Annotated in this window: 52 protein-coding genes, 1 tRNA gene and 2 pseudogenes (2 of these 55 running past the window's edge); 34 read left to right on the top strand and 21 right to left on the bottom strand. The window is 70.1% G+C overall.

From position 1 onward, the window contains the following. From kdpA to C3492_RS26420, 5 genes are all read left to right on the top strand, one after another. Window positions 1-1,181 carry the 3' portion of a potassium-transporting ATPase subunit KdpA gene (kdpA, locus tag C3492_RS26440; RefSeq protein WP_103814697.1) on the top strand. Its footprint begins 481 nt before the window's first position, so the window shows 1,181 of its 1,662 coding nt (coding positions 482-1,662); the start codon falls outside the window, past its left edge; it ends in the stop codon at window positions 1,179-1,181. A gap of 32 nt (window positions 1,182-1,213) precedes the next feature. Next, window positions 1,214-3,316: a potassium-transporting ATPase subunit KdpB gene (kdpB, locus tag C3492_RS26435; protein ID WP_103814827.1), complete on the top strand. Its 2,103-nt coding sequence runs from the start codon at window positions 1,214-1,216 to the stop codon at window positions 3,314-3,316. 5 nt (window positions 3,317-3,321) lie between these two features. Beyond that, window positions 3,322-3,954: a potassium-transporting ATPase subunit C gene (locus tag C3492_RS26430; protein ID WP_103814825.1), complete on the top strand. Its 633-nt coding sequence runs from the start codon at window positions 3,322-3,324 to the stop codon at window positions 3,952-3,954. A gap of 241 nt (window positions 3,955-4,195) precedes the next feature. Beyond that, window positions 4,196-5,170, top strand: a complete 975-nt coding sequence (locus C3492_RS26425) for an ATP-binding cassette domain-containing protein (RefSeq protein ID WP_103814695.1) — start codon at window positions 4,196-4,198, stop codon at window positions 5,168-5,170. Then, window positions 5,167-5,961: an ABC transporter permease gene (locus C3492_RS26420; protein ID WP_103814694.1), complete on the top strand. Its 795-nt coding sequence runs from the start codon at window positions 5,167-5,169 to the stop codon at window positions 5,959-5,961. Before C3492_RS26425 ends, C3492_RS26420 begins: the two co-directional genes overlap by 4 nt. Before the next feature lie 37 nt (window positions 5,962-5,998). On the opposite strand, the gene C3492_RS26415 is transcribed toward C3492_RS26420, so the two are convergent. Beyond that, entirely contained in the window at window positions 5,999-9,235 is a 3,237-nt protein-coding gene (locus C3492_RS26415; RefSeq protein WP_103814692.1) for a BTAD domain-containing putative transcriptional regulator, read from the bottom strand. A 221-nt stretch (window positions 9,236-9,456) separates the two neighbouring features. Here C3492_RS26415 and C3492_RS26410 point away from each other — a divergent pair, with 221 nt between their 5' ends. Beyond that, window positions 9,457-10,200: a DUF6531 domain-containing protein gene (locus C3492_RS26410; protein WP_258055895.1), complete on the top strand. Its 744-nt coding sequence runs from the start codon at window positions 9,457-9,459 to the stop codon at window positions 10,198-10,200. Between the two features lie 63 nt (window positions 10,201-10,263). On the opposite strand, the gene C3492_RS26405 is transcribed toward C3492_RS26410, so the two are convergent. Further along, the gene (locus C3492_RS26405; protein WP_103814690.1) at window positions 10,264-10,734 is read right to left on the bottom strand and encodes an ArsI/CadI family heavy metal resistance metalloenzyme; all 471 of its coding nucleotides are present in this window, start codon (window positions 10,732-10,734) and stop codon (window positions 10,264-10,266) included. Window positions 10,735-10,814: 80 nt separating this feature from the next. Between C3492_RS26405 and C3492_RS26400 the strand changes: the two genes are divergently transcribed. The 6 genes from C3492_RS26400 (at window position 10,815) to C3492_RS44240 (ending at window position 14,559) form a co-directional block, all read left to right on the top strand. Continuing rightward, the gene (locus tag C3492_RS26400; protein WP_103814688.1) at window positions 10,815-11,195 is read left to right on the top strand and encodes a helix-turn-helix transcriptional regulator; all 381 of its coding nucleotides are present in this window, start codon (window positions 10,815-10,817) and stop codon (window positions 11,193-11,195) included. Window positions 11,196-11,230: 35 nt separating this feature from the next. Then, window positions 11,231-11,938, top strand: a complete 708-nt coding sequence (locus C3492_RS26395) for an aquaporin (RefSeq protein ID WP_374938376.1) — start codon at window positions 11,231-11,233, stop codon at window positions 11,936-11,938. A gap of 25 nt (window positions 11,939-11,963) precedes the next feature. Further along, entirely contained in the window at window positions 11,964-12,380 is a 417-nt protein-coding gene (locus C3492_RS26390) for an arsenate reductase ArsC (protein ID WP_103814684.1), read from the top strand. Window positions 12,381-12,382: 2 nt separating this feature from the next. Then, window positions 12,383-12,889: a GNAT family N-acetyltransferase gene (locus tag C3492_RS26385; protein WP_103814683.1), complete on the top strand. Its 507-nt coding sequence runs from the start codon at window positions 12,383-12,385 to the stop codon at window positions 12,887-12,889. 232 nt (window positions 12,890-13,121) lie between these two features. Beyond that, a complete protein-coding gene (locus tag C3492_RS26380; RefSeq protein ID WP_103814681.1) occupies window positions 13,122-13,322 on the top strand; it encodes a hypothetical protein in 201 nt (66 codons plus the stop codon). Window positions 13,323-13,980: 658 nt separating this feature from the next. Continuing rightward, complete coding sequence (locus C3492_RS44240; protein ID WP_146075716.1) at window positions 13,981-14,559, top strand: hypothetical protein; 579 nt, start codon at window positions 13,981-13,983, stop codon at window positions 14,557-14,559. 211 nt (window positions 14,560-14,770) lie between these two features. Here C3492_RS44240 and C3492_RS26370 read toward each other — a convergent pair whose 3' ends face one another. The 3 genes from C3492_RS26370 to C3492_RS44015 form a co-directional block, all read right to left on the bottom strand. Further along, complete coding sequence (locus C3492_RS26370; protein WP_103814678.1) at window positions 14,771-15,091, bottom strand: RNA-binding protein; 321 nt, start codon at window positions 15,089-15,091, stop codon at window positions 14,771-14,773. Window positions 15,092-15,133: 42 nt separating this feature from the next. Next, a protein-coding gene (locus tag C3492_RS26365) for an IS5 family transposase (RefSeq protein WP_181140564.1) occupies window positions 15,134-15,933 on the bottom strand; the annotation gives its coding sequence in 2 pieces (ribosomal slippage) (window positions 15,134-15,588 and window positions 15,588-15,933; 801 coding nt in all). Window positions 15,934-16,391: 458 nt separating this feature from the next. Then, window positions 16,392-17,576, bottom strand: a complete 1,185-nt coding sequence (locus C3492_RS44015; RefSeq protein ID WP_107500677.1) for an XRE family transcriptional regulator — start codon at window positions 17,574-17,576, stop codon at window positions 16,392-16,394. Window positions 17,577-18,598: 1,022 nt separating this feature from the next. Here C3492_RS44015 and C3492_RS46035 point away from each other — a divergent pair. The 4 genes and pseudogenes from C3492_RS46035 to C3492_RS26340 form a co-directional block, all read left to right on the top strand. After that, entirely contained in the window at window positions 18,599-18,961 is a 363-nt protein-coding gene (locus C3492_RS46035; protein WP_258055893.1) for a hypothetical protein, read from the top strand. Window positions 18,962-19,051: 90 nt separating this feature from the next. Then, window positions 19,052-20,455 carry a VanZ family protein gene (locus tag C3492_RS26350; RefSeq protein ID WP_103814675.1) on the top strand — a complete coding sequence of 468 codons (1,404 nt, stop codon included), beginning with the start codon at window positions 19,052-19,054 and terminating at the stop codon, window positions 20,453-20,455. A 274-nt stretch (window positions 20,456-20,729) separates the two neighbouring features. After that, window positions 20,730-21,197: pseudogene (locus tag C3492_RS26345) on the top strand (Scr1 family TA system antitoxin-like transcriptional regulator); the annotation flags it as partial. Continuing rightward, a pseudogene (locus tag C3492_RS26340) lies at window positions 21,190-21,564 on the top strand (tyrosine-type recombinase/integrase); the annotation flags it as partial. The pseudogenes C3492_RS26345 and C3492_RS26340, both read left to right, overlap by 8 nt. Before the next feature lie 95 nt (window positions 21,565-21,659). Here C3492_RS26340 and C3492_RS26335 read toward each other — a convergent pair. From C3492_RS26335 to C3492_RS26325, 3 genes are all read right to left on the bottom strand, one after another. After that, window positions 21,660-21,733, bottom strand: a tRNA-Pro gene (locus tag C3492_RS26335). A 67-nt stretch (window positions 21,734-21,800) separates the two neighbouring features. Further along, window positions 21,801-22,559 (bottom strand): Pr6Pr family membrane protein, encoded by a 759-nt coding sequence (locus C3492_RS26330; RefSeq protein ID WP_103814672.1) that lies wholly within the window; start codon window positions 22,557-22,559, stop codon window positions 21,801-21,803. 147 nt (window positions 22,560-22,706) lie between these two features. After that, complete coding sequence (locus C3492_RS26325; protein ID WP_103814670.1) at window positions 22,707-23,633, bottom strand: metallophosphoesterase; 927 nt, start codon at window positions 23,631-23,633, stop codon at window positions 22,707-22,709. Between the two features lie 93 nt (window positions 23,634-23,726). Between C3492_RS26325 and C3492_RS26320 the strand changes: the two genes are divergently transcribed. Then, window positions 23,727-24,194: a GatB/YqeY domain-containing protein gene (locus C3492_RS26320; RefSeq protein WP_103814669.1), complete on the top strand. Its 468-nt coding sequence runs from the start codon at window positions 23,727-23,729 to the stop codon at window positions 24,192-24,194. 132 nt (window positions 24,195-24,326) lie between these two features. On the opposite strand, the gene C3492_RS26315 is transcribed toward C3492_RS26320, so the two are convergent. Continuing rightward, a complete protein-coding gene (locus C3492_RS26315) occupies window positions 24,327-26,666 on the bottom strand; it encodes a transglycosylase domain-containing protein (protein WP_181140560.1) in 2,340 nt (779 codons plus the stop codon). A gap of 490 nt (window positions 26,667-27,156) precedes the next feature. On the opposite strand from C3492_RS26315, the gene wblA reads away from it, so the two are divergent. Continuing rightward, window positions 27,157-27,495 carry a transcriptional regulator WblA gene (gene wblA / locus C3492_RS26305; RefSeq protein ID WP_018547931.1) on the top strand — a complete coding sequence of 113 codons (339 nt, stop codon included), beginning with the start codon at window positions 27,157-27,159 and terminating at the stop codon, window positions 27,493-27,495. 334 nt (window positions 27,496-27,829) lie between these two features. Here wblA and C3492_RS26300 read toward each other — a convergent pair whose 3' ends face one another. Next, entirely contained in the window at window positions 27,830-29,275 is a 1,446-nt protein-coding gene (locus tag C3492_RS26300) for an ArsA family ATPase (RefSeq protein ID WP_103814666.1), read from the bottom strand. Next, window positions 29,272-30,249 carry an ArsA-related P-loop ATPase gene (locus tag C3492_RS26295; protein WP_103814664.1) on the bottom strand — a complete coding sequence of 326 codons (978 nt, stop codon included), beginning with the start codon at window positions 30,247-30,249 and terminating at the stop codon, window positions 29,272-29,274. Before C3492_RS26295 ends, C3492_RS26300 begins: the two co-directional genes overlap by 4 nt. A gap of 107 nt (window positions 30,250-30,356) precedes the next feature. Here C3492_RS26295 and C3492_RS44760 point away from each other — a divergent pair, with 107 nt between their 5' ends. From C3492_RS44760 to C3492_RS26280, 4 genes are all read left to right on the top strand, one after another. Continuing rightward, window positions 30,357-30,527 (top strand): hypothetical protein, encoded by a 171-nt coding sequence (locus C3492_RS44760; protein ID WP_165951826.1) that lies wholly within the window; start codon window positions 30,357-30,359, stop codon window positions 30,525-30,527. Continuing rightward, window positions 30,524-30,988: a RidA family protein gene (locus C3492_RS26290; RefSeq protein ID WP_103814662.1), complete on the top strand. Its 465-nt coding sequence runs from the start codon at window positions 30,524-30,526 to the stop codon at window positions 30,986-30,988. Before C3492_RS44760 ends, C3492_RS26290 begins: the two co-directional genes overlap by 4 nt. 70 nt (window positions 30,989-31,058) lie before the next feature. Then, window positions 31,059-31,967, top strand: coding sequence for an NUDIX domain-containing protein (locus C3492_RS26285; RefSeq protein WP_103814660.1), 909 nt, complete (start codon window positions 31,059-31,061; stop codon window positions 31,965-31,967). Beyond that, window positions 31,964-32,794 carry an MBL fold metallo-hydrolase gene (locus tag C3492_RS26280; protein ID WP_103814658.1) on the top strand — a complete coding sequence of 277 codons (831 nt, stop codon included), beginning with the start codon at window positions 31,964-31,966 and terminating at the stop codon, window positions 32,792-32,794. Before C3492_RS26285 ends, C3492_RS26280 begins: the two co-directional genes overlap by 4 nt. On the opposite strand, the gene C3492_RS26275 is transcribed toward C3492_RS26280, so the two are convergent. Next, complete coding sequence (locus C3492_RS26275; RefSeq protein ID WP_103814656.1) at window positions 32,772-33,644, bottom strand: nucleotidyltransferase domain-containing protein; 873 nt, start codon at window positions 33,642-33,644, stop codon at window positions 32,772-32,774. The genes C3492_RS26280 and C3492_RS26275 overlap by 23 nt on opposite strands. Before the next feature lie 63 nt (window positions 33,645-33,707). After that, window positions 33,708-34,382, bottom strand: coding sequence for a Crp/Fnr family transcriptional regulator (locus C3492_RS26270; protein WP_014674022.1), 675 nt, complete (start codon window positions 34,380-34,382; stop codon window positions 33,708-33,710). 342 nt (window positions 34,383-34,724) lie between these two features. On the opposite strand from C3492_RS26270, the gene nth reads away from it, so the two are divergent. The 3 genes from nth to C3492_RS26255 are packed head-to-tail and all read left to right on the top strand — an operon-like array spanning window position 34,725 to window position 37,702. Further along, on the top strand, window positions 34,725-35,738 hold the full coding sequence (nth, locus tag C3492_RS26265) for an endonuclease III (RefSeq protein ID WP_103814654.1): 1,014 nt from the start codon (window positions 34,725-34,727) through the stop codon (window positions 35,736-35,738). Window positions 35,739-35,793: 55 nt separating this feature from the next. Beyond that, complete coding sequence (locus tag C3492_RS26260) at window positions 35,794-36,489, top strand: CoA pyrophosphatase (protein ID WP_103814819.1); 696 nt, start codon at window positions 35,794-35,796, stop codon at window positions 36,487-36,489. 13 nt (window positions 36,490-36,502) lie between these two features. Beyond that, on the top strand, window positions 36,503-37,702 hold the full coding sequence (locus tag C3492_RS26255) for a MarP family serine protease (protein ID WP_103814817.1): 1,200 nt from the start codon (window positions 36,503-36,505) through the stop codon (window positions 37,700-37,702). Between the two features lie 15 nt (window positions 37,703-37,717). Here C3492_RS26255 and C3492_RS46030 read toward each other — a convergent pair whose 3' ends face one another. From C3492_RS46030 to C3492_RS26225, 6 genes are all read right to left on the bottom strand, one after another. After that, window positions 37,718-37,897 (bottom strand): hypothetical protein, encoded by a 180-nt coding sequence (locus C3492_RS46030; RefSeq protein WP_103814652.1) that lies wholly within the window; start codon window positions 37,895-37,897, stop codon window positions 37,718-37,720. Window positions 37,898-38,059: 162 nt separating this feature from the next. Further along, window positions 38,060-38,983 (bottom strand): alpha/beta fold hydrolase, encoded by a 924-nt coding sequence (locus C3492_RS26245; protein WP_103814650.1) that lies wholly within the window; start codon window positions 38,981-38,983, stop codon window positions 38,060-38,062. After that, complete coding sequence (locus tag C3492_RS26240; protein WP_103814648.1) at window positions 38,980-39,468, bottom strand: phage holin family protein; 489 nt, start codon at window positions 39,466-39,468, stop codon at window positions 38,980-38,982. Before C3492_RS26240 ends, C3492_RS26245 begins: the two co-directional genes overlap by 4 nt. Window positions 39,469-39,581: 113 nt before the next feature. Then, a complete protein-coding gene (gene nhaA / locus C3492_RS26235; RefSeq protein ID WP_103814647.1) occupies window positions 39,582-41,012 on the bottom strand; it encodes a Na+/H+ antiporter NhaA in 1,431 nt (476 codons plus the stop codon). Window positions 41,013-41,215: 203 nt separating this feature from the next. Beyond that, complete coding sequence (gene acs / locus C3492_RS26230; RefSeq protein WP_103814645.1) at window positions 41,216-43,171, bottom strand: acetate--CoA ligase; 1,956 nt, start codon at window positions 43,169-43,171, stop codon at window positions 41,216-41,218. 98 nt (window positions 43,172-43,269) lie between these two features. Then, window positions 43,270-45,609, bottom strand: a complete 2,340-nt coding sequence (locus C3492_RS26225; protein ID WP_103814644.1) for a SulP family inorganic anion transporter — start codon at window positions 45,607-45,609, stop codon at window positions 43,270-43,272. Window positions 45,610-45,947: 338 nt separating this feature from the next. Here C3492_RS26225 and C3492_RS26220 point away from each other — a divergent pair, with 338 nt between their 5' ends. Next, on the top strand, window positions 45,948-47,213 hold the full coding sequence (locus C3492_RS26220) for a hypothetical protein (RefSeq protein WP_103814642.1): 1,266 nt from the start codon (window positions 45,948-45,950) through the stop codon (window positions 47,211-47,213). Window positions 47,214-47,216: 3 nt separating this feature from the next. Here the strand turns inward: C3492_RS26220 and C3492_RS26215 are convergent, their stop codons facing one another. Next, window positions 47,217-48,197 carry an ATP-binding protein gene (locus C3492_RS26215; protein ID WP_181140559.1) on the bottom strand — a complete coding sequence of 327 codons (981 nt, stop codon included), beginning with the start codon at window positions 48,195-48,197 and terminating at the stop codon, window positions 47,217-47,219. A 101-nt stretch (window positions 48,198-48,298) separates the two neighbouring features. Between C3492_RS26215 and C3492_RS26210 the strand changes: the two genes are divergently transcribed. Continuing rightward, on the top strand, window positions 48,299-49,123 hold the full coding sequence (locus tag C3492_RS26210; RefSeq protein ID WP_103814640.1) for a Fic family protein: 825 nt from the start codon (window positions 48,299-48,301) through the stop codon (window positions 49,121-49,123). Between the two features lie 413 nt (window positions 49,124-49,536). On the opposite strand, the gene C3492_RS26205 is transcribed toward C3492_RS26210, so the two are convergent. Further along, window positions 49,537-50,367: an HAD family phosphatase gene (locus C3492_RS26205; protein WP_103814639.1), complete on the bottom strand. Its 831-nt coding sequence runs from the start codon at window positions 50,365-50,367 to the stop codon at window positions 49,537-49,539. Window positions 50,368-50,949: 582 nt separating this feature from the next. Here C3492_RS26205 and ssd point away from each other — a divergent pair. From ssd to C3492_RS46965, 7 genes are all read left to right on the top strand, one after another. Beyond that, a complete protein-coding gene (gene ssd / locus C3492_RS26200) occupies window positions 50,950-52,056 on the top strand; it encodes a septum site-determining protein Ssd (protein ID WP_103814637.1) in 1,107 nt (368 codons plus the stop codon). Further along, on the top strand, window positions 52,053-53,243 hold the full coding sequence (locus C3492_RS26195; RefSeq protein WP_103814635.1) for a TadA family conjugal transfer-associated ATPase: 1,191 nt from the start codon (window positions 52,053-52,055) through the stop codon (window positions 53,241-53,243). The genes ssd and C3492_RS26195 overlap by 4 nt, the downstream gene beginning before the upstream one ends. A gap of 293 nt (window positions 53,244-53,536) precedes the next feature. After that, complete coding sequence (locus tag C3492_RS26190; RefSeq protein ID WP_181140558.1) at window positions 53,537-54,418, top strand: type II secretion system F family protein; 882 nt, start codon at window positions 53,537-53,539, stop codon at window positions 54,416-54,418. 136 nt (window positions 54,419-54,554) lie between these two features. Beyond that, window positions 54,555-55,337, top strand: a complete 783-nt coding sequence (locus C3492_RS26185) for a type II secretion system F family protein (protein ID WP_181140557.1) — start codon at window positions 54,555-54,557, stop codon at window positions 55,335-55,337. Window positions 55,338-55,488: 151 nt separating this feature from the next. Beyond that, window positions 55,489-55,689, top strand: a complete 201-nt coding sequence (locus tag C3492_RS26180; protein ID WP_103814631.1) for a DUF4244 domain-containing protein — start codon at window positions 55,489-55,491, stop codon at window positions 55,687-55,689. 22 nt (window positions 55,690-55,711) lie between these two features. After that, a complete protein-coding gene (locus C3492_RS26175; protein WP_103814629.1) occupies window positions 55,712-56,050 on the top strand; it encodes a TadE family type IV pilus minor pilin in 339 nt (112 codons plus the stop codon). Continuing rightward, on the top strand, window positions 56,047-56,517 hold the 5' portion of the coding sequence (locus C3492_RS46965; RefSeq protein WP_374938375.1) for an Rv3654c family TadE-like protein. 165 nt of this gene lie beyond the right edge of the window; the window shows 471 of its 636 coding nt (coding positions 1-471); its start codon is at window positions 56,047-56,049; the stop codon falls past the right edge of the window. The genes C3492_RS26175 and C3492_RS46965 overlap by 4 nt, the downstream gene beginning before the upstream one ends.

The raw sequence follows: 56,517 nt of genomic DNA, 5'->3' as shown, positions 1-56,517 counted from the left end.
AACTCGGCAACTTCTGGTCCGACCTGGTGCGCGGCACACTGCGGATCCTGGTGCCGGTCGCCGCCGTCGCCGCGGTGGTCCTGGTCGCCTGCGGCGCGATCCAGAACTTCTCCGGCATCCACGAGGTCGGCCAGTTCATGGGCGGCTCCCAGCAGTGGAACGGCGGCGCGGTCGCCTCGCAGGAGGCCATCAAGGAGCTGGGCACCAACGGCGGCGGCTACTTCAACGCCAACAGCGCCCACCCCTTCGAGAACCCCACCCCGTTCACCAACCTCTTCGAGATCTTCCTCATCCTCGTCATCCCGTTCTCACTGACCCGCACCTTCGGCGTGCTGGTCGGCTCGGTGCGGCAGGGGTACGCGATCCTCGGCACGATGGCCGCCATCTGGCTCGGCTTCACCGCCCTGATGATGGGGACCGAGTTCGCCCACCACGGCCCGGCGCTCCAGGCCGCGGGCGGGGCGATGGAGGGCAAGGAGGTCCGCTTCGGGGTCGGCGGCTCCTCGATCTTCGCGGTGGCCACGACGCTCACCTCGACCGGTGCGGTGGACTCCTTCCACTCCTCCTTCACCGGCCTCGGCGGCGGCGTCACGATGCTGAGCATGATGCTGGGCGAGATCGCGCCCGGCGGCACCGGCTCCGGCCTCTACGGCATCCTGATCATGGCGGTCATCGCGGTGTTCCTCGCCGGCCTGATGGTGGGCCGTACGCCCGAGTACCTGGGCAAGAAGATCGGCGCCCGGGAGATGAAGCTCGCCGCCTGCTACCTCCTCGTCACCCCGGCACTGGTGCTCGTCTTCACGGCGGCCTCCATGGCGCTGCCGACCCCGCCGCACTCGATCCTCAACCCGGGCGCGCACGGCTTCTCCGAGGTGCTGTACGCCTTCACCTCCGCCGCCAACAACAACGGCTCGGCCTTCGCCGGGCTGAACGCGAACACCGACTGGTTCAACACCATGACCGGGCTCGCCATGCTGTTCGGCCGCTTCCTGCCCATGGTCTTCGTCCTGGCGCTGGCCGGCTCGCTCGCCGGTCAGCGGCCGGTGCCGGTCACCGCGGGCACCCTGCGCACCGAGAAACCGCTGTTCACCGGCCTGCTGGTGGGCGCGATCCTGATCATCACCGGTCTCACGTACTTCCCGGCCCTGGCGCTGGGACCGCTCGCGGAAGGGCTCGCGTGATGACCACCCGCACAGAGAAGCCAGAGGACTCCATGTCCACAGTCACACCCACCCGGGCGCCGCACAGCGACGTGCCGAGCGCGCACGGGCCCACGGAGGGCCGTGTCGGAGCGGGTCTGTTCGACCCCGAGCAGCTGGTCAGGTCCCTGCCGGAGGCGTTCCGCAAGCTGGACCCGCGGGTGATGGTCAAGTCGCCCGTGATGTTCGTGGTGTGGATCGGCTCGGTGCTGACCACCGCCTTCTCCTTCCAGGACCCGGGCGACTGGTTCGGCTGGACCATCAGCGCCTGGCTGTGGCTGACCGTGCTCTTCGCCAACCTGGCGGAGGCGGTCGCCGAGGGCCGCGGCAAGGCGCAGGCCGACACCCTGCGCAAGGCCAAGACGGACACGGTCGCGCGGCGCCTGCTCAAGGACGGATCGGAAGAGCGGGTGCCGGGCACCGACCTCAGGATCGGTGACCTGGTGGTCTGCGAGGCCGGTGACGTGATCCCCGGCGACGGCGATGTCGTCGAGGGCGTGGCGTCGGTGGACGAGTCGGCGATCACCGGCGAGTCCGCGCCCGTCATCCGCGAGTCCGGCGGCGACCGCAGCGCCGTCACGGGCGGTACGAAGGTGCTGTCCGACCGGATCGTCATCAGGATCACGACGAAGCCGGGCGAGACCTTCATCGACCGGATGATCGGCTTGGTGGAGGGCGCGGCCCGGCAGAAGACACCGAACGAGATCGCGCTGAACATCCTGCTGGCGTCGCTGACCATCGTCTTCCTGCTGGCCTGCGCCACGCTGCCGCCGTTCGCCACGTACGCGGGCACGCACCTGACCATGGTCGTGCTGGTCGCCCTGCTCGTCTGCCTGATCCCGACCACCATCGGCGCCCTGCTCTCCGCGATCGGCATCGCGGGCATGGACCGGCTGGTGCAGCGCAACGTGCTGGCAATGTCGGGCCGTGCGGTCGAGGCCGCCGGTGACGTCTCCACCCTGCTGCTGGACAAGACCGGCACGATCACCCTCGGCAACCGCCAGGCCGCCGCGTTCCTGCCGGTGCGCGGGACGACGGAGGCGGAGGTCGCCGACGCGGCCCAGCTGTCGTCGCTGGCCGACGAGACGCCCGAGGGCCGCTCGGTCGTCGTCCTGGCGAAGGAGAGGTACGGGCTGCGCGAGCGGCACCAGGGCGAGCTGGCCGGCGCGCAGTGGGTCGAGTTCACCGCCCAGACCCGCATGTCGGGTGTGGACGTCGACGGCCGGAAGGTCCGCAAGGGTGCCACGGCCTCGGTCATCGCCTGGGTCGAGGAGCAGGGCGGCACGGTCGCCGAGGACGCCGGGGCGACGGCCGAGCGGATCTCCGCGGCGGGCGGGACCCCGCTGCTGGTCGCCGTGCAGGACGACAACGGCGCCCGTGTGCTCGGCGTCATCCACCTCAAGGACGTCGTCAAGCACGGCATGCGGGAACGGTTCGCGGAACTGCGCCGCATGGGCATCAAGACCGTCATGATCACGGGCGACAACCCGCTGACCGCCAAGGCCATCGCGGCGGAGGCGGGCGTGGACGACTTCCTCGCCGAGGCCACCCCCGAGGACAAGATGGCCCTCATCAAGCGGGAGCAGGCCGGCGGCAAGCTGGTCGCGATGACCGGCGACGGCACGAACGACGCGCCGGCCCTCGCCCAGGCCGACGTCGGCGTGGCGATGAACACCGGTACGTCGGCCGCGAAGGAGGCCGGCAACATGGTCGACCTCGACTCCGACCCGACCAAACTCATCGAGATCGTCGAGATCGGCAAGCAGCTCCTCATCACCCGGGGCGCGCTGACCACGTTCTCCATCGCCAACGACGTGGCGAAGTACTTCGCGATCATCCCGGCGCTCTTCGCGGCGGTCTACCCGGGCCTGGACAAGCTCAACATCATGCGGCTGTCCTCGCCCGACTCCGCGATCCTGTCGGCCGTCGTCTTCAACGCGCTGATCATCATCGCGCTGGTCCCGCTGTCGCTGAGGGGCGTGCGGTACCGGCCGATGAGCGCGGACCGGATGCTCCGGCGCAACCTCGCCGTCTACGGCGTCGGCGGACTGATCGCACCCTTCGCCGGCATCAAGCTCATCGACCTGATCGTCTCCCTGATCCCCGGAATCCGGTGAAGGACATGAACCACCCCTTCGCGCACACCGCGCGGCTGCTCGGCGCGGGGCTGCGGGCCCTGCTGGTGCTGACCGTGCTCACGGGCGTCCTGTATCCGCTGGCGGTCACCGGTGTCGCCCAGGCGCTGTTCACGCACCAGGCGAACGGCTCCGAGACCAGGGCGGACGGCAAGGTCGTCGGCTCGTCCCTGATCGGCCAGCAGGGCTACAGCCTCAGGTACTTCCAGCCCCGCCCCGCCGATGGTCTCGGACAGAACTCGATCAACACGCGGTACAAGCTGATCCTCTCCGGCGCGACCAACCTCGCCGCGGACAGCAAGGTGCTCCTCAAGCAGGTCGAGGACGCCAAGGCCGCCGTGGTGCGGAACAACTCGGTCCCCGGCCATCCGGTCAAGCCCTCCCAGGTGCCCGCCGACGCAGTCACCTCCTCCGGCTCCGGCCTGGACCCGGACATCTCCCCGGCCTACGCCGAACTCCAGGTCCGCCGGGTCGCCGCCCGCAACCACCTGCCCGTGCCCCAGGTCCAGCAACTGGTCAAGGCCCACACGACCGGCCGTACCCTCGGCTTCATCGGGGAACCCCGGGTGAACGTCCTGGAACTGAACATCGCGCTGAAGCAGCTGATGGCGAAGAGCTGACGGGGGCGGCGATTCCGGGCAGCGTCGGAGCGGTGGCCTTGGAGCGGTGGCCTTGGGGGCGGTGGCTTTGGAGTGGTGGCTCTGGAAGCGGTGGCTCCGGAAGCGATGGCTCCGGAACGACGGTCCCGACCGATCGCCCGACCGCCGAACGACCCGCGGTTTCACCGCCCCGGCCCCGTCCCCGGGCCGCTGAAACCGCGTTGAAACCACGCTGAACCGCCCGGGCCGCACGCTCTGCGGCATGACGACAACGGACGCAGACGAACTCGCGATCGCGGCCACCGGGCTGCGCAAGTCCTACGGGGACAAGACAGTCCTCGACGGCATCGACATCCACGTGCCCGCCGGCACCGTCTTCTCCCTCCTCGGGCCCAACGGTGCCGGCAAGACCACGGCGGTCAGCATCCTGTCCACGCTGATCTCCGCCGACGACGGGCAGGCGCGGATCGCCGGGCACGATCTCGTGGCCGAGGCGCAGGCGGTGCGGGCCGCCATCGGTGTCACCGGTCAGTTCTCCGCCGTGGACGGGCTGATCACCGGTGAGGAGAACATGCTCCTGATGGCGGACCTGCACCACCTCTCCCGGAGCGAGGGACGGCGCGTCACCGCCGAGCTGCTGGAACGGTTCGACCTCACCGAGGCCGCGAAGAAGCCCGCCTCCACCTACTCCGGCGGCATGAAGCGCCGTCTCGACATCGCCATGACCCTGGTCGGCCGCCCGCGGATCATCTTCCTGGACGAGCCGACCACCGGCCTCGACCCGCGCTCCCGCCACACCATGTGGCAGATCATCCGCGAGCTGGTCTCCGGCGGCACGACCGTCTTCCTCACCACCCAGTACCTGGAGGAGGCCGACCAGCTGGCCGACCGCATCGCGGTGCTCAACGGGGGGAAGATCGTCGCCGACGGCAGCGCCGAGCAGCTCAAGCGGCTCGTCCCCGGCGGGCACGTGCGGCTGCGCTTCTCCGACCCGGTGGCGTACGAGCGGGCGGCCACCGCGCTGCGCGAGGCCACCCGCGACGACGAGGCGCTCACCCTGCAGATCCCCAGCGACGGAAGCCAGCGCGAGCTGCGCGCCATCCTCGACTGGCTCGACGCCGCCGGCATCGAGGCCGACGAGCTGTCCGTCCACACCCCGGACCTGGACGACGTGTTCTTCGCCCTCACCGCGAGCCCCGTACCTTCCCAGTCCACCGACAAGGAGACCGCCCGATGAGCGCCGCCGGCCACGCCCTCCGCGACAACCTCACCATGCTGCGGCGCAACCTGCTGCACGCCCGCCGCTACCCCTCCCTCACCCTGAACCTCCTGCTCACCCCGGTCATCCTGCTGCTGCTCTTCGTCTACGTCTTCGGTGACGTGATGAGCGCCGGCATCAACGGCGGACACGCGGACCGCGCCGACTACGTCGCCTATCTGGTCCCCGGCATCCTGCTGCTGACCGTGAGCATGACCTCGCTCGGTACCGCCGTGTCGGTGGCCACCGACATGACCGAGGGCATCATGGCCCGGTTCCGGACCATGGCCATCTCCCGCGCCTCCGTACTGATCGGCCACGTGCTCGGCAGCGTGATCCAGACGCTGATGGCCCTGGTGCTGCTGCTGGGCATCGGCCTGGCCATCGGCTTCCGGCCCGACGCGACACCGCTGGAGTGGATCGCGGCGGCCGGGCTGATGGCGCTGGTCAGCCTGGCGCTGACCTGGCTCGCGGTCGGCATCGGCCTGGTCAGCCCCAACGCGGAGGGGGCCAGCAACACCGGGACGCCTCTGGTGATGCTGCCGTTCCTTTCCAGCGCGTTCGTGCCGGTGGACGCCATGCCGGGCTGGTTCCGCTGGTTCGCCGAGTACCAGCCGTTCTCGCCGGCCATCGAGACCCTGCGCGGGCTGCTGCTCGGCAGCGGGATCGGCACGAAGAACGCGGTGCTCGCCGTCGCCTGGTGCTTGGGGCTGACCGTGCTGGGTCACCTGTGGTCCAAGGCGCAGTTCAACCGGGAGCCGCGGCGTTGACCCCGGCGGGGCTCAGCCGGCGTTCAGCCTCTCGGGATCACCCGGCGCTCAGCTCCCGCAGCGCCGCCGCCCGCAGCTCCTCCCGCCCCAGGGCGGCGTACCTCGACCTCGCGTCGGCGTACGCCGCCCTGTCGGCGTTCTCGGCGGCCTGCCGGGACCGGGCCGAGGACAGGGTCGGGAAGTCCCGCACCACCGGCATCCGCTCCGCCAGCGCCACCAGCCGTACGGCCGCCGTATCGCCCACGGCCAGCCCGGCGAGGCCGAGCGCCAGCAACACCGTGCCGTAGACCGGCAGTTCCACGGGGGAACCGGCGCCGGTCGCGGCGCCGGGGGAGTTGGAGGAGTCGGGGGAGCCGGAGGAGTCGATGCCGGACGAGCCCGCGATGCCGGCCGGGCCCTCGGTGCCGGACGAACTCCCGGTGCCCGACGCCCCGGACAGCATCCCGAGAAGCCGCTCCCTCAGCTGCCCGGCCAGCCCGGCCACCGGCTCCAGCCGGCCGTGCTGCGCGTGCGCCGCCAGCGCGGCCGACTGCACCTGGAGCGACCACGGATGCACGAACGGATCCCCCGCATGCAGCAGGCTGTCCTCCCGCACCCGCTCCACCGCCCGGCGCCACAGACCGAGCCCGACCTCCGTCAGCCCCCGGGCCAGCGCGATCTCCGCCCGGGCCAGGAGATCGGGCGTGTAGGTCTGCGGCGACTCCGGTGGCTGTTCCAGGGCCGCGAGCCCCAGCCAGTACTCCGCCTCGTCGACCTCCCCGCGCTGCAGACAGGCCAGCACCAGCCCCCAGCGCACGCCGACCGAGTCCGACCAGTCGCCGAACCGGTCGAGGGCGGCGAGCGCGGCGCGCAGATGGTCGTACGCCTCCGCGCCCCGCTCGGACTGCAGACACAGCTCGCTGATCCGGCCGTGACAGAGCAGCTGCATGGTGGGGTTGGCGAGCGGCTCCAGCGCGTCGAGCATCCGGCGGGCGTACCGCAGCGCGCGCTCCGTGTCGTGCGCCGCGTCCCACACGTAACTGGCGAAGCACGCCGCCACACCCGCCAGCAGGGGTTCCTCCGCGTCGCACAGATGCTCCAGCAACGCGTACTCCGGCGGGTGGATGTCCGGGACGGCGCACAGCACGACGGCCAGCGCCCGCAGCAGCGTGTCCGGCGGAGCGGGCGGCAGCCGGCGCAGCGTCACCAACGGCCGTACGGCGCGCGGGCCGTGGGCCATGAAGAGGCTGGCGGTGCACACGGCCGCCGCGGTGCGGGCCGGCTCGACGTCCTCGGGGCCGGGACGGAAGCGGGACAGCGGCCCGCTGGTGTCGGCGATGAGGGCGGTGAGCCGGGTGAAGTGGGAGTCGGTGGCCCACAGGGAGGCCAGTACGGCGGTGAGCGCGGCGGTGGTGGGCCCGTCGGACCGGGCCAGCGCGTGCCGCAGCGCGAGGACGAGGTTGTCCTGTTCGGCGCGGATGCGGTTCCAGGAGTGCGCCGGGTCGCTGCCGAACAGCACACCGTGGTGCTCGCGGCCGAAGTGCCGGGCCCAGTCCAGGAACCGGTCGGTCACCACCTCCTCCTCGCCCGCCTCCAGCCGCCGGGCGGCGCCGAACTCCCGCAGCGTCTCCAGCATGTGGAAACGCACCCCCGAAGGGCTGTCGTCCACCTTGATCAGGGACTGACCGGCAAACTGCTCCAGCAGGAACAGCGCGTCCCCCGTCCCACCGAGCAGGTACTCCGCCGCGTCCTCCGCGAAGCCGCCCGGGAACACCGACAGCGCGCGCAGCGCCGCCCGGCCGTCGGGCTCCAGCAGGTTCCAGCTCCACTCGACCACGGCGTGCAGCGTGCGGTGCCGCTCGGGCGTGTCACGGGCGCCGCCCCGCAGCAGCGCGAAACGGTCCCGGAGGCGGCGCGCGATGTCGGCGACGGAGAGCACCCGTACCCGGGCCGCGGCCAGTTCCACGGCGAGCGGCAGCCCGTCCAGGTGGCGGCAGATCTCGGCGACCCGGTCGGCGGGCAGGTCCACGCCGGGCCGGGCCGCCCGCGCCCGCTGCTCGAAGAGCTCGACCGCGGTGGCGAGGGACAGCTCCGGCAGGGCGTACACGGACTCCGAGGTCAGCCCCAGCGGGGCCCGGCTGGTCGCCAGGACCCGCAGCTCCTTGGACCGCGACACCAGTGCCCGCACGAGGTCGGCCACGCCGGCGATCACCTGCTCGCAGTTGTCCAGCACCAGCAGCGTGGGCCCCGTACCCAGCGCGCCGACGATGCCGCTCACCGCGTCGCCGCCCCCGGCGAACTGCCGGCCCTCGCCCGCGCCGACCGCCGAGGCCACCTCGGCGGCCACGTCGTCGTCGGCGGTGACACCGGCCAGGGGGACGAAGTGCACCACGGGCTGCTCGGCAGCCCGGCTCACCGCGTGGGACAGCCGGGTCTTACCCAGCCCGCCGGGGCCCACGACGGTGACCACCCGGGCCGCGCGCAGCAGCCCCGCCACGGCGGACATGTCGGCGTCCCGCCCCAGCAGCGGATTCGGTTCGTGCGGCACTCCCTGCCGGACCCGGGGCGCGTCCGTGCTGAGCAACTCCTGGTAGAGGGACCTGAGCCCGGGACCCGGATCGGCCCCCAACTCCTCGCGCAACGCCCGCCGATAAGCGTCGTACCGGGTCAGCGCGGCGGCCCGGCCCACGGTGTGCGCCTCGCACCGCAGCAGCTCCGCCAGCACCTCCTCGTCCCGCGGCAGCTCCCGGGCCAGCTCGGCCAGCGGCTCCGCGGCCTCCTCCCGCCGCCCCAGCCGGGCGAGCGCGAGCGCACGGGAGCGCACGAGCGAGCGGTGTGCCCGCAGCCGGTCGGTACGGAGCGCCACCACCGGATCGTGCAGGTCCTCGCCCGCCCCGGCCCCCACGCGCCCGTCCCACAGGGCCAAGCCCGCCTCGGCCTGCGCCAGGGCACCCGCGTGATCCCCCGCCCGCGCCCGCTCGGCGCTCGCCGCCTCGTGCAACAGCAGCGCGGAGCTGTCGACCTGCGCCTCGTCCAGCGCCAGCCGGTACCCCGTCGGTGTACTGACGACCAGCTCACCACCCACCTGCGCCCTGAGCCGCGACACCAGCACCTGCACCGCCTTGCCGGGCCGCTCCGGCAGCCCGTCCGGCCACAGCCCCTCCACCAGCCGCCCCGTGCTGCACCCGGCCCGCAGGTCCCCGGCGAGCAACGCCACCAGCCCACGCAGCCGGGGAGCGGTGATCTCCCGCCCACGACAGGCGACTTCGGACAGCAGAGCCAACTCGGTGGTCACGCCTGAAGACTAGCCATCCACCGCGGCGCCGGCGGAGCCGAAGGGGGCGACCCCTGCGGACGGCCGGGTGACGACCCGGGACGACGCGCCGGCCGGCCCTCGCCCGGTCGCCCAGACGCGGGCCTCACCGGCAAGCCGGACGCCGACCCGCCGCAGTTCCCGCACATCGCGCTGGGGCCCTCGGTCGGCGAGGCGGGTCCGCCGTCACCGAGGAGGACGGCATGATCTTCGGTGGCGCGCTGGGAGCGGGCGGCGGCCTGCTGAAGGCGAGCATGGAAGGCGGCCTCGCCGACACCACCCCGCTGCTGCTACGCCCGCCGTCGCTCCGGCCCGACCTGGTCGAGCTGGGCCCGGCCGCCCGCAACGCCGAGCGCACCCCGTGCGTGGGCGAGCCGATCGACGTGGCGACCGGCGCCATGCTGATGACCCAGACGGACCTGGCCCTGCCGGGCAGCCTGCCCTTTGAGTTCACCCGCACCCACCTGTCCTCCTACCGGGGCGGTGTCTGCTTCGGCCCGACGTGGATCTCCACCCTGGACGAGTGCCTCCAGATCGACGGTGAGGGCGTCGTCTTCGCCGCGGCTGACGGCATGCGCCTGGTGTATCCGGTGCCGCAGCCCGGCGTCCCGACGATGCCGGCCAAGGGCCCGCGCCGGCCCTTGGAGTGGGACGGCAAACCGGACGGCGCGATGACGGTCACCGACCCCTCGACCGGCGTGACCCGCACCTTCGCCGCCCCGGTCCCCTCCCCGTCCTTCGGTGTCTTCCACCTGGCCCTGGACTCCTGGAGCGACCGCAACGGCAACCGCATCGACGTCGAACGCGACGACGACGGCATCCCGTTCGGCATCCGCCACTCCGGCGGCTACTACGTCGCCGTCGACACCCAGCGCCCACGCATCACCGCCCTGCGCCTCCTGGACGAACCGCCCTCCCGCTGCCGCCCCTCGCCTGAACGGTGGTGACCGTCGCTGAATGAGACGGAAACTGAGACGGACGGGCGCGGGCTGACCAGGCCGTTCGGATCACTAGCCGCAGGCGCATCCGGCCGCTGCCGGGGTCTCCTCGGTGGCCTGGCTGGAGCAGCAGCCGTCACCGGTGCCGTCGGGGTCGGCGCTCTTGCCCAGGTTGTCGGCGTCGGCCTTCACGACGTAGACCTCCCAGGGCTCCTTGCCGGGGCCGTGGACCCACACCTTGTCCTGGAGGGCGTAGCAGCAGGAGGTGTCGTTCTCCTCGAAGGTAGCCAGGCCGGCGTCCTTGAGCCGGGTGGTGGCGGCGGTGACCTGGTCGGTGGACTCGACCTCGACGCCGAGGTGGTCCAGGCGGGTCTCCTCGCCGGACTCGCCCTCGATGAGTACGAGCTTGAGCGGGGGCTCGGTGATGGCGAAGTTGGCGTAGCCCTCGCGCCGCTTGGCCGGTTCGGTGCCGAACAGCTTCGAGTAGAAGGCGATCGACGCTTCCAGGTCACTGACGCGCAGGGCGAGCTGGGCACGGGACATGGCGTGACTCCCATCTGCTTGCATTGATGTCTGTCGATACAGAGCTTGCGGCTTGGATCGAGAATCGTCAACATAGAGGAATGTCGAAGCAAGAATGGGTGGTGCTCGGTCAGGACGATCAGTCCGCTGCCTGCTGCCCGGGGCTGGTGAGCGCCCCCTTGGGTGAGGACCAGGCGACCGAGCTGGCGAAGATCTTCAAGGCACTGGGCGACCCGGTGCGCCTGCGCCTGCTGTCACTGATCGCGTCGCGAGCTGGTGGCGAAGTGTGCGTGTGTGACCTGACCCCCGCGTTCGAGCTGTCCCAGCCGACGATCTCGCATCACCTCAAGCTGCTCCGACAGGCGGGCCTGATCGACTGCGAGCGTCGAGGTACCTGGGTCCACTACTGGGTGCTGCCTGGCACCCTGGACCGGCTCGCCGCGTTCCTCACTACGGCGCAGAAGGCCGAGGCGACCGCGTGAGCGGATCATTGGGGCGCCGTGCCCTCGCTGAAGCCGTGGGGTCGGCTGCCCTCGTCGCCGTGGTGGTCGGCTCCGGTATCCAGGCCACGGAGCTGACCCATGACGTCGGCGTGCAGCTCCTCGCCAACTCGCTGGCAACCGTGTTCGGGCTGGGTGTGCTCATCGCGCTGTTCGGGCCGGTCTCCGGCGCGCACTTCAACCCGGTCGTCACGCTCGCGGCCTGGTTCACCGGCCGGCGCGCCCCTGACGGCCTGACCCTCCGGGACGCGGCCGCCTACATCTCCGCCCAGACGGCCGGGGCGATCGGCGGGACCGTCCTGGCTGATGCCATGTTCGCCAAGCCCTTGGTGCAGTGGTCCAGCCATGACCGCTCCGCCGGTCACCTGTGGCTCGGCGAGCTGGTCGCCACCGCCGGTCTCGTCCTGCTGATCTTCGGCCTCGGGCGTACCGGTCGCGCCCACCTTGCTCCGGTGGCTGTGGCGTCCTACATCGGCGCGGCGTACTGGTTCACGTCGTCCACGTCGTTCGCCAACCCCGCAGTCACCGTCGGCCGCGCCTTCACCGACACCTTCGCCGGTATCGCGCCCGCCTCGGTCGGTCCGTTCATCGCGGCCCAAGTCGCCGGGGCCGTGGTCGGCCTTCGCCTGGTGGCCGTGATGTTCGCGCAGCCCGTACCGACGCCGATCGCATCCGTCCCCGCACAGGCCGAACCCGAACTCGCCGCTCGCTCCTCCAGCCTCTGACCCGCCGCCCGGAAAGACACCCACTATGCCCTCTCCCTCTGAGCGACCGTCTGTCTTGTTCGTCTGCGTCCACAACGCCGGGCGCTCGCAGATGGCGGCCGCCTTGCTCACCCACCTGGCAGGGGACCGCGTCGAGGTGCGTTCCGCAGGCTCCGCCCCTGCCGACACCGTGAACCCGGCCGTCGTCGAAGCCATGGCAGAGCTGGACATCGACATCTCGGCCGAGGTGCCCAAGGTGCTCACAGCGGAGGCGGTCAAGGCGTCCGACGTCGTGATCACAATGGGCTGCGGTGACACCTGCCCCGTCTTCCCCGGCAAGCGCTACCTCGACTGGGAACTCCCCGACCCGGCCGGCCAGGGAGTCGAAGCGGTTCGCCCGATCCGCGACCAGATCGAGAAGCGCATCCGCGGCCTGGTCGACGAGATCACTTCGGCGAGCTGATCATGGATACGACCGCCGAGTACCGCATTACTGCGATGGACGCGGAGCATGCCCGCCAGGTCCTGACGATCTACCAACTCGGCATCGACGAAGGCAACGCCACCTTCGAGACCACCGCCCCGACATGGGAAGAGTTCGACGCCGCGAAGCTCCCGGAACACCGATACGTCGCCCTCGACGACTCGGGCAGGGTTTGGGGCTGGGTCGCCGCAGTGCCAGTCTCGGACCGATGCGCGTACGCCGGCGTCGTCGAACACTCGGTGTATGTCCACCCCGAAGCCCGCGGCCGAAGGGTGGGCTCAACCCTCCTACGGGCCCTGATCGGATCGACCGAGGCAGCGGGCATCTGGACGATCCAATCCGGCATCTTCCCCGAGAACACCGGCAGTCTCGCTCTGCATCAGCGGGCCGGGTTCCGCGTCATCGGCACTCGCGAACGCATCGGCCGGCACCACGGCGTATGGCGCGACGTCGTCTTGGTCGAACGCCGCAGTCCTCTCGTTGCGTAGGGCGAACGCATATTGACAAGTCAGGCCCCGGAGCACTCTGGGGCCTGACTTGTTCGATCGAACCACCTGCGTCGGCCATGCTTCGTGTTCTGGCTCGCTGACGACGGCTGCGGCTCGTCTTGTCACTGTCGGTCAGCCTTGCTGGGCCTCGGACGGCCCAGCCATCGTCAAGCAGTGTGTTCCCACGGAGGCGGGGAAGGAGGCAGAGCGGGAGGGAGGACAGGAGAGAACCGTGACCGTCCTCGCGATCTTTCTCCTCATTATCGGAACACTCCTGGTCCTGATTGGGGCTCTTCTGATCCTTATCGGGACGCTTCTGATCGCTGTCGGGGTGGCCTTGATCCTTGCGGGGGCGGCCCTGATCGCCGTGGGCACTTTCTTGCTGATCCGTAGGCTTCTCGGCCGTGATCGAGGACGAGCTCACTCCTGGTGAACCCGAGGACAACCCCTCAGCACAACCATCTCAGAGTCGGACGGTGGATCATGGCTGAGTGAAGGCAGCGGGGACCGGCCAGTAGCTGTTTGTGTCGGCGACTGGTGTCAGGCCCACCGACGAGCTTGACGCTTGGCTGCGCAAGGCTCGGTCCTCTGTGGTGCTTCGTTGCTTAGGTCCGAACACGTCGGCGTTCGGTTTTCGGGCCGGAGCCGAAGGCCGTATTGGCCCGGTGCGGTCGGCGATGGGTGGCTGCTGCGGGCAGGCGGGTTCTTGAGCTGACTGGCGTGGACCAGGTCCTAGCCATCCACGGGACCGTTGCGGAGGCCGTGGCGGCGGTCGAGGGCGAGCGGTTGCTGTACTCCGCTGCTGTACATACGTCAGAGGCCCATTCACGATCACGTGGATGGGCCTCTCACCAGCGTCGGGGTGGCGGGATTTGAACCCACGACCTCTTCGTCCCGAAGCAACTCGCCGCAGCGCTCCATCTTGGGGTGGGGTACCTGTCACCAGCAGCGATAGTCCGCAGGCGTCCGCGCTCGTCCGCCGCTGTCCGTCGACGTTGTCACGCAGTTAGACACTCACCTGAGGCTGGCGGATCTCCCTCTCCTACCCTGACGGCGTGACTTGATCTGCTACTCGACATCATGATGATCCGGTGTCTGCTGAAACGACGTTCAACTTGATCAGCGTTGGGCTTTCGGCTCTAGGGCTGATCAATGCTGCCGACGGCTTTCGCCGAACGTTCAAGCATGTCGCTGCGCCTGGCGATCCGTTCTTCAGGCGTGTGCTCGCGACTGAGGTTGCGATGGTTGCTCGTTGGCGTTCTGGCCTTACCCGTGCCGTTCGCCGCGCATTTCGACGGCCCGCTCCGACCATCACGGCCACCCTCGGTACAGCGCTGTCCGTGGAGGCCGCGATGAGTGCCCGTGGTCTCGTTCAGTTCGGGCCCTTACCAGACGTAACGCAGGAGCCGGCAGCCTTCACGGCGGAGGTTGAGCGTCGGTTGAACCGCGTCTACCGGTTGGCTCAGGACGTGCAACATGACCTCAGGCAGGAGGAGCAGATCCGAGATATGGGAGATCAACGAGTTGCTACGGACCTAGGAGCGCAGATCTCAGCACTCGATGAAGAGGCGAAGCGCGATGCCCTCGAAGGCCTACGCGAACAGGTGCTCGGTTGGTTCCTGGTTGCTGTCGGGCTCATAGCTCAGGTTGCGGCCCTCCTCGCCTCGTGAACCCGGATCTTGACATCGCGGTCGGCGGAGTCTCAATGTGCGAGCCAAGCGCTGCCAAGGGCGATCAGTAGCCGGTCTACTGATCACCGCTCTCGCTGACCAGCGGCACTGACAAAGCCCACGGCTCTCACCAGCTCAGGTGCCGTGGGCTTCTGTCGTTGTCGGTCGACGTCGGGCGGCCTTGGACGGCCCAGAGACGGCCCCGCGAAGATCACTCGTCGGCTGTCCGCCACTCATCGAGCCGGACCTTGACCTGGTGGTTGTGGGCGGCGTGCCAGAGGACCTCCCCACTGACGGAGACCCCGAGGGCGGCCGGGAGGTCCATCCCGTGCGGCATGGCCGTGATCTCCGCCAGCGCTATGGCGTTCGGCATCCCGTCTATACGTATGAAGACCCCGAAGCGCTGACGACCGATGACCTCGCCGGTGATCCCGGTTCCTACAGGCAGGGCCGCGACGGTTGCCGCCCAGTTCGACCGGACCGCGTCAGCGGCCGGCACTTCAGGGCCCGTGGGCAAGGCGTACTCATCCATCGGTAGATCATGACGCCCTGGGACCGGTGCTTAGACGTCATCTCATTTGGTGAGTCTGCGGTAGCAGATGAGGGTGCAGGCGATGGCGGTGAAGGCCAGGAAGTGCTCGGCCTTGCGTTCGTAGCGGCGGTGCAGACGACGGCAGCCGGCGAGCCAGGACATGGTGCGTTCGATGGTCCACCGGTGGCGGCCCAGCCGCTGCGAGGACTCGATTCCCTTGCGGGCGATGCGGTGGGTGATCCGGCGCTGCCGTAACCATCGCCGCAGGTGGTCGTAGTCGTATCCCTTGTCGGCGTGGAGCTTGCCCGGCTTGCGCCGTCGTCGGCCGCGGCGAGAGCGGATCGGCGGTATGCCTTTCACCAGCGGGATCAGGGCCTGGCTGTCGTGCAGGTTCGCCCCCGAGATCCCGACGGACAAGGGCAGACCGGTCCGCTCGGTGATCAAGTGGATCTTCGACCCGTACTTGCCCCGGTCGACAGGATTCGGGCCCGTCAGGCCCCCCTTTTCAGGGCCCGCATGTTCACCGAGTCGATCGCACAGCGGGACCAGTCGAGCTCGCCGCGGGAGCCGAGTTCGTCCAGGATCAGGCGATGAAGCTTGGCCCACACCCTGGCCTTCGTCCACTCTGCGAAGCGTCGATGGGCCGTGGCACCCGATGGCCCGAACGACACCGACGGCAACTGCTGCCACGTGCAGCCAGACGTGGCCACGAACACGATCGCGGCCAGCACCTCCCGGTCACCGTGCCGACGACGGCCACCACCTTGAGGCCGCACCGGCGCCTCCGGCACCACTCGCTGGAACAACTCCCACAACTCGTCCAGCACCAGCCGCTCAACGATCCCCACCACGGCCGACAGCCTACCCGGGGCTGCCAAATGAGATGACGTCTTAGAAGATGCGGGCACGCCCCTTGTGGGCTGGGTCGATGGCGCCCTGCCGACACCGTGCCCGGCTGTCGAACGCCGCTGCCGTCCGCTGTCGTTGCCGTCAGCGCTGCCGTCACTGCCGTCGGCCGCAGAGTCAGGAGTTCGATCTCCCCTCGGCCTGATCGGGGCTCGCCCAGCGACCCGGTGCCATATGTGGCTGCTGGGTGCCGCCACCGTCCGGGGCTGTTGATGTCAGCGGAACAGCTCCGGGACCAGGTATGCCCCAGCAACTCTACGGGCCGGCCTGCCCGAGGCCACCAGACATGCAAGGTGGCACGTCGTCAAAGCGTCCAGCGGGTTCGCGGGCCGCCAACCATAAGCCATCGGGCTCACCATGGATGACTACACTTGGCGACAGGCCGGGCGTCGATTTACCACTGATCCCACGCATCGGGATCAACCAGGGCCTGCCGCAATTCCTTAATTACCTTATCCGCGTCGACATGCCTGTTTTGAGCCTTCAGGATTCGCAGTTTCTCCAAATTGGCCGCATGTGACGCATTTTTGGTGCGCAATTCGACGCTCAACTGCTCAAGAGCTGCAGCTGGATTGCCTGAGTGGTGCAGCACTCTCGCTCTTTCGATTACGGCGAAAATGTTGCCTTCATTTGCTTCGCTTTCGAGTGCTTCCGCAGCCTCTTCGAGCTTTCCTTGGAGGGCCAAACTGATTCCAAGGTAGTATGGAACCTCCCAGTAGTATGCCCTCGTCACGTTTGGGTAAGGCTGAAAGGATCGGCCAATCAATTCGGCTTCGGAATACAAGCCTTCGTTGATCAAGGCTTCCATCAAGGAGGCTGCGTAGGTGTTGTCGTTAGGCGCCGCCTTGTGTGCCCGACGAAAATGGCGGAGAACCTCACTCTCATCGGCGCCTAGGTCAGAAATATAAAGCGCTAGTCTCCAGTGATAAAGGCCATTCTCTGGATCGAGTCGGACGGCTTCTCTTCCGAAGCGCACGGCCGCACTAAAATCCTCCGAGTCTGCGTAAAGGTCGGCAAAGAAGGCGGCAACATGAGGGTCCCTAACCTCACGCCCCATGCGCGCTTCGACGAAATCATCCAAACCGCTGTCTGGATCGGGCAAGGAGAGTTGGATCTGAACATAGAGCATGTCGAGCGGACTGCAATATCGACCGGATTCTTTCTCCATTTCGGATCGAAGGAACGACAGGGCCTCATCTTTTTGGCCCTTCTGGAAGAGGGCCTCAGCGACTTCGTAGGCTGCGTATGAGCGCACCCATACATGTGAACGGTCGCCAGCGGGGCTGTAGTGGCTGCGAGGCGCTTCGTTTCTGTTGTCTACGCTGTGTTTGGACGCATTCTCGAATTGCCGAGCTTTCTTCCAAAGGCGGTTCACTTCGGCGAGGTCGCCACCTAGCGCTTCCGCTATTACCTCTACCGGCCCCCATCGTCCTGCCTTGCGTCCAGTCAGCAGTTGGTGCACGGCCGTGTGGCTGACAGCAAAGCCGGTCATCTTTGCGATCTCTCGAGTGCTCGGTTCGCCAGCTTCCAAGCGCAGCTGCCTCAAATGGGCAGCCATGAGGGAGATCGGATTGTCCATCGATGCACCTTTTGTTTGGATTTTTGCGTAACCGTTTGTAAGAGTTTACATGCGCCTGTAAACCTTGGCGGCAACTTTTGTCAGTCCTTGGAAGGTCTTGTTGCGGTGCTGTCAGGGGTGCCATTTACACGGTGACGCTTTATTTATGAGTGAGCGAGATTGTTGTGAGCACTGCGTGTCCGTTCGGGAGGAAAAGGGGGTGAAGTGGAAAGCAATTTGTTCTGCGCTCGCGGACGTGGCAACCATGGCGAACGCGATCGGAGCGCTGGCTGAACGGATCCATTCGTTGGTTTCGTGGCTACACTGATCCGCTGCACAATAAGGTCGGCGTAGCGGCTTTGGGCTGGAGCTGCTTTGGCGCGAGTGATCATGGCCCCGTAAGCTTTCGGCGCGTCGGGCAGTCTGTGGACCTGCCCGGTAAAGCACGACGTTGGGGCCATGATCTTCGAGGCTCGCGCCAAAGTGGCTGCCTAAAGCCGTGGAGCCGACCGGCCTCAGCCACCGAGGGTTTTCCTACCTCCGCCCGCGCCCGCGCCGTGCGCGGGCCTTGAACCAGTAGAGAAAGTTTGAATCATGCTCGGGCTGCTGATGGTCAGGGCTTGATCAAGTTCCGCAGGGTTCCGGGTTGTCGGTGATGCCCAGGAACGGGCCACCTCGTGATCATTGGGATTCTGACATCACGATGATCACGGAGCCCCTGTCTGCCCTTCTCTGCACCCCAGCCGGTCACTACCCAACCAGCCGCACAACCCTGGAACTTGCAACCGCCCTGTCGGCCGCCTCCTGGTCGTTACCGAGATCGGTGCTGATCCAGTCAACTGTGGCGCGGTAGCGGCACCGTGTGTCTTAAAAAGATCTTCAAAGGTATGTGCGTTCCGTGATCAAGTACTCACAACATCAACCACCTGCGCCAGCCTCTTAGCACAAACAGGAGGGTGGCATGGGCACTACACCTAGGAGATCGAATGCGCGGCAAAGCCAATTCCACTCTCATCGCCCTTGCCATCGCAGCAGGATCTGTCATGTTCAGCACGCCGGCCGCGTCGGCCGCGGCGGCCTCCTTCTACTGCGACAGCTCTGGCTACACCGCCCTCAATGTGCCCATGCAGCGGTGCACCTCGCTGTCCAACGGCGTTCTGTACGTTCTCCAGGCTTCCAACGGCAACGTCACCACCGGGTACGACAAGACGGGCGGATCTGCTATATCCGCCCAGCTCGGTTACTCGCGCGGGGGGACCAGCCACTACGCCGGTGCCATCTCCATCAGTTCGGGCCAGAACAAGAGCCACACGTGGTCGCTGTCGGAGAGCTCCTACTGCACGAGCACCATCGGCCTGCTTACCTACTCCGGCGGCACGTACCAGACGCCTTCCTCGCACTGCTGAACCACAGCCCCAAAGGCCCCGTCTACCAAGGCGGGGCCTTCCCTCTCTCGGCCCTGCTCTCCTCGACATGACCACGCAAGGAACCGCGCCGTGTTTTCCGCCATCTTTCAACACCATGTCGGCTATCTGGCCATCTGCACATTGATCGGCCTCATCCTCGGCGGCGCATCATGGACGCTCGTCCGCAAGCGGGGAAACCCTCACGGGGCGTGGTGGTCCGGGCTCGCCTTCACTCTCACCGGCGTGCTCGGCGTCACTTTCATGGGCGGTGGCTCGGCCAGCGGCGTGTGCGTCCTCAACCATCAACTCGCCGAGCCCTTCCACACCACTCAAGGGTTGTGGAATCTCGCCATGATGGTGCCCGTTGGCGCCTTCGCACTACTGGCCATCCGCCGCCCGCTGCCTGTCCTCGTCGGCGTCATCGCGCTGCCCCTGACCATCGAGTTTACTCAGGCCACCGTCAACGGCCTTGGGCGCGTGTGTGACAGCTCGGACGCCCAGATGAACATCATCGGCGGGTTGATCGGGCTCACCGTTGTCGCGGTTGTGCTCGCAATCCGCCACTCGCTCGCCTGGCAGGCGGGCATCAAGGGCGCCCTAATCACTTTCGCGGCGCTGCTCCTCCTGAGCTTGGGGGTGGCGCGTCCAATACTCGACTTCACGAACGTGGATGGCAGCAGCCTCGCGGGCGCAAGTGCCGACCAGAGGCGGGCGGTTGAGGCTGCTGTCAAGGAGGCGTTCGGTGACCGCTACAAGATAGGCCAGCAGTACGAGCAGCCGTGCGTGGGCGCCTCTTGCACCAACATCATCTTCAACCTGCACAGCCGCGAAGAGGGGCACTCCAAAGACTTCGGTACCGGCAGCCTTTCCTGGCCGGACAAAAAGCACCTGAACGTACTGCTGGAGAACAGCGACCGCCCCACCATCATGGGATACTCAGTGGGGGGCGCGAAATCACCCTCTACCGGTACAGCAGCCTCTCGAATTGCGAAGTCGTACGCCCAGCGAAAGTATCCGTGGGCGCTGGGTGCGACCATGAGCGAAACGTCCGCTGTGGGCGCAAAGGCCGAACTTGGCTGGATCACGAGCTGGAGATGGACACACAATGACGTTCTGATGCCCAGGATGCTGGACGTCCAGGTAGACAGGGCCGGGCATGTATCTCAGATTGACGTCACCCTTGGTCCGACGCGTGTAAAACTTCCCGAAGCCAAGCTTGACGCCGTGCAGGCCGAGAAGGAAGTGGACAAGGCGGTAGCGGTACAACTGCAGGCCAATGGAAACACTGGCGCAGAATTCCACACCAAAGCATTCACCGTAAAGGCGGTCGAGCGAGACGGTAATTGGCGACCGAATTGGCTTGTGAACGTGACATGGCCCAGTGACGGACAAAGCGATGATCCGCAGGAGCAGGCACCGGTTGATACGTACCGCGTGGACGCCCTGACTGGGCAGGTGTACGACGCAGCTGGGCAGACCCTCAGAACCAACTGACACCCATCGCCGGCGTGGTTCGATTCCCTGGGCCACAGCTCCACAGGGCGGTTCAAGTTCCAGTGTTGTGGGGCTGGTTGGGGAGTGACCGGTTGGTTGGCAGAGAAGGGCAGGTAGGGGCTTCGTGATCATTGTGGTTTCTGGAGCCCGGTGATCACGTGGTAGCCCGTGCCTGTCACAACAACCTGGAAACCCACGAGACTTGATCAAGCCCTGGTTGTCAGTGCGGCTGGCAGTGCCAGCGCTTGCTGTCTCGTGGTGTAGAACCCTGGACATGGGGAGTGAGCGGCGCGAGCTGATGAAGGCGCTGGGAGCGCGTCTTCGTGTGCTTCGTACGGAGGCAGGTGTGACCGGTGCTGTGCTGGCGCAGCGTGCTGGTGTGGGGCAACCAACCGTGTCCAAGGTGGAGACCGGTCGTATGGTTCCCAGCCCCGATGTACTCGTCAGGCTGTCCCGGGCCCTCGGCTTGAACGAGTCGACCAGTCGCGAGCTACGCGACCTCCTGGCCGCCGTGATGGCAGCAGCCGACTCCGGTTCCACCGCGGACGACTCCACGGGGGCCGGTGCGACGGTTGATGAAGCGGTCCGGTCCGCGCGGCTGGTGCGCTCCTTCCAGTGTGTGGTTCTGCCGGCCATGTTGCAGAGCGCGGAGTACGCCCGGCACGTCTTCGAGAGTGCACTCCGGTCGACGCCCGAGGCTGTCGGTCGGGCTGTCGCCGCCCGCGTGGACCGGCAGACTCTGGCAGCAGTTCGAGGATCAGGGGTGGGATCGGCTCGCCGCTGACGACGCGTGGGAGGAACACGGCCTCGTCTTCTCCTCGGCCGTGGGCAAGCCTCTCGATGCCGCCAACGTCCGCCGTGCCTTCCGCCAAGCGCTCAAGGGCATCGACGGGATCAACCCGGACGAGTGGACGCCGCGGGAGCTGCGGCACAGCTTCGTGTCCCTGCTGTCCGACCGGGGTGTTCCGCTGGAGGAGATCTCGCGGCTCGTCGGCCACTCCGGGACCGCCGTGACCGAGGAGGTGTATCGGAAGCAGATCCGGCCCGTTATCCAGACCGGTGCCGTGGTCATGGACGGCATCTTCGGCGTCCAGAGGCGGCGGTCGTAGGCACGCGGAAAGTGTCAGTCACGCAGATAGACACGCAAAACAAATCAGGCTCACATAGGAACGTTCCTATGTGAGCCTGACCTGGTACTACGGCGTCGGGGTGGCGGGATTTGAACCCACGACCTCTTCGTCCCGAACGAAGCGCGCTGCCAAGCTGCGCTACACCCCGGTGTCACTGCTTCTCGCGGCGACGACGTTTACTTTAGCCCACCGGTGGCTGTAGACGAAATCCGGTTTCAGGCGGGGTGGCGGACGGGGGTCGGGCGGGTGTGGTCGAGGGCTACCAGGAGGACGGCCAAGGCGTAGATCGCGAGGCCGATGAGGAGGGCGTTGGCCAGGGTGCTGCGGTAGCCGTGGGTCGCCACGTCCAGGAAGGGATAGAGGTACCGGGACGGGCTGGTCGGCGGCAGGAACGCGGGCCTCGTGAGGGAGAAGACCAGGTAGGCCAGGGGGTAGAGGAGCCAGGCCGCGGTCTGGCGGAGGTGCAGGCGGGCCGCGGGGGTCAGGAGGAGCCAGTCCAGCAGGGCCGCCACCGGGGTCAGGAGGTGGAGGACCTGGAGAGCTGCCCACTGGGCGTGCCAGCGCTCCGGGGGTGCCGTCGCTCCGGTCATGGAGAACGGGGGCGTCGTGTGGGCCAGGAGCAGGTGGTAGACCAGGGCCGAGGTCAGGACGTAGAGGAGTGTGGCGCCTGTCACGGCCGACGGGAGCGGGCGGCGGGCCCTCCAGGCCCTCGACGCGGACAGGAGCATCACCAAGGTCAGCAGGATGCCGGCCTGGACGCTGAAGTAGCTCAGCATGTCGGCCGGGGTGCCCAGCAGGAGTTCCAGCGCGACGCCTGCCGCCGCCGTCACGGCGGTCATGAGGCGGAACACCGCCGCCCGGGGGCGGCGGACCGGGGCCACCACCGCCGTGGCCGGGACCGGGGCGGGCAGCAGCAGGGGTGGAGCCGGGACCGCGGGCAGGTCCGGGATCTCCCTGGGTATCGGGGCGGTCATGCCCTCACGCTAGGAGCGGGGGAGGGAGGCGGCCATGTGGACTCGTCCGGATGGGGGAGGGTGGGAGGGCGGGGAGGGAATGTGTGGGGACAGTTGCCTCATCCGCTCCCCTTTACTGCTCGCTTCCTGGCCACCTCCCCCAGCCTCTTACTCCCTTCCCACCAACGTCAGCAGCGTCGCCTCCGGTGGGCAGGCGAAGCGGACCGGGGTGTAGCGGCTGGTGCCGCAGCCCGCCGAGACGTGGAGGTAGGAGGTGTGGCCCTCCGCCGTGTGCGTGGAGAGGCCCTTCACGCGGTCCGTGTCCAGGTCGCAGTTGGTGACCAGGGCGCCGTAGAAGGGGATGCACAGCTGGCCGCCGTGGGTGTGGCCGGCCAGGATCAGGGGATAGGCGTCCGCCGTGAACGCGTCCAGGACGCGCAGGTACGGCGCGTGGACCACGCCGAGCGAGAAGTCGTACGACCCGGACGGACCGCCGGCCACCTGGGCGTAACGATCGCGCTTGATGTGCGGGTCGTCCAGGCCGGTCAGCTCGATCGAGACGCCCTCGACCTTCAGGACGCCCCGCGTGTTCGTCAGGTTCAGCCAGCCCGCCTCGTCGAAGCCGTCCCGCAGGTCCTGCCACGGGTTGTGGATCGCACCGACCACCGGCGGGTTGCCGTTCAGGCCGTGCTTGCCGCTCGTCTTCTCCAGCAGGTAGCGGGCGGGGTTGCGGAGCCTTGGGCCGTAGTAGTCGTTGGAGCCGAAGACGTACGCGCCCGGGAACTCCATCAGCGGGCCCAGGGCGTCCAGGACCTCGGGGACGCCCTCGGGGTCCGACAGGTTGTCGCCTGTGTTGATCACGAAGTCGGGGCGCAGCCCGGCCAGCGACTGCAGCCAGCGCTGCTTCTTGCGCTGCCCGCTCACCATGTGGATGTCGGAGACCTGTAGCACGCGCAGCGGGCGCATGCCCGGGGGGAGGACGGGGACGGTGACCCGTCGGAGGCGGAAGGAACGGGCCTCGAAGCCCGCCGCATAGACCAGGCCGGCGGCGCCGGCCGCCACGATTCCCAGGGGGATTCCGTATCGCGCGCGCATGTGCCCATCGTGTCAGACGCGTTGGCCGTGGTGAGACCGGCCGCCCGGTAAATCGGCGGGCGTGCCGGGCGGTGCACCTGCGACAATCGGGCCATGACCACCACGCTCAAGTCGAAGCTGCACGACGACCTCAACGCCGCGATCAAGGCGCGCGACGAGCTCCGCTCCTCGACCCTCCGGCTGACGCTCGCCGCGATCACCAAGGAGGAGGTCGCGGGGAAGGAGAAGCGTGAGCTCTCCGACGACGAGGTGCTGAAGGTGATCACCCGTGAGGCCAAGAAGCGCCGTGAGGCCGCCGACGCCTTCGCACAGGGCGGCCGTGCCGAGCAGGCCGAGCGGGAGAAGGCCGAGGGCGAGGTGCTCGCCGGGTACCTGCCCAAGCAGCTGTCCGACGAGGAGCTGAACGCGATCGTCGCCCAGGCCGTGGAGGAGGCGAAGGCGGCCGGTGCCGAGGGGCCGCGGGCGATGGGCGCCGTCATGAAGATCGTGAACCCGAAGGTGGCCGGCCAGGCGGAGGGCGGCCGGGTCGCCGCCGCGGTGAAGAAGCTGCTCCAGGGCTGAGACACAGGGCCGAAGAGCGAAGGGGGCCCCTCTTCAGAGGCTCCCCTCTTTACGGCCTCCCGTTCATGACAGCGGGGCCGCACCCCTGACAGAGGTGCGGCCCCGCAGTCGTACCCGGCGAGGGGCTACGCGCTACCTTCGCCCGCCCCCGTTCCCGTGCCCGTTGTTCCCGCCGTTCACCTGGCCCTGGATGAAGTTGCCGGGGATGGAGATGGTCGGCGTCGGGAACGTGCCGCCGAGGGTGCCGCCGGTCGCGTCACCCGTGGTGCCGTCCGTCGCTCCCCCGTCCGTCGGGCCGCCGATCAGTCCGCCGATCAGCCGTCCCGTCGTGTCCCCGTTGTTGCCGTCCTCCGTCCCCCCGTCGCCTTTTCCCGGATCATCACCCTCGTGGCTGTCGTCGGGGATGTCGATCAGATGGAAGTCCTCGACGGGCTTGTCCTCCAGCGCGCCGCTCATCATGTCGCGCCAGATCGGGCCCGGGACCTCACCGCCGTAGACCTTGTCGTGCGGGACGCCGCCGATGGTGATGTTGGTCATCTTCCGCTTGTGCTGCGGGTCGCCGACCCAGACCGCGCCCGCCATGTTCGGGGTGTAGCCGACGAACCAGGCCGCGAAGCGCTCGTCCGTCGTACCCGTCTTGCCCGCGCTCGGGCGGCTGCCGAGACCGGCCTCCTGACCCGTGCCGTCCTCGACCACGCCCTTGAGGAGCGTGCTGACCGTGTCGGCGGTGTTCTCCGACATCGCCCGCGAGCAGGTCGACTTCGGCACCGGCAGGGACTTCCGCTCGCTGCCGACCTTCTTGGTGACCGACTCGATGGCGATCGGGGTGCAGTACATCCCGCGCGACGCGAAGGTGGCGTACGCGTTCGCCATCGTCAGCGGGGACATCTCCTGGGTGCCGAGCGCGATGGAGGGGGCCTGCTGGATCGTGCGGCCGTCCGCGCGCTGCACGCCCATCTTCTTGGCCATGTCGATGACCGGGCAGATGCCGATGTCGCTGATCAGCTGTACGTAGTAGGTGTTGACCGACTTGGCGGTCGCCTCCTTCATGGCGTACGGGCCGCGCTCGGACTCGTTCTCGTTGGTCAGCTTGGTGGGCTTGTTCGGGTCGTCGCGCCAGGTCTTGCCGTCGCACGCCGAGACCGGGCTCGGGTACGTCATCTCGTACGGCGACGAGTACTCCTGCGTCGGGGGCTTGCCCCCCTCGATGGCCGCCGCGGCGACGATCGGCTTGAACGTGGAGCCGGGCTGGTAGCCGGCGCCCCCGCCCATGTCCCCGTTGACGGACAGGTTGATCGTCGTCTCGTCGTTCTTGACGTTGACGCCGTACGGGCGGGACTGGCCCATGGCGAGGATCTTGCCGGTGCCGGGCTCGACGATGGTCGCGGCGGTCGCCACCGCGTCGCTCTTGTAGACGTGGTCCTTGATGGACGCCTGCGCGGACCGCTGGGCCTGCGGGTCGAGCGTCGTACGGATCGTCAGGCCGCCCCGGTTCCAGAGCTTGGCCCGGGCCTCCTTGGTCTCGCCGAAGACCGGGTCGGTGAGGACGACCTGGCGGACGTAGTCACAGAAGAAGCCGGCGCCCTTCACCGCGGTGATGCAGCCGTTCTTGGGGCGGCTGGTGTGCAGGCCGAGGGGCTTCTCCTTGGCCTGGTCGGCCTCCTTCTGGGAGATGTCGCCGACCTCCGCCATGCGCTGCAGGACGGTGTTGCGCCGCTTGGTCGCCTCCGCCTCGTCGTTCACCGGGTCGTAGCGGCTCGGGGACTGCACGATGCCGGCCAGCAGGGCCGACTCCTGGAGGTTCAGGTCCTTGGCGTGCTTGGAGAAGTAGCGCTGGGAGGCGGCCTCGACGCCGTAGGCCTGCTCGCCGAAGAAGGTGATGTTCAGGTAGTTCTCGAGGATCTTCTTCTTGCCGAGCTTGTCCTCGATCTGGATCGCGTACTTCAGCTCGCGGATCTTGCGGCCCAGGGTCTGCTGGGTGGCCTCGGCGACCTTCGTCGGGTCGTCACCGGCCTCCTCGATGAAGTAGTTCTTCACCAGCTGCTGGGTGAGCGTGGAGGCACCCTGGGCGACCCCGCCCTCCTGCGCGTTCTTGTTCAGGGCGCGCAGGACGCCCTTGAGGTCGACGGCGCCGTGCTTGTAGAAGCGCGAGTCCTCGATCGCGACGATCGCCTTCTGCATGTACGGCGAGATGTCCTTGAGGTCGACCACCGTACGGTCGCGGGAGTAGACGGTCGCGATCTGTTTGCCCTGGTTGTCCAGGATCGTCGTGCGCTGGCTCAGCTGGGGGCTCTTCAGGTTGGCCGGGATCTCGTCGAAGCCCTGGACCGAGCCCTTGGCGGCGAGACCGAGCGCGCCGGCAGCGGGCAGCGCGATGCCCGCCATCACGGCTCCGGCTAGCACACTGACACCGAGGAACTTGGCGGCCTGCTGCATGGGCGACAGACCGCCGCCCGGGCGCTTCTTTGGCATGGGGGCAGCCTAATCCGTACTGTTGAGCGTTCCGAAGGAGCGACCGCATCACGGCACGGCAAAGCGGGGGGTCTACGTTCCCATTCGCCGGACACGCGCGCAGGCCTTGGCCTAAGCTGCTCTCAACTGTCACAGCTGAGCGGTCACCTAGCTATACGTCCGGCGAACCCGAATCGTTCCGGACGTAGCCCGAGATTCCCAGGGACGGGCCCGTTCCCTGAGAAGGGCGAGCCCGATTCCGCCTCGTGTGTCATCCGGCGCCCGATGTGACGTACCACGACTGTCCCGGTTTGCCGTGATGGTCACGCATGTCGCCAGCTCACTCCCGCGGGTGATCTGCCGCTTACCCATAGTCCGTTCGGGCCATTCAAGATTGGGCCCGCAGGGGGTGTTGCGCTGTCTCCACCTTCCGTAACGTCCTCAACTGGCGGCGGTGAATATGCCGCTGCCGCCGTGGGGGAGCCTCGATTCGGGAGAGGACGGCGCCGGTATGGGCTGGGTAACCGACTGGAGTGCGCAGGCTGCCTGCCGCACTACCGATCCGGATGAACTGTTCGTTCAGGGAGCAGCGCAGAACAGGGCCAAGGCGGTGTGCACCGGATGCCCGGTACGCACGGAGTGCCTGGCGGACGCGCTGGACAACCGCGTCGAGTTCGGCGTGTGGGGAGGCATGACGGAGCGTGAGCGCCGCGCACTGCTGCGCCGGCGGCCCACCGTGACCTCCTGGCGGAGACTGCTGGAAACCGCCCGCTCGGAGTACGAGCGGGGCGCGGGAATCGTGCCCCTCGACAACGACGAGGTGTACGAGAACTACGCGGCGGTGAGCTGAGAGCGCCCCCTGAGGACGCCCGCCCTGAGGGCCCCCTCTGGGGGCACCCCTTCCGAGGTGTCACCCTCAGGCGCGCTCTGGAGCACATCGCGGGCGCATGGTCCGGTGCCGGGCACATGTCCCTTGGGTATATGCCCCATGTATGCCCGACGGGCACACGGTCCAGGGGGACCGCTTCAGCAGCCGCCCGCGTGCATCATTCGCGTGCGCGTGTGTGCGAAGCCCGGCGCGTGTGAGGGCGCGTGACCGCCGTTCCCGTGGTCCGCCGCGTCCTGCGGGTCCGCCGCGTACTTGTGGTCCCGCCCATCTTCCTCCTGGTCCACGGGCGTTCGCCCTACGTGTGTTCCGGTCGTCCGGCCGCCAGGCGGTCACCGATGTCGCGCAGGCCCGTGAGGTCGTGGACGTCGCCGGGCAGCGCGGGTACCTCGACCACCGCCACCTCGGGGTGGCGGGCGGTGAAACGGTCACGCGTGCGCTGCTCACGCGAGAGCAGCTGCATGCGGTCGGCGTGCAACCTCAGCAGTCCCGCGGTGAGCCGGTCGACGGAGCGCTCCGTGTCGGCGGGGGAGCCTTCCTCGGAAGCGGTGGCTGCGGTCTCGGCCGCGGTCTCGGCCGCGGGTTGTGCTGCGGCCTCGGCTGCCGGTTGTGCTGTGGTCTCAGCTGGCGGTTGTGCTGCGGTCTCGGCCGCGGGACGAGCCGCTGCCTCGGCTGCGGGAGTTCGTGAACTGCCGTACGTATCGGGAGAGTTACGAAGTCCAGCTTTCCCGTCCCCCTGATCGACAATGCGGGGGTCCTCAAGATTTTCCGCAGCTGCGAGCGCCCGCTCGGCCGACAGCCGTCCGGCCCCGCTGCCATGGACCCGGTTGAGCACCAGGCCCATCAGCGGCATGTCCTCCGCGGCCAGCCGCTCCACGAAGTACGCGGCTTCGCGCAGGGCGTCCCGCTCCGGTGCCGCCACCACCAGGAACGCCGTGCCGGGTGCCTGGAGCAGCTTGTAGGTGGCGTCCGCGCGCGTGCGGAAGCCACCGAAGGTGGTGTCCATCGCGGCGACGAACGTCTGCACGTCCTTCAGCAGCTGACCGCCCAGCAGCTTGCCCAGCGTGCCGGTCATCATCGACATGCCGACGTTGAGGAAGGCCATCCCCGCGCGGCCGCCCAGCTTGGCGGGGGCGGTCAGCAGCCGGATGAGCCGGCCGTCCAGGAAGGAGCCGAGCCGCTTGGGCGCGTCCAGGAAGTCCAGTGCCGAGCGGGAGGGCGGGGTGTCGACCACGATCAGGTCCCACTCGTCCCTGGCCCGCAGCTGGCCCAGCTTCTCCATCGCCATGTACTCCTGCGTGCCCGCGAAGCCCGCCGAGAGCGACTGGTAGAAGGGGTTCGCCAGGATCGCGGCCGCCCGCTCCCGGTCCGCGTGCGCCTCCACGACCTCGTCGAAGGTGCGCTTCATGTCGAGCATCATGGCGTGCAGCTCGCCGTCACCCTCCGTGCCCTTCACCCTGCGCGGCACGTTGTCCAGGGAGTCGATGCCCATCGACTGGGCCAGCCGCCTGGCCGGGTCGATGGTCAGCACGACGACCTTGCGGCCCCGTTCGGCCGCCCGGAGCCCGAGGGCGGCCGCGGTCGTCGTCTTGCCGACCCCGCCCGCGCCGCAGCACACCACGATCCGGGTCTTCGGGTCGTCGAGCAGCGGATCGATGTCCAGCACGCGCGCGGGGGAGAGCCGCGAGCGTGCCGCGTCCTGGTGGGGGGCGGCGTCCTGCGCCTCGGCCGGGTCCGGACTCATGACAACCCCTGCTTCCGCAGCTCGGTGGCGAGTTCGTACAGGCCCGCGAGGTCCATGCCCTCGGCGAGCAGCGGCAGTTCGTGCAGCGGCAGGTCCAGCTCGCCGAGGACCGCGCGCTGCTCCTGCTCCAGCGCGTACCGCTCGGCGTACTCCGCGGCCTGCTCCAGCAGCGGGTCCACCAGCTTCTCGGCGTTCCCGCCGCGCCGGGCCCCGCCCAGACCGGCCGCCGAGAGCGCCTGTGCGACCGATGAACGCTCCACGGTCCGTACGAGTTCCAGATCGGCCGCGTCCAACACCTCCGGCCGGACCATGTTCACGATGACCCGGCCCACCGGCAGCCGCGCCGCGCGGAGCTCGGCGATGCCGTCGGCGGTCTCCTGGACCGGCATCTCCTCCAGCAGGGTCACCAGGTGCACGGCCGTCTCCGGCGACTTCAGCACCCTCATCACGGCCTGTGCCTGATTGTGTATCGGGCCGATCTTCGCGAGGCCCGCCACCTCGTCGTTGACGTTCAGGAAGCGGGTGATGCGGCCGGTCGGCGGGGCGTCCATGACGACGTAGTCGTAGACGAATCTCCCCGACCTGTCCTTGCGGCGCACCGCCTCGCACGCCTTGCCGGTCAGCAGGACGTCTCTGAGACCGGGCGCGACGGTGGTGGCGAAGTCGATCGCGCCCAGCTTCTTCAATGCCCGGCCCGCGCCGCCGAGCTTGTAGAACATCTGGAGATAGTCCAGAAGGGCCAGTTCCGGATCGATGGCGAGGGCGTACACCTCGCCGCCGCCCGGAGCGACCGCGATCTTCCGCTCCTCGTACGGAAGTGCCTCCGTCTCGAAGAGCTGCGCGATGCCCTGCCGGCCCTCGACCTCCACGAGAAGCGTCCGCTTCCCCTCGGTCGCGAGGGCCAGCGCGAGTGCGGCGGCGACCGTCGTCTTTCCGGTCCCGCCCTTGCCGCTGACGACCTGGAGCCTGCTCACATCTTCGAGACTAACCAGTCCGGGCGACACTCACGCGGGAGGCTGTGGATAACGGGGGCCGTGGTGGGCCGCCGGACCCTCCGCTCCCAGCGGCTACAGTCGCCCCCATGACCAAGAAGTGGGAATACCAGACCGTGCCGCTGCTGATCCACGCCACGAAGCAGATCCTGGACAGCTGGGGCGACCAGGGCTACGAACTCGTCCAGGTCGTGCCCGGGCCCAACCCGGAGTCGCTCGTGGCGTACCTGAAGCGGGAGAAGCCGGAGAAGGACGCGTGAGCGCGGTCGAGGCCAAGCTGGCCGAACTGGGTCTGGCCCTGCCGGACGTCGTACCGCCGCTGGCCGCGTACCAGCCGGCCGTGCGGTCGGGGGTGTACGTCTACACCGCCGGCCAGCTGCCGATGGTGGAGGGCAAGCTGCCGGTCACCGGCAAGGTGGGCGCCGAGGTCACGGCGGAGGAGGCCAAGGAGCTGGCCCGCACCTGCGCGCTGAACGCGCTCGCCGCCGTGAAGTCCGTCGTCGGCGACCTGGACCGCATCGCGCGCGTGGTGAAGGTCGTCGGCTTCGTCGCCTCGGCGGCCGACTTCACCGGGCAGCCCGGTGTCGTCAACGGCGCCAGCGAACTGCTCGGTGAGGTGCTCGGTGACAAGGGCGTGCACGCCCGCAGCGCGGTCGGCGTCGCGGTGCTGCCGCTGGACGCGCCCGTCGAGGTGGAGATCCAGGTCGAGCTGGACCGGTAGGCCGCCCCGGCAGGCCCGCTGACCTCGGGTACCTCTCGAACATTCGCTCTGCACGGGATAGCCTCCGGCCATGGCGAACGGTCAGTGGTACCCCCCGGAGTGGCCCGACCGCATCCGCGCCCTCGCGGACGGCACCCTCACCCCGGTGACCCCGAGGCGCGCGGCCACGGTGCTGCTCCTGAAGGACACCCCGGACGGGCCGGTCGTCCACATGCTGCGCAGACGCGCCTCCATGGCCTTCGCCGGAGGCGCGTACGCGTATCCCGGGGGCGGTGTCGACCCCCGGGACGACGACCGTCAGATCCGCTGGGCGGGCCCCACGCGTGCGTGGTGGGCCGAACGGCTCGGCGTCGACGCGGCGGGCGCCCAGGCCATCGTCTGCGCGGCCGTGCGGGAGACCTACGAGGAGGCCGGCGTGCTGCTGGCCGGACCCGACCCGGACTCGGTCGTCGGCGACACCACCGGCGACGACTGGGAGGCCGACCGCGCCGCCCTGGTCGCGCGCGAGCTGTCCTTCGCCGAGTTCCTCGACCGGCGCGGCCTGGTGCTGCGCTCGGACCTGCTGGGCGCCTGGACCCGGTGGATCACCCCGGAGTTCGAGGCCCGCCGCTACGACACCTGGTTCTTCGTGGCCGCCCTCCCCGAGGGGCAGCGCACCCGGAACGCCTCCACGGAGGCCGACCGCACGGTGTGGATCCGCCCCGAGGAGGCCGCCGCCGGGTACGACAAGGGCGAGCTGCTGATGATGATGCCGCCCACCGTCGCCACGCTGCGCCAGCTCCTGCCGTACCGCAGCGCCGCCGAGGCGCTCGCCGCCGCTCCCGCGCGCGACATGACCCCGGTGCTCGCCCGGGCCCGCCTCCAGGACGGCGAGATCGTCCTCTCCTGGCCCGGGCACGACGAGTTCACCAAGCACGTCCCGACCGCTCCGACGCCCGCTGAGACGACCGCTGACACGACCGGTGGAGGCCCCGCATGACCGACGCAGCAGCCCTGCCGGGCCAGCCCCGGGGCGGAGTGCTCTCGGGCCCGGCCACCGAACGGGCCGTCAACGTGCTGGCGCCCAACGCCTCCGCGATGACCCTGGACGGCACCAACACCTGGATCGTCGCCGAGCCGGACTCCGACCTGGCCGTGGTGATCGATCCCGGGCCGCTGGACGACGGTCACCTGCGCAACGTCGTGGACACGGCCGAGAAGGCCGGCAAGCGCATAGCCCTGACCCTGCTCACCCACGGCCATCCCGACCACGCCGAGGGCGCCGTCCGCTTCGCCGAACTGACCGCCACGCGCGTGCGTGCCCTCGATCCGGGCCTGCGGCTGGGCGACGAGGGTCTGGCCGCCGGAGACGTCATCACCGTCGGCGGCCTGGAGCTGAGGGTCGTACCGACCCCCGGGCACACCGCGGACTCGCTGTCCTTCCACCTCCCCGCCGACCGGGCGGTGCTCACCGGTGACACCGTCCTCGGGCGCGGTACGACGGTCGTGGCGCACCCCGACGGCCGGCTCGGCGACTATCTGGACTCCCTGCGCCGCCTGCGGTCCCTGACGGTGGACGACGGCGTGCACACCGTCCTGCCGGGCCACGGACCGGTCCTCGACGACGCCCAGGGCGCCGTCGAGTTCTACCTCGCCCACCGCGCCCACCGCCTCGCCCAGGTGGAGACCGCGGTCGAGAACGGCTACGAGACCCCGGCCCAGGTCGTCGCCCATGTGTACGCCGACGTCGACCGCTCGCTGTGGCCGGCGGCGGAGCTCTCGGTCCGGGCCCAGATGGACTACCTCAGCGAGCACGGGCTGATCTAGTCCGCGCGACACCGGGAACGGACGGGGCCTGGTCCGGCCGCGGGGCCTTCACGCCGTGCACGCGCGTGTACTCCGTCGCGAGCCAGGGGCCCAGGTCGTCGACGTACGACCGCAGGACGTCCGGGTCGCCGACCGGTTCGTAGCCGTACTCGGCCGCCGTCCGCACCTGACCGGCCCGCCGCGGGTAGTACGCGCCGAACACCTCGGCCATCTCCCTCAGATCGCTGGTCCAGCCCTGCCAGCGGGGCATGACGAGCGTGAAGGCGGTGCGGACGAGATGCCGGGACATGAAGCGCACGAGCGGCCGGCGGGCCTCCTCGGTGTCCTCCGCCGCCGCGATCCGCTCCCGCCAGCGCGGCAGCCACCGGGCGAGGTCGCCGTTGGTCTCGCGGGCCAGCAGCGAGTCGGGGCGGTAGCGGGGCAGGTGCGCGGCGAGGTCGTCGCCGAGCAGCGGGGTGCACAGGCAGGCGACGAACCAGCCCATGTCATGGCGCTCCAGGTCGCTCAGCAGCCGCTCCCGGCCGTAGAGCAGCGTGCCGACGCCGTCGATCTGCGGGAACTCCCGGTCGACCGCCTCCCCGAGGACGCGTACGGCGTCCCGGTCGGCGTCGGTCGGCTCCTCGTGCAGGGCGACCAGGAGGTCCAGGTCGCTGCGCCCCACGCGCGCGGTGCCGCGCGGGATCGACCCGTAGAGGTAGGCGCTGTGCAGACGTGCGCCGAAGACGGCCGGCAGCCGGTCGCGGACGGCGGCCACGACCGGGCGGAAGGCGGGCCGCACGCGCGCGAGGGAACCTTCGCGGACGAGGCGGCCCTGGGCGTCGACGCCACCGGGGGCGGGGAGCACGGTCATGGACCTACTGTGCCGTCCGCTCACACCCGGGGCAGCCGGGTTTTCTGGCGGCGGGGCCCCGCGTCAGCGCGACCGCTTCGCCAGCCGCTCGACGTCCAGCAGGATCACGGCCCGCGCCTCCAGGCGGAGCCAGCCGCGCTGGGCGAAGTCCGCCAGCGCCTTGTTCACGGTCTCGCGGGAGGCGCCGACCAGCTGGGCCAGCTCCTCCTGGGTGAGGTCGTGGACGACGTGGATGCCCTCCTCGGACTGCACGCCGAAGCGGCGGGAGAGGTCCAGCAGGGCGCGCGCCACGCGGCCGGGGACGTCCGAGAAGACCAGGTCGGACATGGCGTCGTTGGTCTTGCGCAGGCGGCGGGCGACGGCGCGCAGCAGGGCGCCGGCGACCTCGGGCCGGGCGTTCAGCCAGGGCTGGAGGTCGCCGTGGCCGAGGCCGAGCAGCTTGACCTCGGTCAGCGCGGTCGCGGTGGCCGTGCGGGGGCCCGGGTCGAACAGCGACAGCTCGCCGATCAGCTCGCCGGGGCCTACGACGGCGAGCATGTTCTCGCGGCCGTCGGGGGAGGTCCGGTGCAGCTTGACCTTGCCCTCGGTGACGACGTACAGCCGGTCCCCGGGGTCACCCTCGTGGAACAGGGAGTCGCCGCGTGCGAGGGTCACCTCACTCATGGAGGCGCGAAGCTCCGCGGCCTGCTCGTCGTCGAGAGCCGCGAAGAGCGGGTTGCGCCGCAGAACGTCGTCCACTGAGTTCTCTCCTTGTCGACCTGCTCAGGGGATCTTGCTCCCCCGAGTGCCAGGGGACCGTGTTCCCCATTTTGCCGGACGGTCCAAACAGTGTGATCTGTCACAAGGATGCCGCACAGGTGTCCCGGGGTAAGCGTCAGGGGTCCGATCGGGGGCCGCTCAGCGGGCTCCGGGGCGGATGTCGGTGCCGGGCTTTAGGCTGGCCGGGTGTCCAAATCGCCGGTGAGAGCACAGGGCAAGGGGGCTGGGCGGGTGGTTGCGCGTCATGATTCCGCTGTGGGCGAACAGGATCCCGGTGGAAGTAATAAAACAGGCAAATCGGCTAAAAGGGCATCCGCTGTCGTGAAGAAGACATCGGCTGCGGAGAAGACGCCGGCCGCGCAGAAGACCTCCACCGCGAAGAAGGCGCCCGCAGCGAAGAAGGCGGCCGCCACCGAGAAGACCGAGGCCGCGAAGAAGACCCCGGCCGTCAAGAAGACCCCGGCCATGAAGAAGACCGCCGTCGTGAAGAAGGCCGCGTCCGTCGAGAAGCCCGCCAGGAAGGCCGCCCCGGTCAAGAAGATCGCCGTCACGCCCCCGACCGGCGAGTCCCCCACCGCCCTGGTCCGCCGCGCCCGCCGGATCAACCGCGAGCTGGCCGAGGTGTACCCGTACGCCCACCCGGAACTGGACTTCGAGAACCCCTTCCAGCTGCTGGTCGCCACCGTGCTGTCGGCCCAGACCACCGACCTGCGCGTCAACCAGACCACCCCGGCGCTCTTCGCCAAGCACCCCACCCCCGAGGACCTCGCCGCCGCCGACCCGGAGGAGGTCGAGGAGATCCTGCGCCCCTGCGGCTTCTTCCGCGCCAAGACCAAGTCGGTCATAGGGCTCTCCAAGGCGCTCGTCGAGAACTTCGGCGGCGAGGTGCCCGGCACGCTGGAGGATCTGGTCACGCTGCCCGGCGTGGGCCGCAAGACCGCGTTCGTCGTCCTCGGCAACGCCTTCGGCCGGCCCGGGATCACCGTGGACACCCATTTCCAGCGGCTGGTCCGGCGCTGGAAGTGGACCGACGAGACCGACCCCGACAAGATCGAGGCCGCCGTCGGCGCGCTCTTCCCGAAGAGCGACTGGACCGACCTGTCCCACCACGTGATCTGGCACGGCCGCCGTATCTGCCACGCCCGCAAGCCCGCCTGCGGAGCCTGTCCCATCGCCCCGCTCTGCCCGGCCTACGGCGAGGGCGAGACCGACCCGGAGAAGGCGAAGAAGCTGCTGAAGTACGAGAAGGGCGGCTTCCCGGGGCAGCGGCTCAAGCCCCCCCAGGCCTACCTCGACGCGGGCGGCAGACCGGCGCCGCCGCTGGGGTCCGCGTGACGGAACGATCTCGGGCCCCTCGGGCGTTGGAGAGGACAGGACGACGGGGGTGGCGATGACGAGGGCAAGTGACACACAGGGCGGTCCGGTGACGCTCAGCAAGGAAGGGCTGCCGGACTGGCTTGAGCCCGTCGTGCGCGCCGCCGAGACGATCCAGCCGCTCCAGCTGAGCCGGTTCCTGCCGCCGGAGAACGGCTCGGGGCGGCAGTCGGCCGTGCTGATCCTGTTCGGCGAGGGGGAGCGCGGCCCGGAGCTGCTGCTCATGGAGCGCGCGGGCTCGCTGCGCTCCCACGCCGGACAGCCGTCGTTCCCGGGCGGCGCGCTGGATCCGGAGGACGGCGATCCGCAGGATGAGGGCCCCCTGCGGGCCGCGCTGCGCGAGGCCGAGGAGGAGACCGGGCTGGACCCGTCCGGTGTGCAGCTCTTCGGTGTGCTGCCGAGGCTGTACATCCCGGTCAGCGGCTTCGTCGTCACCCCCGTGCTGGGCTGGTGGCGCAAGCCCAGCCCGGTCGGCGTCGTGGACCCGAACGAGACCGCGCGGGTCTTCACCGTCCCCGTGGCGGATCTCACGGACCCCGCCCACCGCGCCACCGCCGTCCACCCCCGTGGCCACAGCGGCCCGGCATTCCTGGTCGAATCGGCCCTGGTGTGGGGTTTCACGGCCGGGGTGATCGACCGCCTGCTGCACTTCGCGGGCTGGGAGCGCCCCTGGGACCGCACTAAGCAGGTCCCGCTCGACTGGCACGCATGACAGGGTGATCCCCGTGAACGTGCTGGACATCCTGCTGCTGGTCGCGGCCGTGTGGTTCGCGGTGGTGGGCTACCGCCAGGGCTTCGTCGTCGGCATCCTGTCGGTGATCGGGTTCCTGGGCGGCGGCCTGGTCGCCGTGTACACGCTGCCCGTCATCTGGGACGCCGTGACCGGCAAGGCGGAGGTCGGCACCACCGCCGCCGTCGTCGCCGTGGTCGTCGTGATCGTCTGCGCCTCCGTGGGCCAGGCCCTGACCACCCACCTCGGCAACAAGCTGCGCCGGCACATCACCTGGTCCCCGGCGCGCGCCCTGGACGCCACCGGCGGCGCCCTCGTCAACGTCGTCGCGATGCTCCTGGTCGCCTGGCTGATCGGATCCGCCCTGGCCGGTACGACCCTGCCGACCCTCGGCAGGGAGGTGCGCGGCTCCAAGGTGCTCCTCGGGGTCTCCCGGGCGCTGCCCGCGCAGGCCGACACCTGGTTCGCGGACTTCTCCTCCGTGCTCGCGCAGAACGGCTTCCCCCAGGTCTTCAGCCCGTTCGCCAACGAGCCGATCAAGGACGTGCAGCCGCCCGACCCGGCCCTGGAGAGCAGCCCGGTCGCCTTCCACGCCCAGCGCTCCATCGTCAAGGTCACCGGCACCGCCCAGAGCTGCGGAAAGGTCCTGGAGGGCAGCGGCTTCGTCTTCGCCGACCGCCGTGTCATGACCAACGCACACGTCGTCGGCGGGGTCGACGCGCCGCGCGTGCAGATAGGCGGAGAGGGCCGCAGGTACGACGCGAAGGTCGTCCTGTACGACTGGAAGCGCGACATCGCCGTACTCGACGTACCGGACCTGAAGGCGACCGCCCTGCGGTTCACCTCGCGGGACGCGGCCGGGGGCGACGGCGCGATCGTCGCGGGCTTCCCGGAGAACGGCTCGTACGACGTGCGCGCCGCGCGCGTGCGCGGGCGCATCACGGCCAACGGCCCCGACATCTACCACCGCGGCACGGTCCGCCGCGACGTCTACTCCCTGTACGCCACCGTCCGCCAGGGCAACTCCGGTGGCCCGCTGCTCACCCCGGACGGCAAGGTGTACGGCGTGGTGTTCGCCAAGTCCCTCGACGACGCGGACACCGGCTACGCCCTGACGGCGGACGAGATCCAGGCCGACATCGAGCGGGGGCGTACGGCGAACGAGCAGGTGGGTACGGACAGCTGCGCCCTGTAGGGCGACGCGGAGCGTTCAGCCCCGCGGGTGACGCAGGCGCACCGAGACCCAGCGGGCCCGGCGGCGCAGGATGCGTGGGATCCCCACCCGGAGGTCCGCTTCCGCGAGTTGCGGGGCGCCTCGCTGAGGCGTGCTCAGGCCCGTGGCCGAGCGGCGGTTGCGGGGTGCGTCACTGTAGTCGTGCGTCCAGCCCATACCCCGACGTGTGCCCCCGCCCCAAGGTCGATAACCGCTTGTGCGCCCCCCAATTGGCCTATGCGGCAGGCATGTGGCCGTTCGGGGGACAACTGTTCAGGAAATCGGATACTCCACGCATCGAACCTTCACCGCACGGTCACCGGACGGGCGCCTGACGCCTCATCGGTCGGGCTCGGGATCCTTGAGCCAGTTGATCAGTTCGGTGGAGAACGCCGCGGGGTCCTCCTCGTGCGGGAAGTGGCCGAGCCCGTCGAACAGGCGCCAGCGGTACGGCGCTTCGACGTACTCGCCCGAACCGGCCGCGCTGCGCGTCCGGGTCACCGGGTCCAGCGAGCCGTGCAGATGCAGCGTCGGCACCCGTACGGGCCGCTTCATCCGGCGATAGAACTGCACGCCGTCCGGCCGGGCCAGCGAACGCACCAGCCAGCGGTACGGCTCGATCGCGCAGTGCGCGGTCGACGGGATGCACATGGCCCGCTGGTACGTCTCCACGGCCGTGTCCTCCGGCAGTCGCGGTCCGGACCAGTCCCGGATCAGCCGGCCCGCCAGCGCGCCCCCGTCGGCGGTCAGTTGGCGCTCCGGGATCCAGGGCCGCTGGAACCCCCAGATGTAGGAGTTGGCGGCCGTCTGGCGGGCGTCCCGCAGCATCGCCGCGCGCCAGCGCCGCGGATGCGGCATGGACGCCACGGCCAGGCGCCGCACGAGCTTGGGCCGCATGGCCGCCGCCGTCCACGCCAGATAACCGCCGAGGTCGTGGCCGACCAGCGCGGCGTCCGGCTCGCCGAGGGACCGGATCACCCCGGTGACGTCCAGCGCGAGGTTGGCCGGGTCGTACCCGCGGGGCGTACGGTCGCTGCCGCCGACGCCCCGCAGGTCCATCGCCACCGCCCGGTAGCCGGCGTCCGCGAGCGCGGTCAGCTGGTGCCGCCACGTCCACCAGAACTGCGGGAAGCCGTGCAGGAGCAGGACCAGCGGGCCGTCGCCGAGCTCGGCGATGTGGAAGCGGGCGCCGTTCGCGGCGACGTCCCTGTGACTCCAGGGACCTTCGATCCGTACGGCCGAGGGAGCGGCGGGGTCCGTCATGACGACGAGCGTGCCACAGCCTCGATGGCCGCGGGAGCCCGGTCCTCGGGCAGCTCCGGACGCGGGTGCGGCTTGGCGTTCTGCAGGACGCCCGCCGACTGCTTCATCGAGGCCGCCACCTTCTGCGGGCCCTTGCCCTTCTTGGCCTTCTTCGCGAACACCGTGCCGATGAGCGCGAGAAGGCCGGCGACCAGCACGTTGGCCGCGAAGGACAGCACGAAGCAGATCGCCAGGTTCCAGTGGCTCCAGGTGCGAATGCCGTAGGCCAGTGCGAAGTTGAGCATCGGCAGGGAGAACACCAGTACCGCGCCCGCCATCGAGAAGGCGCCGCCGCTGACCGCGCCGCGCTTCACGTCCTGCTTGAGCTGGGCCTTGGCCAGCGCGATCTCGTCGTGCACCAGCGCCGACAATTCGGTCGTCGCCGAGGCGAACAGCTGGCCGATGCTGCGTTCGGCGCCGACCGGGCTGCCGTCGGGTGCGCTCATCGCGTTCTCCCTCAGAGGTCTCTCGTGGTCTTACGTACCGTAGGTCTTGCGTGCGTGGGGCTTGCGTGCCGCCGGCTCGTGCGTGCCGTCTTGATTTGTACCGTCTCGTCAGATCATGCCGGACGGCCGTCCTCCTCGCCTGCCCCGCCCGGCACTTCCTGAAGCCCGTGGCGCGCCTCGGCGGCCAGCCGGCGGTGCTCGGCCGCCTTGCGCTCGTGGATCTCGGCCATCCGGAGGTGGTACGCCGGGTCGTCCTGCTCGTAGACGTCCGGGATGCCGTCGAGGTCCTCGTCGCGCTCCTCCTCCTCGCACAGCCGGCGGTACTTGGCGTTGCGCACCCTCAGCAGCACGGTCGCGCACGCCGCCGCGATCAGCGACCCGGTGAGGACGGCCGCCTTCACCTCGTCGGTCAGTACGGCGTCGCCCTCGAAGGCCAGCTCGCCGATGAGCAGCGAGACCGTGAACCCGATCCCGGCGAGCGTCGCCACGGCGAAGACGTCGGCCCACGCCAGGTCCTCGCCGAGCTGCGCACGGGTGAAGCGGACCGTCAGCCAGGTGCCGCCGAAGATGCCGACCGTCTTGCCCACGACCAGGCCGAGCACCACGCCGAGCGTCTCGGGCCGCGTGAACACGTCCGCGAGCGCCCCGCCGGATATCGACACACCGGCACTGAACAGCGCGAACAGCGGTACGGCGAGCCCGGCGGACAGGGGGCGCACCAGATGCTCGATGCGCTCGGCCGGTGAGCACTCCTCACCCTCACGCGTGGTGCAGCGCAGCATCAGGCCCATCGCCACGCCGGCGATGGTGGCGTGCACGCCGCTGTTGTACATCAGCGCCCAGACGACGACCCCGAGCGGCACGTACACGTACCAGCCGCGTACGCCCTTGCGCAGCAGCAGCCAGAAGAGCGCCAGGCCGGCGGCGGCCCCGCCGAGGGCGGCGAAGTTCAGCCGGTCGGTGAAGAAGACCGCGATGATCAGGATGGCGAAGAGGTCGTCGACGACCGCGAGGGTGAGCAGGAAGGCGCGCAGGGCGCTGGGCAGTGAGGTGCCGATGACCGCGAGGACGGCGAGCGCGAAGGCGATGTCCGTGGCGGTGGGCACCGCCCAGCCCTGCGTGGAGCCGTGTCCGGCGACGTTGGTCAGGGTGTACACGAGTGCCGGTACGGCCATCCCGCACAGCGCCGCCGCCACGGGCAGCACCGCCGCCCTGCGGTCGCGCAGGTCGCCGGCGACCAGCTCGCGCTTGAGCTCGATGCCGGCGACGAAGAAGAACACGGCGAGCAGGCCGTCGGCGGCCCAGTGGGCGACGGAGAGGTTCAGGCCGAGGGCTTCGGGGCCGGCGTGGAAGTCGCTGACCGTCTCGTACGCGTGGTGGATGCCGGGGACGTTCGCCCAGACCAGCGCGGCCACGGCGGCGAGGAGCAGCAGCGCCCCGCCGACGGTCTCGGTGCGCAGCGCGTCCGCGACGAAGGAGCGCTCGGGCAGCGACAGGCGGCCGAGAACCTTGCGGGGGGCGGTGCGGGGGCGGGGTGCGGTCACGGGAGACCTCCGGGGCAGGCGGAACTCACATGCCGACCAGACTTCCCGGCGCACCTGGCGTACCGCTTCGTACGGCACTTTGTTTACTTTACCTAAAGTGTCGCGCCCGGGCCCGGTGATCTTCACCGTGAACGCCCGAGGGGCACCCGGCACGTTCGCCGACCGGGTGCCCCTCGGGGTGCCGCTCAGTCCTCCCGTTCCGCTCAGTCCTCGCTGGGCGACGCGGGCAGCTTGGCCTGGATGAGGTCCATGACCGTGGAGTCCGTCAGCGTGGTCACGTCGCCGAGCTGGCGGTTCTCGGCGACGTCCCGCAGCAGGCGGCGCATGATCTTGCCGGAGCGGGTCTTCGGCAGCTCCGCCACCGGCAGGATCCGCTTGGGCTTGGCGATCGGGCCCAGCGTGGCGCCGACGTGGTCGCGCAGCTCTCCGAGGAGCGCCTCGTTCTCCGAGGCCGTGCCACGCAGGATGACGAACGCGACGATGGCCTGGCCGGTGGTCTCGTCGGCGGCGCCGACGACGGCGGCCTCGGCGACCGACGGGTGCGAGACGAGTGCCGACTCCACCTCGGTGGTGGAGATGTTGTGCCCGGAGACGAGCATCACGTCGTCCACCCGGCCCAGCAGCCAGATGTCCCCGTCGTCGTCCTTCTTCGCGCCGTCACCGGCGAAGTACCTGCCCTCGAAGCGGGACCAGTAGGTGTCGATGAACCGCTGGTCGTCGCCCCAGATGGTGCGCAGCATCGACGGCCACGGCTCGGTCAGCACCAGATAACCGCCGCCGCCGTTCGGCACCTCGTTCGCCTCGTCGTCGACGACCGTGGCGCTGATGCCGGGCAGCGGACGCTGCGCCGAACCCGGCTTGGCCTCGGTGACGCCGGGCAGCGGCGAGATCATCATGGCGCCGGTCTCGGTCTGCCACCAGGTGTCCACGACCGGCGTCCTGTCGGCGCCGATGTGCTTGCGGTACCAGACCCACGCCTCGGGGTTGATGGGCTCGCCCACCGAGCCGAGGACGCGCAGGGACGACAGGTCGAACTTGGCGGGGATGTCGTCGCCCCATTTCATGAACGTCCGGATCGCGGTCGGCGCCGTGTAGAGGATCGTGACCTTGTACTTCTGCACGATCTCCCAGAAGCGGCCCTGGTGCGGGGTGTCCGGCGTGCCCTCGTACATCACCTGCGTCGCGCCGTTGGCCAGCGGGCCGTACACGATGTACGAGTGCCCGGTCACCCAGCCGACGTCGGCCGTGCACCAGTACACGTCCGTCTCCGGCTTGAGGTCGAAGACCGCCCAGTGGGTGTAGGCCGTCTGGGTGAGGTAGCCGCCGGAGGTGTGCAGGATGCCCTTCGGCTTCCCCGTGGTGCCGGAGGTGTAGAGGATGAACAGCGGGTGCTCGGCCTCGAACGCCTCCGGGGTGTGCTCGGCCGACTGGCGGGCGACGATGTCGTCCCACCACACGTCCCGGCCCTCGGTCCAGGCCACCTCTTGGCCGGTGCGGCGGACCACGAGCACGTGCTCGACGTTGTCCACCTTGCCGATCGCCTCGTCCACCGCCGGCTTGAGCGCGGAGGGCTTGCCGCGCCGGTAGCCGCCGTCGGCGGTGATGATCACCTTGGCGTCCGCGTCCTGGATCCGGGTCGCGAGCGCGTCCGCCGAGAAGCCGCCGAAGACGACCGAGTGCGCGGCGCCGATCCGGGCCGAGGCCAGCATCGCGATCGCGGTCTCCGGGATCATGGGCATGTAGATGGCGACGCGGTCGCCCTTGCGCACGCCCAGCTCCAGCAGGGCGTTGGCGGCCTTGGAGACCTCGTCCTTCAGCTCCGCGTAGGTGATCGCCCGGCTGTCGCCGGGCTCACCCTCGAAGTGGATGGCGACGCGGTCCCCGTGCCCGGCCTCCACATGCCGGTCCACGCAGTTGTAGGCGACGTTCAGCTCGCCGTCCTTGAACCACTTCGCGAACGGCGGGTTCGACCAGTCCAGCGTATCGGTCGGTTCCTTGGCCCAGGTCAGCCGGCGGGCCTGCTCGGCCCAGAAGCCGAGCCTGTCAGCCTTGGCCTGTTCATACGCCTCCGCGGTGACGTTGGCGTGCGCTGCCAGGTCGGCGGGCGGCGCGAACCTGCGTTCTTCCTTGAGCAGGTTGGCCAGGCTCTCGTTGCTCACGACATCTCCCTTTCGAAGGGTGTCCGTTGTGTCCCAGGCCACAGCTCATCAGACACGGGGGTCCGATGACAAGGGTCGACGGAGAAATTGGTTTAGACCTATCCGCGACTCGTGACCCCTACCCCTTCGTGTGCCTCCTCACCTCCCCCGATGCCTCCCGCGACGTCCTCGAACACCGCTCCCTCCTCCGTCCCCGCGAGCAGATACGCCTGGGCCTCGCCAACGTGGAAATACATGCCGTGCAGCTCCAGTGTCCCCTCGGCCAGCGCCCGGGCCACCGGTCCGTGCGCCCTCAGGTGCGCCAGTTGCTGGACCACGTTGGTCAGGCACAGCAGCTCCACCGTGTCCGCCGGCTCCCGCCCGGCCAGCCGGGGCCGCTCGGGGTGATCGCCGGCCGTCCGCGCCAGGCTCGGCAGCCCGTGCCGCAGCCACCGCTGGAGCGGGGTGTCCCCCTGACCGCCCCCCGTGGTCAGCAGCGCCTGCATCGCCCCGCACCCGGAGTGCCCGCACACCGTGATGGAGCGCACCCCGAGCACGTCCACCGCGTACTCGATGGCGGCGGCCACCGAGTCGTCGCCGTGCTCCTCGCCCGGCGGCGGCACCAGGTTGCCGACGTTGCGCACGACGAACAGGTCGCCGGGACCACTGGCAGTGATCATGGACGTGACGAGCCGGGAGTCGGCGCAGGTCAGGAAGAGCTGGGAGGGCCGCTGGCCTTCCCGGGCGAGCCGCGCCAGCTCCTCCCGCACCAGGGGCGCGGTGTTCCGCTGGAACGAGCTGATGCCACGGGCCAGTTCCCGGCCGGCCCCCTGCCCTGCCCGGGCGGCGGGGGCCGCGGCGAAGCATGCCTGGTGGTTGCGCCAGGGGGTCCAGGGGCGGCACCGGCACTCGGTGGCCGGGGCCTGCTCGGCGGTCCGGATTCCGTCGCGCCGGCCGGCCAGCTCGGCCGTGCCTCCCCGCGCGGTGTGGGAGCTGCGCCAGTCCTGCAGTGACTCGTACGCCGCGTGGTCCATGAACGAACCGTCCAACTCCACGATGGCGTGGGCGCCCTGGGGGACGAGATGCAGGGTTCTGCTGAGCCGGGGCACCGCGAGGAAGGTCAGCTGACCTCGGACGCGTACGTGATGGACTCCTTCCTGCTCGTGGTGGGTGATACGGGTGCGGGCGAGGCGGTGCAGGGCGACGGCGACCGCCACGGCGACCCCGAGGAACACGCCCTGGAGGACGCCGAGGGCCACCACGCCGAGTGTGGTCGCGGCGTAGACCGGCACTTCGCGGTGGCGCGTCACCGTGCGGATGTGGTGCAGGGACACCATCTGGATGCCGACGGCCATCACCAGGGCGGCGAGGGAGGCGAGCGGGATCTCCTCCAGGACCGGGACCATCAGCAGCGCGGCGACTACTACGAGAACGCCGTGCACCATCGTGGAGTTCCGGCTGACGGCACCTGAATTCACATTCGCGGTACTGCGCACCGCCACGCCCGCGATCGGCAGGCCGCCGAGGGCTCCGGAGACGATGTTGGCGGCGCCCTGGCCGAGCAGCTCGCGGTCCAGATCCGAGCGGCCGATGCGGGACTGCGGGCCGGTGCGGGCGGCGACCAGCTTGTCCACGGCCACCGCGCCGAGCAGCGACTGCACGCTGCACACCAGGGTGGTGGTGAGCACCGCGGCCACCAGGCCGAGCGCCGGGCCCTCGGGCAGTCCGGCCAGGGCGTGGCTGTGCCAGGACGGCAGCTCGACCCGGGGGAGGCTCAGGCCGGTGAGGGCGGCGGTCGCGGCGGCTCCGGTGACGGCGACGAGGGCGGCCGGCACCCTGCGCAGCAGCCGGCCGGCGCGGCCGGGCAGGCGGGGCCAGGCCAGCAGCAGGGCCAGGGTCAGCGCGCTCATCGACACGGCGGCCGGGTGCAGGTCGGCCAACTGGGCGGGCAGAGCCCGCAGGTTGGCGAGGACGGAGCTGTCCGGGCTGCCCCCGAGGACGATGTGCAGTTGGGCGACGGCGATGGTGATCCCGATGCCGGCGAGCATGCCGTGCACCACGGCCGGGCTGACCGCGAGCGCGCCGCGCGCCACCCGCAGGCAGCCGAGGCCGAGTTGGGCGAGCCCGGCGAGGACGGTGATGCCGCAGGTGACCCGCCAGCCGTAACGGTGGATCAGGTCCGCGGTCACCACGGTGAGTCCGGCGGCCGGCCCGCTGACCTGGAGGGGGCAGCCGCCCAGCCGCCCGACGACGATTCCGCCGACCGCGGCGGCGACGAGTCCCGCCTGGAGCGGGGCGCCGGTGGCCAGGGCGATGCCGAGGGAGAGCGGCAGGGCGATCAGGAAGACCGCCACGGCGGCGGACAGATCGGCGCCCGCGACGGGGAAGCGGCGGCGGGTCGGTGCGGGGTCGTGCGGCGGGTGGGGGTGCTGGGCGTGAGGGGGTGCGCAGGCGGACATGTTCCCGTCTCCTCCGGGGCGGCGCGGTCGCGGACTGGGTGGGAGCCGCGGCGATGGGCGGGCTCGGTCGCGGCCGTGGGTCACGGCGTACAGCGGCGGGATGGATCAACGTTCGGTAAAAGAACCGTAATGCCAAGTAAAGCCAAAGCATAGTTTTTTGGGGCAAAAGGAGTGAAAGATCGCCCACTTGAGTGAAGTGGGCATTTCATCGGCTTGTCGTACTAATTCCTTCTCGGTCCCGTGCGACCTTGGCGGCGCTGCCGGTGCGAACCCGGCGCATCACCTGAAAACGGCCCTCGTCAGCGTGTGCCTGAGAGAAGGAAGAAGGTGGGCGGAACATGGCCGCCACCCAGAGGATCGCCGTCGGCGCCATGGTCGCCGCGGCCTGTGCGGCGTCGTTCGCCGGTTGCGCGACCGACTCCAGCGGCACCAAGGAAGGGGCGCCCGGACCGGTGCAGGGGGCACCGGCGCCGGGCAGCGTGCTCCGGCTGATCGGCGACGGTTCCACCGCCTACACCGGATCCCAGCCGCATCTGCCCCGGCCCGAGCGGCTGAGCCCCGGTCAGAAGCCCCCGCAGTTCGTCGTGTTCTCCTGGGACGGCGCGGGCGAGGACAGCCAGAAGCTGTTCTCGCACTTCCGCAAGGTCGCCAAGGAGAACAACGCGACCATGACGTACTTCCTCAGCGGCGTGTACCTCCTGCCGGAGGAGAAGCGCGACCTGTACAAGCCCCCGCAGCACTCGCCGGGCCGCTCCGACATCGGCTTCAACGACGAACAGGGCATCACCGACACCCTCAAGCAGGTACGACTGGCCTGGCTGGAGGGCAACGAGATCGGCACCCACTTCAACGGCCACTTCTGCGGGCCCGACGGCGGGGTCGGCACCTGGTCGGTGGAGGAGTGGAAGAGCGAGATCGCCCAGGCCAAGAACTTCGTGAAGTCCTGGCGGACCAACACCGGCATGAAGCGGGCGGCTCCGCTGCCCTTCGACTACGACAAGGAGCTGATCGGCGCCCGCACCCCCTGCCTGGAAGGCCGGAAGAACTTCATCAAGGCCGCCCGCCAGCTGGGCTTCCGCTACGACTCCAGCGGAGTCGACAACCAGGTCTGGCCCAAGAAGAAGGAGGGCCTGTGGGACCTGTCGATGCAGCTGGTGCCCTTCCCCGGCCACACCTATGAGCAGCTGACCATGGACTACAACTTCATGGTCAACCAGTCCGGCACCAAGACCCAGGGCGACCCCGACAAGTTCGACTACTGGGGCGCCCAGATGCGCGACGGACTCATCCAGGGTTTCTACCGCGCCTACGACGGCAACCGTGCGCCCCTGATCATCGGCAACCACTTCGAGTCCTGGAACGGCGGCACCTACATGCGCGCCGTCGAGGACGTGGTCAAGGCGGTGTGCACCAAGCCCGAGGTGCGCTGTGTCTCCTTCCACCAGCTGGCCGACTGGCTGGACGCCCAGGACACGGCGACCCTGGCGAAGCTGCGCACCCTGAAGGTGGGCGAGGCCCCCCGGCAGGGCTGGGCGTCCTTCCTGTCCGGCCACCCGGCTCCGGCGCCCAAGGGCGTACCCGGGGCGCCGGCGGACGAGTCGTAGACGTCAGACCGGCGCCGCCACGCTCTCGCCGAGCACGAAGTGGGGGTCGACCTGCGCCGCCAGGTCGGCCCCGGTGCGCTCGTTGCCCCAGGACTCGGCGTTCTTCAGGTGGAAGTGCACCATCTGGCGGGTGTAGCGCTCCCAGTCGCGCTGCTCGTAGGTGGCGTCGACGGTGGCCTTGAGCAGGTCCAGGGCGCGGGCGTTGGCCTCCTCCAGGAGGGCGAACCGGGGCGGGCGGCCCTTCTCCATGGCGCGCACCCAGTCCGAGCGTCCGACCGTCACGAGCAGGTCGTCCCCGACCTCTTCGCGCAGGAAGTCGAGGTCGTCCGGGTCCTGGATCTTGTTGCCGACGACCTTGAGGGCGACGCCGAAGTCGCGGGCGTACTCCTTGTACTGGCGGTAGACGGAGACCCCCTTCCGGGTCGGCTCGGCGACGAGGAACGTCATGTCGAAGCGGGTGAACATGCCGGAGGCGAAGGAGTCCGAACCGGCCGTCATGTCGACCACGACGTACTCGTCGGGGCCGTCGACGAGGTGGTTCAGGAACAGCTCCACCGCTCCCGTCTTGGAGTGGTAGCAGGCGACCCCCAGGTCGGCGTCCGTGAAGGGGCCCGTGACCATCAAACGGGCGGCGCCGCCGTCGAGTTCCACCGGGCGCGCGCAGGCGTCGTAGACCGGGTTGGGCTCGCGCACCCCGACCAGCCGCGAGCCCTCGCCGGGCGGGGTGGTCTTGATCATGGTGGCGGCCGAGGCGATGCGCGGATTGGTGCCGCGCAGGTAGTCCTTGATCAGCGAGAGCTGTTCGCCCATGGCGGGCAGCGCCGCCGCCTCCTCCTCGCCGAGGCCGAGCGCGGGGCCGAGGTGCTGGTTGATGTCCGCGTCGATGGCGACCACCGGGGCGCCGGAGGCGACGAGATGGCGGATGAAGAGGGAGGAGAGCGTGGTCTTGCCGCTGCCGCCCTTCCCGACGAAAGCAATTTTCATGTTCACCAAGGGTAGTCGGGCGATAGCTGTATGTGTCACGTGGCAGTGAAGAAGACCACTCCTTCGTGGGGTGGGTCGGTGGGGTGCGTAGTGTCGTACTCATGAGTACGACAGGCGCGACCGCCGATCCGCTCGCGGCCCTGGGCTCGCTGCCCGGTGTGGCCGAGTCCGTTGAGTCCGTGCGCAAGGCCGTGGACCGGGTCTACGGGCACCGGATCATGCGACGTCGCAGCAACGAGATCACCTCCGAGGCGGCGCTGCGCGGCGCCCGCGGCTCGGCGGCGCTGTCCGGCGCGGACTGGGCCCTGGAGGAGGTGCGCCGCCGTACCGACTTCGGCGTCGACGCCGAGGCCCGCGTCATGGGTGCGGCCCTGCGGCTCACCGCGGAGGCGGGGCAGCTGCTGTCCATCTGGCGCCAGTCGCCCCTCCGGGTGCTGGCCCGGCTCCACCTGGTGGCCGCGGCGAGCGCCGAGGATCAGGTCGGCAGGCCGCGTCTGGCCGGCGAGCCGGTCGACGAGCCGCTGGTCGAGCTGCCGCTGCCGGACGCCGAGGAGGTCTCGGGCCGACTGGAGGGGCTGGCCGACCTGATCATCGCCGGCAGCTCCGCGCCCGCGCTGGTCACGGCCGCCGTGGTGCACGGCGAACTGCTCGCACTGCGCCCCTTCACCTCCCACAACGGCCTGGTCGCGCGCGCGGCCGAGCGGATCGTGCTGATCGGCAGCGGACTGGACCCGAAGGCGGTCTGCCCCGCCGAGGTGGGCCACGCCGAGCTGGGCCGCGCCTCCTACCTGGCCGCCCTGGACGGGTACGTCTCCGGCACCCCCGAGGGCATGGCCGCCTGGATCGCCCACTGCGGCCGGGCGGTCGAACTGGGTGTACGCGAGTCGACGGCGGTGTGCGAGGCGCTTCAGCGCGGCGCCGCCTGAGGGAGGCCGGACGGCGGTAGCCCGGCTGGACGGGCTACGGGCGACGGGGGCGCCTCGGACGGCGGGAGCCCTGGACGGCGGGGGCCTCCCGACAAGGGTTGCGGCGGTACGAGTTGCTCGTACCGCCGCTGGCATGATCACCGGGTTACCAAGCGTCCTCGATGTGTCGCCCATCAGGTCGGGATCTTTGCCCGTCACCTGGTGCGGCTGGCCCGTAATCGACGGGTCGACGTCGCGTGGGTGCCCGGTGTTCATGCTGGGTCCGTGGGGCCAATGCGTAGTGGTAGGGGATCCTCTCGGATGTCCTTTGGTCTCGCGGGCCTACGTTCTTTTTACCGCGGGCCGGGAGGAACCGGAACCCCTACCTGCACTTCTTTACTTTCGGGTTCAAACAGGGTGAAACGGGCGCCGGTTCAGGCGGTGCCACGGCGCCGGTTCGTGTACCAGACGAGGCCGGCGGTGGCCGCTGCCGCACCTATGGCCGCCGCGGCGACCAGCGCCGGGCGGGTCGGTACGGAGAACGCGGGCAGCCGTTTCTTGAGGCGGACGGGGTGGCGGAACTCCAGGATCGGCCACCCGCGCGCGAACGCCTCGCGGCGCAGCGCGCGGTCCGGGTTCACGGTGTGCGGGTGCCCGACGGCCTGGAGCATCGGCAGGTCGGTCGCCGAGTCGCTGTAGGCGTAGCAGCGGTCGAGGTCGTAGCCCTCGGACGCGGCCAGTTCCCTGATGGCCTCGGCCTTCGTGGGGCCGTACGCGTAGTACTCCACCTCTCCGGTGAAACAGCCGTCCTCACCGACCACCATGCGGGTGGCGACCACTCGGTCCGCGCCGAGCAGCTCCCCGATCGGCTCGACCACCTCGGCGCCCGAGGTGGACACGATCACCACGTCCCGGCCGGCCGCGTGGTGCTCCTCGATGAGGGAGGCGGCCTCGTCGTAGATGATCGGGTCGATCAGCTCGTGCAGGGTCTCGGCGACGATCTCCCGCACCTGCTGGACGTTCCAGCCGCGGCACAACGCGGAGAGGTACTCGCGCATGCGCTCCATCTGGTCGTGGTCCAGACCGCCGGCCAGGAAGACGAACTGGGCATATGCGGTACGCAACGCGGCCCTGCGGTTGATCAGCCCGCCTTGGTAGAAGGACTTGCTGAAGGTGAGGGTGCTGGACTTCGCAATGACCGTCTTGTCCAGGTCAAAGAAGGCCGCTGCGCGGGGCAAGGAGTGGTTTTCCACGTCCCTGAGCATAGGCGCCCACCATTCGGCGTAAGGTGGGGCGCGTGGGTTTGCCTGAGAGGGCTCTCGGGTACACCATGGAAGTCACGGATCGTTCGCGACCGTGCTAACCCGGTCCGACTCCTCCCCCCCCGAGTCGGCCGTGGGGACGACCCCCGCTCTCCCCCCCGGCGGGGGTCGTCGCATGTCCGGATGGGTTTTCTCGCTCCTCCTCCTTCCTCACGCGGCCGTACGGCCGGCATGGCGCCGCCGTGGCCGCGCTCTCGGCATGCCCATGATCGGTGACGCAGGGTAATCATCAGACTGCTCTGTGGATATCGCACACGCGCCGGCACGGGGGTCACCGGTATGGGTGACGGAGATATTCACAGGGTCTGGGTTGTCCACAGTTATCAACCAAGATCCACATTATTTCGCGGATCACTGCACCGTGATTCCAGCGCACTCCGGCCGAGGCGCGTTCATGGCCGGTCCGATGCGTATGGCCGGTTCCTATCGGCCGTTCATATGGAGGCCGCTTGCCGGTTCTTCACACCTTTGGGAATCGCGTGGTCGCAGAGGCTGCGCGGCCCACGCAGCGAAGGGGGAACACCCGTGACCGGAACCGTCACCCATGACCCGCCGCCCGGCCCCGCAGACCGGCCCGGACGGCCGCTCATCGTCACCGAGGACGCCGTTCTCCTGGACGATCTCCTGCGTCTGTGCGCGGCGGCGGGCGCCACACCCGAGGTCCACCACGGCGTACCGGAATCCGGGGACGGCTGGGCGGCCGCCCCGCTCGTACTCGTCGGTGACGACGCCGCCCACCGGATGTGCGGCGCCACGCGCCGGCCGGGAGTGGTGCTGGTGGGCTGCGACCAGGACGACCCGGGGGTGTGGAAACGAGCCGTCCAGATCGGCGCCGACCACGTCCTGATGCTCCCCGACGGCGAACCGTGGCTGGTCGACCGCATCGCCGACGTCGCCGAGGGCATCGGCCGCCCGGCCCTCACCGTCGGGGTGATCGGCGGCCGGGGCGGGGCCGGCGCGTCCACGCTCGCCTGCGCGCTCGCCGTCACCTCCGCGCGCGAGGGACTGCGCACGCTCCTGGTGGACGCCGATCCGCTGGGCGGCGGACTCGACGTACTCCTCGGCGGCGAGAGCGCCGAGGGGCTGCGCTGGCCCGCCTTCGCCGCCTCCCGGGGTCGGGTCGGCGGCGGTGCCCTGGAGGAGTCACTGCCCGAGCTGCACTCCCTTCGTGTGCTCAGTTGGGACCGCGGCGACTGCGTCGCCATTCCGCCTCCCGCGGTCCGCGCGGTGCTGGCAGCCGCCCGGCGGCGCGGCGGCACGGTCGTGGTCGACCTGCCCCGACGCCTCGACGACGGGGTCGCCGAGGCCCTCGCCCAGCTCGACATGGCCTTGCTCGTCGTCCCGGCCGAGCTGCGGGCCGTCGCAGCCGCCGGCCGCGTCGCCTCGGCCGTCGGCATGGTCGTGCGGGACCTGCGGGTCGCGGTCCGCGGGCCGTACGCACCCGGTCTGGACGACCACGAGGTGGCCCGGCTGCTCGGTCTGCCGCTGGTCGGCGAGGTGCCCGTCGAACCGGCGCTGCTGCGCCCGCGGGGCGGCGCGAAACCGCCGGGCGCGACCGGGCGCGGACCGCTCGCCCGCTTCTGCACGCACTTCTGGGAGCGCGCGCTGGTGGAGACGGGAGGCATCCGATGACGCTGCCCGGACTCGACCGGGCCGACGGCGCGGCCCTGCTCGACGGTGTCCGCCGCCGGCTCGCCGAGAGCGGAGCCGAACCCACCCCCGCGCGCGTGGCCCAGGCACTGCGCGAACAGGGCCGGGTGCTCGGCGACGCGGAAGTCCTCGGCGCGGCCGCGCACCTGCGGTCCGAACTCGTCGGCACCGGCCCCCTGGAACCCCTGCTCGCGGACCCGGACGTCACCGACGTCCTGGTCTCCGCCCCGGACCGGGTCTGGGTGGACCGCGGCGGCGGCTTGGAGTTGACCCCGGTGACCTTCCCCGACACGGCTGCCGTACGACGTCTCGCGCAGCGGCTGGCCGCCGTGGCCGGACGCAGGCTGGACGACGCCCGGCCCTGGGCGGACGCCCGGCTGCCCGACGGCACCCGGCTGCACGCGGTGCTGCCCCCGGTCGCCGTCGGCTGCACCTGCCTCGCCCTGCGGGTGGTACGTCCCCGGGCCTTCACCCTGGAAGAGCTCGTCGAGGCCGGCACGGTGCCACCCGGCGGCGACCGGATCCTGAGGGCACTGCTCGATGCCCGGCTGTCCTTCCTCGTCAGCGGCGGCACCGGATGCGGCAAGACGACCCTGCTCAGCGCCCTGCTCGGGCTCGTCGGACCCGGCGAGCGGATCGTGCTCGCCGAGGACTCGGCCGAGCTGAGGCCGGATCACCCGCACGTCGTCCGGCTGGAGACCCGGCCCGCCAACCAGGAGGGCGCCGGCCTGGTCACCCTGGAGGACCTGGTACGGCAGGCGCTGCGGATGCGGCCGGACCGGCTGGTCGTCGGCGAGGTGCGCGGCCCCGAGGTCGTGCATCTCCTCGCGGCCCTCAACACCGGTCATGAGGGCGGCTGTTGCACGGTCCACGCGAACGCGGCGGCGGATGTGCCGGCCCGGCTGGAGGCGCTGGCCACGGCCGCCGGGCTGGACCGGGCCGCGCTTCACAGCCAGCTGGCGGCGGCCCTCTCCGTGGTGGTGCATCTCGTACGGGACCGGTCCGGGCGGCGCCGGATCGCCGAGGTGCACGTGCTGGAACGGGACACCACCGGGCTGGTGCGGACGGTACCGGCCCTGCGCTGGGGCGAGCGGGCGTTCGTGCGGGAGCGGGGGTGGGGGCGGTTGCGGCAACTGGTGGGGGATGCGGGGGAGCTCGGGGACGACTGAGGGGGGAGCGGCGGACGGGTGGTGTGAGGGAGCCGTTCGGTCGGGCGACGGGGATCGGTGGGCGAGTGCGCTCGGGCGAGGCGGTGCGTTCGGGGCCGTTCGGCAGATCGGCTCGCTCGGCAGATCGGCTCGTTCGGCGGCTCGGTGGCGGGTCGGCGAGGTTCGGCGGGTCAGTGAGATCCGGCCGGTCGGTGCGTTCGGGGTTCGGTGGCGGGTCGATGAGCTTCGGCGGGTCGGTCGAGGCCGGCAGTGACGAGAGTTGTGACGGCAGTGATGGCAGCAGTGACGAAGTGATGAGAGGAGTGACGGAAGTGATCGGTGAGGCGTCGATGGGGGCCGCGCTGGTCTGTCTCGGTGCGCTGGTGTGGCTGCTGGGCGGACGGCACTACGGGATGCGGCGGGCACGGCTGCTGCTGGCCGGCGGCGGGGTGGTGACGACGGGGCCGCCCGTCCGGGAGCGGTTCCGCGCGGAACTGCGGCGGCAGCGCGGGCGATGGGGAGCCGAGTGGTGGGCGCTCGTCGCCGGTCTGGGGATCGCCCTGCTGGGCGCCTCGGTGATTCCGGTGGTCGCGGGGGCCGCCGGGGTGCCGTTGTTGCGCCGGATGCGGCTGGCCCGGCAGGCCCGGCACACCCGGGAGCGGCGGGCCGACGCGGTGATCGCCCTGTGCGGTGGGCTCGCCGGGGAGGTGCGGGCGGGACGGCAGCCGGGAGAGGCGCTGTTGCGGGCCGCGCGGGACTCTGGCGGACTCGGCGACGCACAGGCCGCCGTGGTGGCGGCGGCGCGGTTCGGCGGAGACGTGCCCGGCGCACTCGCCGTGGCTGCTCGGCAGCCGGGGGCGGAGGGTCTGCTCGGACTCGCCGCGTGCTGGCGGGTGGCCGTGGACCAGGGCGCCGGACTCGCCACCGGTCTGGACCGGCTGGACGGGGCCTTGCGCGCCGAACGGGATCAGCGGTCCGACGTCCGTGCCCAGTTGTCGGGTGCCGGGGCCACCGCGGTGCTGCTCGCCGCACTGCCCGCGCTCGGGCTGCTCCTCGGCTCGGCCATGGGCGCTGACCCGCTGCGTGTGCTGCTGCACAGCGGCGCAGGCCTCGGCTGCCTCGCGGCCGGCGCTCTGTTCGAGACGGCCGGGATGTGGTGGGCGATGCGGATCGTGCGGGGGGCGGAGGCCGTGTGAGGTGCGCCGTGCGCATGTGGCGAACAGCCCGAATGACCGAACCGAATGACCGAACCGGATGAGCGAGTGACGAAATGACCGAGTGACGAAATGACCGAGTGATCGATGAGCGGATGCCGGGGAAGGGGCGTGCGGCATGAATGGGGAAGTCATCCACAGGCTGGGGACGGCGGTGGCCGTGGTGCTGGTCCTCGGCTGGGGTGTCCGGCGGCTGGAGCTGACGCGGCGGCGGCGTCGGGCGCGGCGCCGGATGGCCGAGCTGCTGGGCTCCGAAGTGCCTGATCGCACCGCCCGGTTGGCGATGCCGGACATCGTCCGGCGGCGATGGGTGCCGACGGCCGGCGCGGCGTGTGGTGTCTGGGTGCTGGTCGGCGGGGTCGTCGGTGCGGTGCTGGGGCTGGGCGTGGGCGCTGTGCTGTGGCGGTGGCAGGGCCGTCAGGTGGTGGCCGGACAACAAGAGGTGGTCGATACGGCCGGGGCCGCGCGCCAGCTTCCGCTCGCCGCCGATCTGCTGGCCGCCTGTATCGCGGCCGGTGCCGGTCCGGTGATCGCCGCCCAGGCGGTGGGGGAGGCGCTTGGCGGACCGGTCGGGCAGGCATTGGCGCGGGGCGCGGCGGAGGTCCGGCTCGGTGGTGAACCGGCGGACGCCTGGCGGAGCTTGGCCGCGCTGCCCGGTGCCGGTGCGCTGGCGCGGCTGCTGGGGCGGGCCGACGAGTCCGGGTTGCCCGCGGCCGGCCCGGTCGCCCGGCTGGCGTCGGACGCGCGTGCGGAGTGGGCCCGTACGGCGACGGTCCGGGCGCGCCGGGCGGGCGTACTGATCTCGGCGCCGGTCGGCCTGTGCTTCCTGCCCGCGTTCATCGCGGTCGGTGTGCTGCCGGTCGTGATCGGGCTGGCGGGCGGGGTGATGGGAGGGAGGTGAGGGCGATGAGAGCGGGCCGGTACGCGGACGTCAGGTGAGCCGATGGACGACGACGAACGACCACGAACAACAACGAACGCTCACGAATCATGATGAACGACAACTAACGACAACGAGCCGACAACAGATCAGAAGCCTCACGGGGGTTGAAATGTTCGAGAAGATCAGGAAAGTGGCGGTGCGGGTGCGCGGAGCCTGCCGTCAGGACGGCGGAATGGTGACGTCCGAGTACGCCATGGGGATCATCGCGGCTGTCGGGTTCGCGTTGCTGCTCTACAAGGTCGTCACCAGCGGTCAGGTCCAGGCTGAGCTGCAGGACATCGTGAAGAAGGCCCTCAGTGCGCGCATGTGAGCGAGGTGGGGACCGTGGGTTCGTGACCGCGGAGGCGGCCGTGGTGCTGTCCGTGCTGGTGGCGTTCACGATGGCGCTGGTCTGGGGGCTGCTTGTGGTGGCGGCGCAGATCGAGTGTGTGGACGCGGCCCGTGCGGGCGCCCGGGCCGCAGCCCGGCAGGACCCGGCCGAGGCGGTGGTGACGGTGACCCGGGAAGCGGCGCCGAAGGGAGCGCGGGTGACCGTCGCGCGCGAGGGCGACCGGGTCCGGGTGACGGTGGCGGCCGAGCCGCCGGTGCTGAGCGGATTGCCGTTCGAGGTCCGTGAGGAGGCCGTGGCCCTCGCCGAGGAGACGGTGGGCCAGAGGGAGGCGGGGCCGTGAGGCGCCGGGGCGGGCTGACCGACGAACGGGTGCGTGCCGACGGTCGACGGGGGACCGGAGGCGAGGGGTGTGAGGGGGAGCGGTGCGGTGGGCGCGCGCAGCCGGACCGGCCGTCGGACTCAGACCGGGGATCCGCCACCGTCTGGAGCATGGGAGCGATCGCCGTGCTGTGTGTGGTGTTCGGCGCCGTGCTCGCTCTCGGGCAGGCCGTCGTCGTCCGGCACCGGGCGGCCGGCGGCGCCGACCTGGCCGCGCTCGCGGCGGCGGACCACTGGGCCGAGGGCGGCACGGCGGCCTGTGCGCATGCCGGGCGGCTGGCGGCGGCCCAGGGAGTTCGGATGGTGCGGTGTGCGATCGTGGGCGACACGTCCGAGGTGACGGCGGCGGCAGGAACGGGGCTGTTCACGGCGGAGGTCAGAGCGAAGGCGGGACCGGCAGGTCCGGTGCCGCCCGCCGTCTCGGACGGG

It is taken from the genome of Streptomyces sp. Ru62 (assembly GCF_002920615.1).
Classification (GTDB): Bacteria; Actinomycetota; Actinomycetes; order Streptomycetales; family Streptomycetaceae; genus Streptomyces.
Note: the sequence above shows the minus strand (reverse complement) of the source record. Positions and strands in the feature narration are given on the sequence as shown.

Bases quoted from the DNA above. Each gene is read 5' to 3' on its own strand.
- kdpB (WP_103814827.1), top strand. From the start codon at position 1,214: ATGTCCACAGTCACACCCACCCGGGCGCCGCACAGCGACGTGCCGAGC.
- C3492_RS26430 (WP_103814825.1), top strand. From the start codon at position 3,322: ATGAACCACCCCTTCGCGCACACCGCGCGGCTGCTCGGCGCGGGGCTG.
- C3492_RS26425 (WP_103814695.1), top strand. From the start codon at position 4,196: ATGACGACAACGGACGCAGACGAACTCGCGATCGCGGCCACCGGGCTG.
- C3492_RS26420 (WP_103814694.1), top strand. From the start codon at position 5,167: ATGAGCGCCGCCGGCCACGCCCTCCGCGACAACCTCACCATGCTGCGG.
- C3492_RS26410 (WP_258055895.1), top strand. From the start codon at position 9,457: ATGATCTTCGGTGGCGCGCTGGGAGCGGGCGGCGGCCTGCTGAAGGCG.
- C3492_RS26405 (WP_103814690.1), bottom strand. From the start codon at position 10,734: ATGTCCCGTGCCCAGCTCGCCCTGCGCGTCAGTGACCTGGAAGCGTCG.
- C3492_RS26400 (WP_103814688.1), top strand. From the start codon at position 10,815: ATGTCGAAGCAAGAATGGGTGGTGCTCGGTCAGGACGATCAGTCCGCT.
- C3492_RS26390 (WP_103814684.1), top strand. From the start codon at position 11,964: ATGCCCTCTCCCTCTGAGCGACCGTCTGTCTTGTTCGTCTGCGTCCAC.
- C3492_RS26385 (WP_103814683.1), top strand. From the start codon at position 12,383: ATGGATACGACCGCCGAGTACCGCATTACTGCGATGGACGCGGAGCAT.
- C3492_RS26370 (WP_103814678.1), bottom strand. From the start codon at position 15,091: ATGGATGAGTACGCCTTGCCCACGGGCCCTGAAGTGCCGGCCGCTGAC.
- C3492_RS44015 (WP_107500677.1), bottom strand. From the start codon at position 17,576: ATGGACAATCCGATCTCCCTCATGGCTGCCCATTTGAGGCAGCTGCGC.
- C3492_RS46035 (WP_258055893.1), top strand. From the start codon at position 18,599: ATGTTCAGCACGCCGGCCGCGTCGGCCGCGGCGGCCTCCTTCTACTGC.
- C3492_RS26330 (WP_103814672.1), bottom strand. From the start codon at position 22,559: ATGACCGCCCCGATACCCAGGGAGATCCCGGACCTGCCCGCGGTCCCG.
- C3492_RS26325 (WP_103814670.1), bottom strand. From the start codon at position 23,633: ATGCGCGCGCGATACGGAATCCCCCTGGGAATCGTGGCGGCCGGCGCC.
- C3492_RS26320 (WP_103814669.1), top strand. From the start codon at position 23,727: ATGACCACCACGCTCAAGTCGAAGCTGCACGACGACCTCAACGCCGCG.
- C3492_RS26315 (WP_181140560.1), bottom strand. From the start codon at position 26,666: ATGCCAAAGAAGCGCCCGGGCGGCGGTCTGTCGCCCATGCAGCAGGCC.
- wblA (WP_018547931.1), top strand. From the start codon at position 27,157: ATGGGCTGGGTAACCGACTGGAGTGCGCAGGCTGCCTGCCGCACTACC.
- C3492_RS26300 (WP_103814666.1), bottom strand. From the start codon at position 29,275: ATGAGTCCGGACCCGGCCGAGGCGCAGGACGCCGCCCCCCACCAGGAC.
- C3492_RS44760 (WP_165951826.1), top strand. From the start codon at position 30,357: ATGACCAAGAAGTGGGAATACCAGACCGTGCCGCTGCTGATCCACGCC.
- C3492_RS26285 (WP_103814660.1), top strand. From the start codon at position 31,059: ATGGCGAACGGTCAGTGGTACCCCCCGGAGTGGCCCGACCGCATCCGC.
- C3492_RS26280 (WP_103814658.1), top strand. From the start codon at position 31,964: ATGACCGACGCAGCAGCCCTGCCGGGCCAGCCCCGGGGCGGAGTGCTC.
- C3492_RS26275 (WP_103814656.1), bottom strand. From the start codon at position 33,644: ATGACCGTGCTCCCCGCCCCCGGTGGCGTCGACGCCCAGGGCCGCCTC.
- C3492_RS26260 (WP_103814819.1), top strand. From the start codon at position 35,794: ATGACGAGGGCAAGTGACACACAGGGCGGTCCGGTGACGCTCAGCAAG.
- C3492_RS46030 (WP_103814652.1), bottom strand. From the start codon at position 37,897: ATGGGCTGGACGCACGACTACAGTGACGCACCCCGCAACCGCCGCTCG.
- C3492_RS26245 (WP_103814650.1), bottom strand. From the start codon at position 38,983: ATGACGGACCCCGCCGCTCCCTCGGCCGTACGGATCGAAGGTCCCTGG.
- C3492_RS26240 (WP_103814648.1), bottom strand. From the start codon at position 39,468: ATGAGCGCACCCGACGGCAGCCCGGTCGGCGCCGAACGCAGCATCGGC.
- C3492_RS26225 (WP_103814644.1), bottom strand. From the start codon at position 45,609: ATGTCCGCCTGCGCACCCCCTCACGCCCAGCACCCCCACCCGCCGCAC.
- C3492_RS26220 (WP_103814642.1), top strand. From the start codon at position 45,948: ATGGCCGCCACCCAGAGGATCGCCGTCGGCGCCATGGTCGCCGCGGCC.
- C3492_RS26215 (WP_181140559.1), bottom strand. From the start codon at position 48,197: ATGAAAATTGCTTTCGTCGGGAAGGGCGGCAGCGGCAAGACCACGCTC.
- C3492_RS26210 (WP_103814640.1), top strand. From the start codon at position 48,299: ATGAGTACGACAGGCGCGACCGCCGATCCGCTCGCGGCCCTGGGCTCG.
- C3492_RS26205 (WP_103814639.1), bottom strand. From the start codon at position 50,367: ATGCTCAGGGACGTGGAAAACCACTCCTTGCCCCGCGCAGCGGCCTTC.
- C3492_RS26195 (WP_103814635.1), top strand. From the start codon at position 52,053: ATGACGCTGCCCGGACTCGACCGGGCCGACGGCGCGGCCCTGCTCGAC.
- C3492_RS26190 (WP_181140558.1), top strand. From the start codon at position 53,537: ATGAGAGGAGTGACGGAAGTGATCGGTGAGGCGTCGATGGGGGCCGCG.
- C3492_RS26185 (WP_181140557.1), top strand. From the start codon at position 54,555: ATGAATGGGGAAGTCATCCACAGGCTGGGGACGGCGGTGGCCGTGGTG.
- C3492_RS26180 (WP_103814631.1), top strand. From the start codon at position 55,489: ATGTTCGAGAAGATCAGGAAAGTGGCGGTGCGGGTGCGCGGAGCCTGC.